Here is a 55,997-nt window from a genome sequence, read left to right on the forward strand (position 1 = left end):
TATCTCCATCACTTTCTATCTTACGCGTACCCCGACACCCCAAACCCCACCACAGCCATACACTCTTTCCCTCCCCGCCGCTCTTCCGATCTTCCGATCTCGATGCCGGGCGCGACCGCGCTGAGCGCCTGCCCGGCGATCGTGCCGACCAGGCCGGCCAGCGTGAACGGCCGCGCGGCGCGCGCGATCCGGTGCGACAGCAGTGCGCAACTGATCGCGATGCCGAGGATCTCGGCGCTGACGAGCGCGGTCGCGGTGCCTTCGTCGAGCCTGAAGCGCGTCATCACGGCCGCGACGAGGAACGGCGACAGGATCAGGCCGTTGGTGGCCGCGGCGAACGCGAACGCGAGACGAACGACGGCGCCGGTCGACGGATCGGGGCGCGACTGTGCGGCGGCATGCAGGGTGGCGGTGCTCATGAGGCCTCCTGGTTGGATCGCGGCCGATCTTGTGCGATGCCGGCCGTTTCGTGCATCGGGTGTGTCCCTCGGCGGGCCGGTGTGGCGCACGCGGCTGAGGCTACGCTTGCGCGTTGCGGCAGGCCGAATAGCGTGCGCAGGTACGGCGTCAGGAAGCGGCCATGCGGGTCCATCCGTTCGCGCAGCGCGAGGAAATCGTCCCAGTGCGGATAGCACGCCGCCAGCTCGGCGGCCTTCATCGCATGCACCTTGCCCCAGTGCGGCCGCCCGCCGTGATTGCGGCAGATCGCCTGCACGCCCGAGAAGTACGCGTCGAACGGCATCCCTCGATACTGGTGCACCGAGATGCGCACGCTGTCGCGGCCGTAGTCGGGGCTCAGCCAGATATCGTCGCCGCGCACCCAGCGGTATTCGAGCGGGAACATCAGCGGGAAGCTGCGGCGCGCGATGAACGCGCGGATCTCGCGCAGCGCATCGGCGCCGCGTTCGGCCGGCACCGACCACTCCATTTCGTTGAAGCGCACGCGGCGCACCGTCGACAGCATCGCGTAGCTCGCATCCACGTGGCGGCCGGCCGACACCGTCGATGCGCACATCCGGCTCAGCGCCGGGCACAGCGACGGCACGCGCCGGCCGAGCCCGCACAGCGCGCCGAACACCGTGTTCTCGAGGAACGATTCGGACGCACGGCTCGCCCAGTGCACCGCGTCGGCCGGCTCGTCGGTCATGTCCCACGCCTTGGTCAGCACGGTGTCCGTATGCGGGAACCAGTAGAACTCGAACGAGCGATGCTTCGCGATCAGCGCATCCGCTTGCGCGAGGCAGTCGTCGAGCTGCATCCCGCCGCGCTCGAGGCGCAGCTTGAACGCGGGCACGAGGCGCAGGCCGATCTCCGTCAGCACGCCGAGCGCGCCGAGCCCGATCCGGCCGCCGGCGAACAGGTCGGGATGTGTGTCGGCGCTCGCGCGGATCTCGCTGCCGTCCGCGCACATGAAGGTCAGGCTGTCGATCTGCGTCGACAGGTTGCCGAGCGTGATACCGGTGCCGTGCGTGCCGGTGCTGGTCGCGCCGGCGAGCGACTGCACGTTGATGTCGCCGAGGTTCTCCATCGCGAGGCCGTGCGCGGCGAGCGCCGGGCCCAGCGCCCACAGCCGCGTGCCGGCCTGCACGCGCGCGACGCACCGGTCGCGGTCGACGTCGATCACGCCCTGCATCGCGTCGAGCGACAGGATCACGTCGTCGGTCTGCACGAGCGGCGAGAACGAATGACCGGCACCGGCCGCGCGCACGGTGGCGCCGGCGGCCGCCGCGTCGCGCAGCACGGCCGCGAGCCCGGCGGGCGACGCAGGTGTCGACACGGTTGCATCAGGACTGCAGACATATCCCGACCAGTTGCGCCACATGGCTTTGTCTCCGTGGTTGTCGTTTGAATGGATTGAACGGTTTGAACGACGGGCCGCGTGGCCCGCTAGAAGAAGCTCTTGCCTTCGCCGCGATAGGTGGGCGCCTCGCCGACCACGCGGCCGCCGCGGATCAGCAGCAGCGTGTTGAAGCGCTCGCACAGTTCGCCGGCCTTCGCGTGGCGGAACAGGATCGGATCGCCGATCGCCGGTGCGACGCCGCGCGGCACGCGCACGGGCGTCTGCACCTCGCCCGCGCCTTCGTTGTCGATCAGCGTGCAGCCGGCTGGCAGCCACGGCCTCGGCAGGCGGCTCTTGCCGGCCGGCCCCGATGCGATATAGCCGCCGCCCGAACAGGTCACGATGCCCGGCTGCGGAATCCGCACGACCGGCAGCGCGAAACCGGCGGCCGGCTGCGCATGAAACGCCGCGTAGTGATCGAACAGCGCCGGCGCGTAGAGGCCGGAGCCGGCCGCCAGCTCGGTGACCGATGCGTCGTCGAGCGTGCTCTCGATGCTGCCGGTGCCGCCGCCGTTCACGAAGCGCAGCGCGTGGCCGGCGGCCGCGAGCGCCTGCACGGCCGCCTGGCGGCGCGCGTTGATCTCGCGCGCCGAGCGGCGCTTCAGGTGCCGCACCAGCGCGTTGCGGGCGCTGCTGCCAGGCTCCGTGTCGGCCACGCCGGCGATCTGTCCTTCATAGCCCATCAACCCGTCGAGCCGCACGTGCTGCCGCTCGGCGATGCGGTTCGCGAGCGCGAGTGCGCTGGCCGCGTCGCGCACCGGCGAGCGGTACATGCCGAAGTACAGGCCCGGATACGCGGACGACATGTCGAGATCGATCGCGAGCGGGATCGTCACGCGCGCGTCGTGGGCGATGCGGTCGATCGCGTCGACCTGCGCGGCGGCGTCGACCATCAGCGTGATCGAGCGGCCGCGCCTCAGTTGGGCGGCGACCGCGCGCAGGTCGTCGGGCTCGACGGTCGGATACGCGACGACGATGTCGTCGAACCCGCCGTCCGCGAGCCATGCGGCTTCCGCGGCCGAGTAGCACAGCAGCCCCTGCAACGGGCCGGCGGCGAGCACCGCGCCGATCAGTTCGCGCGAGCGCACCGACTTCGTCGCGAGCCGGATCGGCAGGCCGCGTGCGCGGCGCTTCAGGTCGGCGAGGTTCGCGTCGAGGCAGTCGAGGTCGACGAATGCGGCAGGTAGCCGGCGGCCCGCGAGCGCGTCGCGATAGGTCGGATAGTCGTGGACGGCGGCGGGTGCGCGATGCGGAAGGTCTGCACGGCTCATGGAACGGGCTCGGCTGGGTGGGGTGGTCGTCGCGCCGACCGTTCGGCGCGTGTCGGAAACCAGCATAGGGCTGGCCAAAATGGCGACCAAGCGCTCAGCGGGTCGTTCGACGGGTCTTATCCGGCCATCCGTATCGGTCACGCCGATGTGTGACCGTCGCGCGCCGTGCGGCTGGATCGCCGCTTGCTTGGTGTCGCGGCACAGGCGGTACGTATCGGCCCGAACCGCCGCCGGACGGGCGTGACGCGCGACATGGCGCGCCGGCCGAACGATCACGAAACGCGTTTCAAACATCTTGCGGGGCGAGGCCGCCGCGAGCAGGTTTAGTGCCGGCGTTCTAGATCCGCTTTTGACTGCCTGCCGGATTCAACCTAGAACCTACTCGCGGATGCACCGGCGAAGAACGGCATGACGTGACGAGGAGGCGACGTGAAGAAGAACAGGGCACTCTGGCGGCGCACGGGCGCGATCGCGGCGATCGGCGTGGTCGTCGTTGCAGTCTGGCGATATGAAGCGGCGACGCCGGCGCAAGCCGCGTCGTCCGGCACAGCAGCGACCACGATGGCGGGCGCGCAGCCAGGCACGGCCGATACGTTCGGCACCGGCGCCGCGACGCCTGGCCCCGAGGAGCGGCGGCTCGACGTCGACGCGCTGCGCCGCAGCCTCGCGGGGCGCCCCGATGCGGATGCCGAAGTGAAGCGCATCGTCGCGTTCGCGCGCTTTCGCGACGAGGTTGCCGCGTATGGGGATCGCCGCAACAGCATGCCGCAAGCCGAGCGCGCCGCGCTCGCGCACCGGATTCTCGACGCACTCCCCGACCATGTCGCGCGCAACGAGATCGTGCCGGTGCAGGCCGAGGCGCTGAGCGCGGCGCTGCTCACCGATACCGAAGCCGATCCCGCGACGCGCGGCGCGGCGATCCGGTCGATGCGTGCGCAATGGGACGCCTATGCGCAGCAGACGGTCGGCCCGTCGCCGGCGCAGGACCCGCGCTATCTCTCGTACGAACAGCAGAGCCGCGACGTCGTCCGGCAGGTTCAGGCGAGCGTTCCCGATCCCGACCAGCAACAAGCCGCCATCGCGCAGCGCCTGCAGGCGTTGCGGGTCCAGCTGTTCGACGGCGCTTCATCGTCCGGCGTGCACTGAGCGCCGAATCCGCGACGCCGAGGCGAAGCCCGGCGGCCGCGCCATGTCCATCGACAAGGAGGGGAGATGTCCACAGCACGAAGCCTGCTGCGCGCGGCCGTTGCCACGCTGCTCGGTTGCGCGGCACTGAACGGTCACGCCGCCGATACGACGATGCCGGATCCGGCGATTCCGTATTATTCGTGGTACGAAGTGACGTTGCCGGAGAGCACCGGTGCGTCGTGCGGCAACGGCACGCCGATGCGCTTCTACGTCAATCGCGCGCAGTCGGACAACCTGCTGTACATGATGGAGCCGGGCGGCGCGTGCTGGGACTACGGTACCTGCACGCAGACGTCGACCGGCGCCGAGGCCGGCCTCGGCGGCTTCAACCCCGACGGCATTCCGCACAACTACATGAACGGCACCGCGAACCAGAGCCTGTTGTCGTCGTTCCTGTCGCCGCTGCTCACGCGGATGGATCTCGCGCATATTCTCGTCGGCGAACCGAAGGTCGAGACGCAGCAGTGGACACAGGTTTTCGTGCCCTATTGCACCGGAGATATCCACATGGGCAGCGCGGTGCGCAACTACACGTCGCCGAGCGGCGACTGGCGACTGCAGCACTACAGCGGGCTGAAGAACATCCAGGCCGTCGCGCAGTGGCTGACGTCGCACGGTTTCGGCAAGCCGAACCGGCTGCTCGTGTACGGGATGAGCGCGGGCGGCTACGGCACGCTCGCGAACTACGCGACGCTGCGCAACACGCTGCAGCCGCAGGCGCATAGTTCGCTGCTCGACGACGCCGGCACGGTCTTCAACACGCCGTTCGACGCGGACGCGGCCACGCATCCGTCGGTCGGCCTGTACGACCGCGTGCGCACCGAGTGGGGGATGACGGGCCCCGACGGGATGATCACCGTGAACAGCCGGCTGACCCGCCATTTCGATCCGGGCAACATGGGGAGCGCGTATGCGGCGCTGTCGGCGACATTCCCGCACGACCGCTTCGGCTTCTCGAGCTACCAGCGCGACAAGATCATCGCCGCGTATCACTATCGCGCGTTCGTGCCGGCCGTGATCGCGGCGCCCGACGACGCGACGAAGGATTCACTGTCGCTCGCGATGTTCGAGCAGGAGCTGGACGGGTTGAAGCAGACGCTGAACCCGTTGCCGAACTTCGGCTATTTCATGCCGTGGGCACGCAACGACTTCATCGCCAACCACCAGGTGACGGCGGTCAGCTTCACCGGGTCGGGGATCCACGAGCACGGCATCGACGCGGATATCGGCACCTTCGTCGACAACCTGCTGAACCAGCAGGACCCGGCTGAGACACCGGTGATGAAGGCGTTCCGCACGCAGCAGGGGTCGGATTTCACGTTCTCGACGTTTCTGGCGTGGATCGACAGCATCTTCAACCTGACCGGCGAAGCGGGGCCGATCTCGGGGCACCGGGCGTGACGTGAAGCGGCGGTTCGCCCGAACGGGCGAGCGCGGCGCAGCGCGGCGGCCGGGTGTCGTGGCCGCTCGCCTGCGTCGATGCGTGGCCGTGCGGTGGAGCGGCGTTACGTTACGGCTTCACCACCGCAACCGCCGGCGCGCCTGAATCCGTGCCGGGCGCACCGTTCGACCCGTAGGCCGCTTCGGCGCTCTTGCGCTCGGCCAGCCGCTTGGCGGCCAGGCGTTCCTGCGCGGCGACGATGTCACCCGGATAGTTGTCGCCATCAGCGGCGATCGGCTCGTAGCCGACCGATTCGAGGTCGAACAGTTCCTGGCGAACCTGCGCCCGCGTGAGCGTCGAGTGCGACGACTGCGCGTACGACACGGCCGGTGCGGCGAGGAGGGCGGTGGCGGCGACGGTGGCGATGGTGACGATGATGGATTTCACGGTTTCCTCAGACGGTTTCGTTGCGGTTCGGCGCGATGGCGGCTGGCTGAACCGACGAGACAAGTTTAGGAACCCGGATCGGCCGGATAAATGCCGATTCCTGTCCAACAGTGTTCCTGAATCCGTGACAGTGGGGGAAATACGGCGTCCTTGGTGCCCGGTTCCGGGTGGGTTGATTCGCGTGGATTGCCGATCGATGCGGGGCACGCCGCCGTTGCGTCGGACCGGCTACGCACGCGATGCTCGGCGGGCAGACGCATGCCTGCCCGGCACGGCTAGTCGTCGAAACGCGGAAAAGCCCGCTGGCGCTTCATGTCCTTCAGCCATTCCTTGACGTTCGCCGGATCGTCGAACTCGCGCAGCGTCAGGTTCAGGTCGTGGATGCTGCGCTGCATGCCGGCGATGTCGCGCGTGAGCATGCGCATGATGGTATCGGGCGCGACCTTGACCGACGGCGCGATGCCGTAAGTCCGCCGGAAACCGGTCTCGACGTCCTGGATCTCCTGGTCCAGCTCGCGAAGCTGATCTTCCAGGATGCCGTTGTAGCGCGCGAGCCGATCCTCGCCGAGGCCGTTGATCGCGTGCCGGTCGATCTGTTCGATCTCCAGTTGCAGCTCCAGCAGTTGCAGGAGCTTGCCGTTCGCGTAAGCGTGGTTGACCCGCTGCATCAGCACGGTCTTGCGTTCCTGTTCCTGGGGATCGGTCTCGCGATCGGGGTGCAGCGCGCTCGCCAGCTTCCGGTAGACCTCGCGGATCGACCGGCTCGCTTCGGCCTGCTCGGCTTCGCGCTTCGCCAGCGCGGCCGATTGGCGGGGCGCTTTCTTGCGCTTGGCGCGCTGTGCCTCGCGGGCCGCGTGCTGGGCCATGTCCCGCTCGAACTGCGCGTCCAGTTCGGCCTGCATGCGCGCCATGAGTTCTTCGGGCGACAGCGCGTCGAGATCGTCTTCCTTCGTCACGCCAGGCGTCGATTCCGGCTTCGGCTTCGGCTCCGGGTCCGGCTCGGCTGCTGCGTTGCCGCCGTGATCGGCGGCGCCGTGCCGGGCGTGGATGGCCTTCAACTGCGCGTCGTCGCTGAAGTCGAGCAAGTCGCGCGCCATGCTGGCGATCATCCCGGACAGGGTGTGCTGTTCCGCCTTGCTCAAGCCTTTCTGCAGATACGCGTCGTCGAGCTGATTGAGCAACCGGATCCGCAGCGCGGTGGACGTCTGTTCGAGCGGCAACAGCTCGTCGACGAATTTCTTCTGGAAGGCCGGCATCGCGGCTTCCCACGCGCCGAGCCGCTCGCGCCGCTTCTCGATCTGCTGGACGAGCGTATTGAATGCTTTCTGGGCGTTCGACAGGCTGGCTGCCTCGTGGCCGGGCGCGATGGCGACCGCTGTTCCGCGACGTGCGGTCATGATGAATCTCCTTCGGCTGCGGCAGGACGCGCAGCAGCGCGGTATTTTAACCGGCCCGCCGTGTCTCCCTTGCCCGACGTGGCACGGCTACTCCTGGAACAACTGCCCCTGCCCGGAGATCACGCGCTCGAAGTCGTCGCGCAGGAACGGCAGGATCGCGTCGGCCACCGGCTGCAACTGGCGGCTCAGGTAGAACGCATAGTCGATCGGCGAGCGCATCGTTTCGAGCGGCTCGGGGCCGGCCGTCGTCATCACGTAGCTGATCCAGCCGCCGCGCTGATACTGCAGCGGTCGGCCCTGTGCCTGGTTGAACGCATCGGCGATCCGCGCCGCGCGCACGTGCGGCGGCACGTTGCGCTCGTACTCGCGCAGCGGCCGGCGCACGCGCTTGCGGTAGACGAGCTGGTCGTCGAATTCGCCGGCCAGCGTGCGCCGCACGGTGTCGCGGATGAAATCCTGGTACGGCTCGCGGCTGAACACGCGCCGGTACAACTCGCGCTGGAACTGCTGCGCGAGCGGCGTCCAGTCGGTGCGCACCGTTTCGAGCCCCTTGAAGACGAGGTCTTCGCCACCGTCGGTCGCTGCCGCGAGGCCCGCGTAGCGCTTCTTGCTGCCTTCCTCCGCGCCGCGCACGGTCGGCATCAGGAAGCGGCGGTAGTGCCGCTCGTATTGCAGCTCCAGCGCGCTCTCGAGCCCGAAGGTTTCGCGCAGGTGCGTTCGCCACCAGCGGTTCACGTGCTCGACGAGTGCGCGGCCCTTGGTGCCGGCTTCGTCGTCGTCGTGCGCGTGGCCGAGCCACACGAACGTCGAATCGGTGTCTCCATAGATCACTTCGTAACCCTGCGCTTCGATCAGCTCGCGCGTGCGGTGCATGATCTCGTGGCCGCGCATCGTGATCGACGACGCAAGGCGCGGATCGAAGAAGCGGCAGCCCGTCGAGCCGAGCACGCCGTAGAACGAATTCATGATGATCTTCAGCGCCTGCGACAGCGGCGCGTTGCGCTGCCGCTTCGCGTCGTCGCGGCCTTCCCACACGCGGCGCACGATATCGGGCAGGCAGTGCGCGGTACGCGAGAAGCGCGCGCCGAGAAAGCCGGGCACCGACGCGTCGTCGCCGGGATGCGCGAGCCCTTCGATCAGCCCGACCGGATCGATCAGGAACGTGCGGATGATCGACGGATAGAGGCTCTTGTAGTCGAACACGAGCACCGAGTCGTACAGCCCGGGGCGCGAATCCATCACGAAGCCGCCGGGGCTGTTCTGCCCCGTCACGTCGCCGAGGTTCGGCGCGACATAGCCGAGCCGGTGCATGCGCGGCAGGTACAGATGCGTGAAGGCCGCGACCGACCCGCCGGTGCGATCGGCCGCGAGGCCCGTCACGCTCGCGCGTTCGAGCGCGAAGGACAGCAGGTCGGCCTTGTCGAAGATGCGCGTGACGAGCTCGCAGTCCTTCAGGTTGTAGCGCGCGAGCGCCGGCTTGTCGTGATCGAAGCGGCGCTGGATTTCGTCCATCCGCTGGTACGGGTTGTCGATCGACTTGCCTTCGCCGAGCAGCGCCTGCGACACGTATTCGAGGCTGAACGACGGGAACGTCCACGTCGCGGATTTCAGCATGTCGATGCCGTCGAGGATCAGCCGGCCGGCCGCGCCCGCGAAGAAGTGGTCGGGCTGCTGGCCGTGCGCGCGCCAGTCGAGCACGCTGCCGCCGCGCCCGAGCTTCAGCGGGATGCCGTATTGCTCCGAATGGGCATGCAGGATGCGCAGGTCGAACTGCACGAGGTTCCAGCCGATCACCGCATCGGGATCGTGTTCGTCGAACCATTCGTTGAGCCGCGCGAGCATCGCGGGCCGGCTGTCGCAGTAGTCGAGGTTGAAGTCGACGGCGTTTGCGTCGTCACCGTCGCCTCCGTTCGGCGGGCCGAGCATGTAGACCTGCCGTTGCCCGCAGCCTTCGAGCGCGATCGAATACAGCTCGCCGTGCACGCTGGTTTCGATGTCGAGCGACACGCAGCGCAGCGCCGGGCGATAGCCGTCGGCGGTTTTCAGTTCGGCGCCGGTCAGCGTGCCGTCGCGATCGGGCTGCCCGCGAAACTGCACGCACGCGGTGATGAAGCGCTCCATCGCGTAGCGGTCGGGCGGCTGCACGTCGGCTTCGTAGACGTCGACGCCGGCTGCCGCGAGACGCTTCTGCAGCCCGGACAGATGGCGATAGCGCTTGCAATAGAGGCCGACGACCGGGCGTTGCCGGAAGTCGCGCAGCGCGAGCGGGCGCAACTCGGCCTCGCGCTCGCCGGCCAGCGCGCGTTCGGCGAGCGCCTGCTGTTCGGCCGGAATGAACGCGACGGCTTCCTGCGGGCGCAACCGTACGCGGCGCGGACCGTGTTCGGTTGCCAGCCAGAACTCGATCTCGATGCCGGATGCGGTGTCCCGCCAGTGGCGGGTGAGGATGAAACCCTGCTCGAACGCCGTCAAAACGCTTGCTCGCGGTGGATGCCCAGGCGGCGGATTTTAGCGCTTGGGCGGGGGAACCGCAGGCGCCGGCCGCGAGAGCGTCACGACGTCACCGCATCACGACGGCCGCATCAGTACCCGCATGCCCGGCGCGATGGACCGCGTCACGTCGCCGAACCCGACGAGGTCGACGCGCGCGGACGCTTGCCGGTCGGCCGGGGACAACCGGCTGCGGGGCTGGACGACGATCTCGCGCATCTTGTCCGGGATGCCGTCGAAGACATCCTTGGTCGTCTTTTCCCAGTTCTTCGCCATCTGCAGCCACGAATGCAGGTACCGGATCCGCGCGACCCCTTTCAGCAAATTGCCGATCTCCGGATGGTTCGGGTCGTAAGACGATCGGAAGAACTGCCCGAGTTCGGTCGCGATCCTGTCGAACCGCAGCGATTCGGCCACGCAGAACACGACAAGCGATTGCGCGAGGAAGCGGTCTTCGGGCCTGAGCATGCGCTTGTCGCCGCCCTGTATGCGCAGCAGGCCGCGAATCGCGCTGTCGAGCGAGAAGCCGCGCTCCGCATCCTCGCCGCTGGTGGCGGTTGCTTCGAACGGCATCCTGTCGAGGTTGTGCGAGTAATTCTCGAACGGATGGCCGCCAATCAGCTCGACGTACAGGTCGCGCGTGCGCATGTTCAACACGAGCGGCGGGCTGACGGTGCTGGGGAGCACGCTGACCGTGAAGGAGGGCGGCAACGCGTTCGAGCAGATCCGGTAGAACGTGTTGTCGTAGCGGATCAGGTTGGTGTCTTCCGTGACTGCGTTGCGAATGGCGGCGATCTGGGTATCCCAGGTACGCCCGACGCGCAGGATGAAATTCATGGCGATGTCTCCTGATGGCGGACCGAAAGCCCGCACGGCCGGATCGGAAATAGGTGGCGGGTACGTGTGGCGTCCCGTCGTCTCTCTCGGTTGCTCTTCTTGAGGTGCTGCCTGTGCTCACACCGATGGGGAAGTTGTTCGGTCACCTTTTCTGCGAGGAGCCGGCAACGGACGTGAGGCGAACGATCATAACAGGGCGTATGGGGCGGGGATCGCAGTTGGCGGGCGTCGTGTGGGTAGGAACGTCAAGCGGAAAGATGCGGCGTCGCATTGCGCGGAAGTCGTCGCCAGGCGTCACTGGGCTGCCGGGATACCGGTGCGAATGGGTTGTGCGGAGCAGCAGGGTGAAATTACTAAAGCCATTCATGTGGATGAATGAATAATTACAGTTTTCAATTATTTGAATTCCACCCGATTGACGTCACAGAATCGTCATTCTTAGAATCGTCAGTCAAGAACAACATAATTCTGAGAGAGGCGCTATGGATGCGCACGGCGTGATCGGGGCGATTACGGGAGGGCTGGCCCAGCAGGAGCGGCTTCTCAAACTTGATACTCCGCTTGGCAACAATGTTCTGATCCCCCATCGGGTATATGGGCAGTCCCGTATCGGTCGAGATTACCTGTTCATGATCGACTGCGTGTCGACGTCGAACGATGTCCAACTCAAGACACTGATTTCGCAGCCGATCACGCTGTGGATCCAGCAGACCGACAAGACCTATTTTCCGCACCACGGCTACGTTCATACCGCGAGAAAACTCGGCGTAGACGGTGGCCTCGCGTGCTACCAGCTCAGTTTCTCGTCGTGGCTGCATTTTCTGAAGTTCCGCCGCGACCAGCGTCACTGGCAAGACAAAAGCGTCGACGCGATCATTACCGATGTATTCAACGATCATCCGCAGGCACGCGGGATGTATCGCTTTGAACTGTCGCAACCGCTGCCTTCGCGCTCGTACTGCCGTCAGGACGAAACCGACTGGAATTTCATTCACCGGCTGCTCGAATCCGAGGGCCTGTACGGCATCTGGAAACAGGCGCAGGACGGCAAATCCCATACGCTGGTGATTACCGATCGTCTTCAGACGCTCGAGCCGCTTGCGCCGGCAACGGTCGAATTTTCCCGCGCGGGCGTTCATGGCGAAGTGGACGCGTTGACGCAGTGGGCCGGAACGCGGACGCTGCAGTCTGTCCTGTTGTCGACGCGAACATTCGACTACAAGAATCCGGCCACGCCAGCCAATCCGAAAGCGACGTCGGTTCCAACAATGGCCAATCAGGGCGATCTCCCTTCGCAGGCCGAAGTGTATGAGTATACGGGCGGCTATACGTACCCCGAGCAGGAGCGTGGCGACCATCTCAGCAAGATCCGCATGGAGGAATGGGAGTCGCAGGCCAAGCGCTACGACGGTGTCGGCGGGGTGCGCCGCATCGATGCGGGGCGGCGATTCACGCTGACCGGACATCCCGAGCATGATCAGGACGCGGCGGACCATCGGGAATTCGCGGTGCTCGAGGTCGAGTGGATCATCGTCAACAACGTGCCTCTTTCGGGGCACGAAGCAAATTACCCGCATAGCCTCTATCAGGCAGTGAAGCAGGCCGAAGCGGACGACACGGACAAGTTGTTCGCCGTGTCGCATGCCGATGGCTCGACGGGTTTCTATCGCGTTGCCATCGAAGCGCAGCGCACGTCGGTTCCGTATCACAGCCCCCTCGAACACAAAAAGCCCGAAGCAAAACTCGAATCGGCCATCGTTGCCGGTCCGAAGGGGGCGCAGGCGTATACCGACGACCTGAACCGGATCAAGGTGCTGTTCATCTGGGACCGGCACAACCAAGGCGACGAGCGTGCTTCATGCTGGGTGCGTGTCGCGCAATCCGATACCGGCGACGGGTACGGCGGCGTTCACATGCCGCGCGCGGGAGAGGAATTGCTGATTGGTCATATCGGGAACGACATCGATCGTCCGATTGCGCTACACCGGGTGTACAACGGGAGCGCGAAGCCACGATGGCATTCGAATGCCCTGCTGTCGGGTTACCGGTCTCAGGAGTTCTCGGGGAGCGGTTACAACCAGATGGTGATGGACGATTCGACGGGCCAGAACCGCGTGCACCTGTACAGCAGCAGTACGAACGCAGCGTTGCACCTGGGCTACCTGATCGACCAGACCGACAACACGCGTGGCAGTTACCTGGGCAAAGGCTTCGATCTGAGTTCGGACGCCTACGGTGCGCTGCGGGCAGGGCGAGGGCTGTTCGTCACGACGCACCCGGTCGCCAGTCAGCCGCTCGATACGACGTTGGCGACGCGTCAATTGAACGGCTCGGCGAATATCCTCGATGGCCTGTCGCAGGCAAGCGAAACGTCGAAGGCGGAAAGCCTGAAGGAGGGCCATGACACCTTCAAGGCCTTTGCCGATGCGGCGCAGCACAGCGAGTCGGGTGCGACGGGCGGTGGCGGTGTGACGGCCGGTGGAGGGACGGGCGATGCCGGCGCGTTCAAGCAGCCCGTGATCCTGGTTGCCGCGCCTGCGGGTATCGGTCTGTCGACGCAGAAGTCGACGCACGTTGCAGCCGATCAGCACGTCAATATCGTCAGCGGGCAAAGCACGCACGTTGCGACCGGCAAGTCGCTCGTCGCCAGCATTACGGAGAAACTGAGCCTGTTCGTGCAGAACGCCGGGATGAAGCTGTTCGCGGCGAAGGGGAAGATCGAGGTTCAGACCCACGCGGACAATGTCGAAGTGACGGCGCAGAAGTCGCTGTTGCTGGCGTCCGTGACCGAGAAGGTCCAGGCATCGGCACAGCAGGAAATCCTGCTGACGTCGGGCGGTGCGTACATTCGGCTGAAAGGCGGCGACATCGAGATTCATGCGCCCGGCAAGATCGACGTGAAGGGGGCGCAGCATGCGTTCAGCGGACCGACGCGCATGGACGTGACCAATCCGGCGTTCAAGGATCTGCCGACGCGACGGCTGATGCTGAATACGATGGCGTCGCCGTCCGCGACCAGTGTCGTTCCGGTGGGCATGCCGTACAAGCTTTACGCAGACGGGGCGCTGGTCAAGCAGGGCGTGTTCGACAAGACGGGGCAGTTGCCGATCGATCACCAGGTCACCACGCAGAAGTACACGCTGGAGATGGCGAATGGCGTGAAGCACGAGATTCCGGTGCCGGGTGAGTATCGGGATGCGGTGAATGGGAAACTCGCCAATCAGGGGTTTCAGTTCCTCGAGAGTTCGCCTGACGACGAAGTCGCTCCTGATCGGGCCGTCCACCGACAACAGTACAACGATCTGCTCAACCCTTCTTCGGACGCATAGCTCATGGCCATGCAGAACAATACCTTCACTACGCCGCTGGCTCTGAATCACACGTCGAACGCGACGGCGACGCTGCCATGGTTTCTGCAATTTACCGAATACGCGGCGAAGCAAGCGACATTCAGGCCCTTGGTAAACGGTAAAGAAGCATTTGAGACGCTCTATGATGTGCTCATGAAAGCACAGCACACCATCGACATCATTTGCTGGGGGTTTCAGCCGTCCATGTATTTCAAGCGCGACGGTAACTCACTTCGGATCGGAGAGTTGCTTGAGCAGAAGGGGCAGAAAGGCGTCAAGATCCGATTGCTGTGTTGGCGGGACCCGTTGTATCTCACCGAATTGGGTGAGAACAACATGCCGGGCTACGACGTGGTGACCGGGCTGAAGCAACATATATCTGACGACACCTATCGTCGGAGCACGATGTTGTCCCGTGACTATCAAACTGATGAAGAAAGAAAATTCGACGCGGAATGGTATTGGCGGGCTGACTTGAATAACGTAACAAGCGTTTCACTGGTGTCGCCCGTGACGCCCCTGAAGCCCATGGCGAAACTGGCCTACGAAAAAGCGCGTGCACTGTACTACAAAGACCACGCGCTAAAGAATGTCGACTTCGCCACTCGGGGTTTCAGTCCCGCCAATCGGGCGGAGATTGCATGGCGTACTTTCTGGCATGGGAAAGACAAGGACCGTGACCTCGAAACCAAGGCGATGAACAGCGTTGGCATGGGTGCCGGAATTCCGACACACCACCAAAAGATGGTGCTTGTTGACTATGAGGACCCGGAGAATGCCGTCGGCTTTGTGATGGGGCATAACATGCTCGATCAGTACTGGGATACGGATGATCACAGTTACAAGCCAAAGACGCCTTCGACCGGGCGAAATGGTCCAAGTCCGTGGCAAGACATCTCCAGCTATGTGACTGGTCCGGTATTGCAGTATCTGAATGCGAACTTCTGCCAGGCATGGGACGATGCCACCGGCCAGGGCCTTGGCAAGGCACGGGAGGGTCTTAAGGATCGCCTCAAGGTTCGATACGCTCCGGGCGGTGATACGCCGATGATGGCCCAGATCGCGCGCACGCAGTCCCAGAAGGGGCGACGCGACATCGAGAAGCTTTATCTGCAAGCGGTGAACAACGCAACGCAGCACATCTTTATCCAGAATCAATATTTTCGATGGCCGCCGCTTGCGGATGCAATCAAGGCGGTCGCTGCCAAGCACGTCCATTGGGGGCGTAACGTCACCAAGGATGGCCCACTGTATCTGTTTGCCATCACGAATTCGGGTGAAGAGGCAGTCGGAACCGGGACCGTCAATACTTACCGCATGCTGAATGCGTTGGGGAAGGCGCAGAGCATTCCGGGTGTCGCGGCGTTGGAGCAAGAGGACGCTCGCCAGTCAGATTTGAAGAATCAGATGGCGTCGGTTGTGGATCAGCAGTCGCAGGCAAACCAGGCGTTGCTTGGGGCGTTCGAAGTGCAAGGCATCGTCGACTCGCCGGACTCGGCAAAGCGGGTTGCCGATGCAAAGGCGAGAGTCGAACAATTGAAACAGCAACGGGAATCGATTGCATCGCAAATGAAGAGTGCGCCGCAACCTGTTCTCAACCAGGAATACGAGGGCCTCAAGGTTCATGTCTGTACGCTCGTGGCTCCGGATTCCCCGCCGGGCAACTGGGTGCCCGTCTATGTTCATGCAAAATTGATGACGATCGACGACGTGTTTACGACTCTTGGGTCGGCGAACATCAACACACGTAGCATGGAAGCGGATAGCGAACTCAATATCTGTCACGAGAATGGTGACGTGACCAAGAGACTACGCAAGCAGTTGTGGAGCCTGCACACAAACAAGGAGGGAATGCAGGATGCTCCGGCTGAGGCTTTTACCACATGGACTGATATTCTTAAGAAGAATGCGGATCGCCAGAATGGTGGCGTTAAATCTCCATACGCTTCAATCGTTCGTTTCATGCGCATGTCAAACGAACGCTCCTACAAAGATTGAAAAATGAGAAAGTCGCTCTCAATTTATGCGGTTGTGTTGCTGGCGTGTGCCTGCACCCCAAAGGAAGACTCAGTGGAATCGAATCTACCCGATATGTCGGCCGTACGGGCCAATCTTTCATTCACGTGCGTCCATGAGGCCGAACACCTTGCACCGCTTGATCCGAAGGCAGATCAGTTGTTTCAGTATGGACGGTATTTACAGAAACTTGATGGTCCAAAGGATTTCAATGAGATCGTTCGATACTATCGAATTGCTGCAGCGTATGGCCACTATAAGGCTAATTCCAATGCGCAGAAATTGATTTCTCAAGGGATGGCCAATTCCCCGGATGGAGCAAAGGAAACTGTTGAGCTTGCAAAAAAATTAGTCAATGATGGCGTTCCTGGTGGCTATTACGACATCGGGCACTACCTTGAAATAGGCTATGGGTTAAAGCAAGACACCGAGATGGCCTTGCGGTATTTCAGGAAGGCGGCCGACTTGGGAAATCCTGAGGCCCAAACCTACGTCGCTGAGCAACTCGCGCCACACGATCGGGCTCCCGATATTGCTAGGCAGATGCGACAGTGCGCTACTGATCAAGGCTATGGCGAGGCTGCCGGGGTGCTCGGAATTAATCTTCAGGAGCAAGCAAATTATCAAATGGCGGTGAAAATATTTCAGTCAGGAGTTCGGGCCGGGGATGTAACCTCTGCCTCGTATTTAAAAAATGGATTTGTTTCTTCGTCGCCCAAAGACGAACTCTATTACTTGGGCCTCTCGGTGGACACCGAGCGATCAAAGCGCTACGAAGCTATCTGGAAATTCCTGACCGATCATGAAACCAGGAACCCCAAGGTTCTCGATATCGACAAGATCGTTCCATTGCCACCCGCGAAGCTGCCACCTTGGGACGGCACATTCCAATGGCAAAAGGAGCAAGACGCAGCTACGCCGCCTCAGAAGCCTTCGGATGAGTTCATCAACGAGATGGCGAAAGCCAAGCATCTCGATCCTGCGACCGGGTTGCCGCTTCCGGGATCGGCAGACAAGACGTCACAGGTCGAGCAACCGGAAAATGTCGCGTCCCGCCTGCCGTTGGGTGCAGTGGCGCGCACCGGCCAACCTTGTCCGGAAGACGGCGTGTGGTGCGCGAAACTCGGTAGCGGTCAGGTCGGAGATACGGAACGTCGATTTCTGAAGGGAGACGCATTGCCGTCCGTCGTCGTGCATGAACCGAGAAAGCTGGCGATACTCGACAGCATGATGGGTACGCGCCAGCGCGTGGAGCACGTTTCGTGGGAACTTGTGGCATACCTTGATCAGGTTTGATCGACTCAATCCACAATGCTGCGTGGCCGCTATCGCTAGCTCGATTGCGGCCACGCGAAACAGGCTCGATCAACCATGCGCAGAACGCGTATCGTCCTCCTGATTTCGTGTCTGCTGGCAGCTTGCTCGAAGAGCGAAAATGCCGCGAGTCCGTTACCTGATGTGAGCGCGGTACGTCTGAATCTGGCCTTCGCCTGCGTCCACGAGGTCGATCATCTGCCCCCTCTCGATCCGGAGGCGGATAAATTATTTCAATACGCCCGGTATCTTGAGAAAGAAGAAGTGCAGAAAGGTCTCAACGACGTCGCTCGCTACTACCGGATTGCAGCAGCGCTCGGGCATTACAAGGCCAATCACAATCTACAAATTCTGATTTCGTCCGGGGTAGCGTCGTCACCTGACGCCGAGAAGGAGAGTGTCGAGCTTGCCGAGCAGTTGATCACGGCGGGTGTCGCTAGCGGCTATTACGATATTGGCCACTACCTGCTGAACGGCTATGGCCTCCAGCGCGATGAAACTGCCGCGCGCCGATATATTCGTAAAGCGGCTGATCTGGGCAGCGCCGATGCTCAATATTACGTTGCGAACTTGCTTGATCCGGCCGACGCTGCGCCCGACATCGCTCTTCAGATGTTTCAATGTGCAGCGGAGCAGGGTCATGCCGAGGCGGCGAACTACCTTGGCGTGAGTCTTCAGACCGACAAAAAATTCAGTGATGCTGCCAAAGCATTTCAAATGAGCGTCGCGGCAGGCAGCAGTCAATCGGCGCTCTTGCTCGAGAGCGCGTTTGATGTAAATGGTGGGAACGACCCGGTAAGCAATCTTGACGTTCACGTTGATCCTGAGCGTGTTCACCGATACAACGTCATCGGAAAATTTCTTCGAGCCAATGACGGCCGTAACCCCAAGGTCCCCGACTTGGACAAGATCGTTCCGTTGCCGCCTGCAAAGCTCCCGGCGTGGGACGGCACATTCCAGTGGCAAAAGAATCAAGACGCCGCCACACCGCCCCCGAAACCCTCGGGCGAACTCATCAACGAATTGGCAAAAGCCAAGCATCGCGACCCCGCGACGGGACTACCGCTTCCCGGCAGCCCGACATCGCACGGCTGATTACCTCATCGACCCCGGAGTCCACATGAATTCACCCACTCGGCCCGTCTCGCTACCCGGTGCGGCGGCACTCGTCGCGGCGCTCATCATCACGCTGCTGTTTCTATCCGGTCTCTACGTGCAGTTGACGAGGTTCTCGTTGGACACGCAGATGCTGGCTTTGCAACTGGCCAGTTTCATCCAGAACCTGGTATTTCGAACGGGCCTGGTTTATCTGATTGTCCGATGGCACGGGGAGCATCGCGATCAGCTTGCGTTCCGTCGCCCCGCGAGGCTGCTCGCGAGCTATGCGTTATGCCTGCTGGTCTGGCAGATCGCACAGATATTCATCGTCCAGGTGGTGCTGCTGAGTCTGGTCAGAAATGGCACCCATCTGACGGTCATCGTGAACCTCATCGCGCCGGTGAGCGCGGCCCTTTATGCGCTCGTAGCCTGGTTCGCATGGCGGCTCGTCACGCGCATGTTTCGCCACGATGCGCTCCCCGAGGCGCCGCGCGGTCGCGCGGCGCGGCCCGTTGCCGGGCTCGCGGCGTGGCTGTTCGCCAGCGTATGTCTGCTCTTGATGACGACGACGGTGCCGATGTTGCTCGACTATTTTGACGATGACCTCGCGCGCATGATGTTCGGCTACGTTGGCGCGGTTGCCGTTCCCGCGGCATTGGTCTTTGCGGGAGCGCGACTCGGCCTGCCTCGCGACCTCGTGCGACTGCACGGCTGGCGTCTGCTGGGCGCGTCGCTCGCGGCGATGGCATCCACGTCGGTGGTGTTCTATTTGGCGGTGCAGTTGCTTGGCGGCATGCTGGGAGTGGGCGTGTTGTCCGGAATGATGGCGATCGTTGTTCTTGGCTGTGCCTTTGTGGCTTGTTGGGTGTGGTTCCGCGTGTTCTACGCGTCCGTGAGCCGTGACACGGTTGAAACCCCGCAGGGCATGCCGTCGCCGTAGCTTCAGGTTGTCGTGCGCGAGTCGTTTGAGGGGCCGGATCGAATCGGAACCATGACAAACTGAATCGCACGGGTTCCTTGCTGCCGGGTCGCCGCGAAGGTGTGCGCGACGGCGGCAGCGCGTATAGTGGGGCTAGCCTTGTCGCCGGTTCCATGGAACAGTCCTCGCATTCGGGCGTGACATCGTCCGGGCGTTGGGGCGTGCGGGGGCATCGATGCCCCGGGTCGGCATGGTGGATGTGGCGTCGACTTTGAAGCAGGCAGTGCCCTGGCTTGCACGAACCGGATCCGGACGAAACGGCGCCCCCATGAAAATCGATCGCAGCTCCATTCCCTGCTACCTCGTCCTTCGCGCCGGCTGGCCCCCCTATGTATTGAATGCGGACCGCCTGGTGCTCCGCCGCGAAGCAAGCCCGATGTTGCGCGCGTTCGCACGCGCGCGCGGAGGGTTCGCGCATGTCGATGACGTCGCGTGGAACGTCTTCTCCGCCGCCGAGGGCCTTTCGGTGGTCGAGCGTCGGGAGACCGGGTTCTTTGCGCTGATCAATGGAACCGAGACCGAGCATCAACTGTGTTTGCTGGCCACCCTCTGATGTCGCCGCAGGGATGGCCGTGGTCGATGAATGAGCGTCCCGTCGAAGCGTCGATCGGTGACGCCCGGACGGCGGCGGCGCAGTCCGCCCTTGCGCCGAAAGCGCTTGACACGCTCTGTGATGGCACGTACTGTCGGTCGGTGAAGTATTCAAGAAGCGCGATTGCTGCTCATCATCGACCGTAGCCTGCGGTATTCGTTGTCCTCCCCCTCCTTGATTCTTTTCCCGGACCCGTCAGGGTGCGTTACGCACGTTCATTTTCAGGAGATCTAACATGGATACCGGTACCGTCAAGTGGTTCAACGATGGCAAGGGCTTCGGCTTCATCACGCCCGACAAGGGCGGCGACGATCTGTTCGCGCACTTCTCCGAGATTCGCGGCGACGGCTTCAAGACCCTCGCCGAAGGCCAGAAAGTCAGCTACGAAACGAAGAGCGGCCCCAAAGGCCTGCAGGCATCGAACATCACCCCGCTGTAATCGCCCTGAGCCGTCCGCCTCGTTCACGGAGCGGCGCGCAATCGCCGCTCCTTGCGCTACGTGCCGCCGAAGCCGGCCCTGGATACGCAATCGCGTCCGAAAAAAGCGCACGCCGGCTCCGCAATAGCGATCCGGATCATTCCGTCAGTCTAGAGGCGGCCACCGGCTGCTGCGCCAGGAGAGCGATTCTGGCGACGCTGGCCCGATCGTGACCGTCTTCGTCGGGACAAGGCGACGCGCTCCGCGCGACACCTCGCAACCCGACATCGTGTACCGGCGGCGCGTCCATGGGTTTTGTGCGTCATCCGGAATAAGTTGGACGGTCGGCAAATGATGCGCGTATGATGGGTTCATCCGATCGACCCTGGTAAGCCGGTCGTTCGCTCCTCCATCTACCTGTTTGCTGCATCGCCCCGCCTCCGCGCTGCAACGTTGTCCCTTTCACCTCACTGGCCCGCCCCGTAACGGGGATGCTGGCCGGCCCTGTTCGCCCGTGCGATTCGTCGCGGCCGGACGCCAGGAGCTTGTCATGAGCATGCATGTCTACCGTGGATTCGAGATCTATCCACTGATTTACCCTCACGCGCCGGCGCTGGATGGCAGCCCGCACAACTACGATGCCGGTTTCGATGCGGCAGTCAAGATTTGCCTGCGCGGCGATACGCTGACGCACAGCCAGACTTTCAGGTTGCGCGACAACGCCCCGTTCGGCAGTGCCGGCGATGCACGTCGTGCTTCGCTGCGCTACGCGGAAAACATCATCGACGACAATCGCGACAAACAAGGCTTCTTTTCCGGCACGCCTTGAGGCAAACCGCCAAGGCAACGCGATGTGTTGTCAATTCGGATGACGAAATGATCATCGATGAACTGCTCGGCCTGATCAGGCGGCATGAGGTCATCAGGACCGACGCCATCCTGCCCACCGGAATCGGCGATTCAGCGCGGTGCCATCAGCAGGAACTGCAAATGTTCGTGGCGGTACGCGCGTTGTCGATCGGAGCCGGATATTCGGAGTTCGAGTCCGACGAGATCGCGAGTGCCGTCATGACACGACTCGGCTAGTGTGCCGTTCAACCATTCGAAAACAGGATCACCATGACAACCGTTACGCTGAAGGTCAACGAACCGATCGATGTCGCGCTGCGACGATTTCGGCGCGATATCGAGAAAACCGGGCTGATTCGGGAGTTGCGCAGTCGCACGGGCTATGAAAAGCCCACGACGGAACGCAAGCGCAAAAAGGCGAGCGCCGTGGCCAGACAGCGCTTGCGCGCGAAGCGCATGTTGCCGCCGCGCAAAATGTACTAGGAGGGCATCATGTACACCATGCCGGCCGAGGCGCCCCCGTTTTTCCCGCTGACCAGATGCCAGGTCGATCTCGATCGGCAGAAGGACATGGTGACGCTGCTGCCGAGCTTCTATGCGTTCGGATGCGAGTACACCAGCCGCGGTTTTCTGATCGGACGCGACGATGCGTTCAAGTTGATTGCCGCGCTGGAGAAGGCGCTCAGCGTCCAGGGATGAGCTGACGACGACGCGCTCGCGAGCATCGACAACCCAAGGGCGAACCATGCGTGTCACGACGAAGTACGTGGATCTGCTCTATTTCCTCGTCGTATTGCAACTCGTGACGCAACGGAAGACGCACGAGTGGCTGTCGTCGTTTCAACTCGTCGAATCGCTGCAAGGCTGGCTGGTTATCCATCGTGCGAAATGCGATTGGCGCGATCGTGTCTGGATAGGTCATGCTTCCCTTCAGATCGCGAAGGCGGCCCGCCCGGTCGACGACGCTGAATCGACGGGGACGGGCGCGCCCCGGGATGCGCTGGCAGACCGGTCGAGTTTGCGAATGAAGTGCATCCGCTACCTGCGGGAGCATGTCTGAGCGTGGCCGCGCTCGCACGGGCGGCACGCGGGTGCCGGTCGGCGTCGAGCCGGCGTCAGTCATGCGGAATCGCGCCGGCGGCTACGCCGCTACGCCGCCACCCACGCAAAATCCTGCTTCAAATGCTCCAACCGCTGCGGCCGCTGGTACAGATACCCCTGCGCATACTGAATCCCGACCGTATGCAGCGCGCGATGCTGCGCTTCCGTTTCCACGCCTTCCGCGATGATCTTCAGGTCGTAGTGATGCGCCACGGACGCGATCCCTTCGATCAACCCGGCACTGCCGCCGTTCAGTTGCGAGACGAACTGGCGATCGATCTTCACGTAGTCGAACGGAAAGCGTGACAGCAAGTCGAGATTGCTGTGATGCGTGCCGAAATCGTCGATCGCGAATTTCGCGCCTTTCGCTCGCAGCGCATGGAACATCGCGGTGGTCCGCGCATTCTTCTCGAGCAGGATGCGCTCGGTGACTTCGAGCACCAGCGTAAAGCCCGGCGGCAGCGCGCGGATCGCCTCCTCGACGACGGACACGAACCGCGTGCGCTCGAGATCCTTCGGCGCGATGTTGACGGCGATGCGCAGCGGCGCGCAGGGCGTCAGCGCGGATAGTTCCGACACGGCTGTCCGCAGCACGAATTCGGTCACTTTCGGCAGCACCGCGCTCGATTCGACCTGCGGGATGAACACGGCCGGGCTGATGGCCCCCCACTTGGGGTGCTGCCAGCGCAGCAGCGCCTCGACGCCGACGGTCCTGCGCGTCTCGACATCGACGATCGGCTGGTACACGACATGGAGCTCGTCGCGCCTGAGCGCGTTGCGCACGGCCTTCAGCAGCAGCCGGCGCGGCGCCATCGCCAGCAGGTAGGCCGCCATCACGAGGCCGTCCGCCAGCAGCACGATCGTGATGGCGATCAGCCGATAGTGCTGCCGGACCTGCGACGCATAGTGCGCGGATGCGGCAACCCGCACCGTGAACGGCCAGCGGGGTGACACGATCGTGCTTCCAACCAAGGGCTCCGTGGCCGACTCCGGCGTGAATTTCCCGTGCTGGTCGAGATGGCCCGAACCCGCGATCGACAGCGTCGCGGTTTCCGTCCCGTAGCGGGCGCCGTGCGCGAGCGCGTCGGCCACGTAGTCGCCTTCGATCAGGTAAAGCACCCCCGCGCCGGGTGCGGTCGCGTAAAACACGGGCAGCACCGGGATGCCTTGCTGGAACGGCGTCTGGCGCAGCAGCGTGACGAGCGTCGAGCCTGGTTCCGGCTCGTGGGTATATGCGCCGAGCGGCAGGTCGATCGCCCCCAGCGCCGACGAGCACATGACACGGCCCTCGTGCACCAGCGCGACGGCGCGCAGATAGCGCAGGCGCGTGCCTATCTCGGCGAGCGTCCGGAATACCGCCGGGCATGGCCGCCCGACGAGTGCGGTCAGTTCGTCCACATGCCGCAGGCGCGCGCCGTCCAGGATGCGGTCCACCGAGGCCACGATGTCGTTCGCGATGACGCGTTCATGCTCGGTGACGGTATCGCGCGCGTAGCGGTCGGCAAGCGCGATCGCGAATGCCGGCACGAGCACGCAAACGATTACGGCGGCGAAAAAGGCGACCCGCGGCCATGCGCCGCTGTGCTGGAAAACTGCCTTCGAGCCTGGCGTGAACGCTGACATTCCCGCGGTCGCCTTGGGTGTTGTGTGTATGAAGAGGCGAGTCGAACCGGTCGATACACCCCGGCGCATGCGTCATGCCGGGTTCGGGCCATGCGCGGTGCGTGCCGGGATCGCAATGCGATCGATGCTGGTCGCGACGGGCATTTGCGGCAGACCCGTTGCAATCGGCCAATCGTTCCGGAGGCTCGCCTGTATAAACATGCAGCACATGTACATAGACGTAGCACACCGAAAAAACCCCGGCCGCATGGTCTTGCGGCCGGGACAAAAAAACACCGTCTCTTGGCACGAGGATGGTGCGCGGCAAGTATAAGATGTGATGAGAGATTACGAAATATTGTTATTCAACTATTGGTGTAGTTTTGTCATTGTGTCTCGACAAGAAACATTCTTTCGGGATGCTGTCTTCGTCGACCTGCCGACGGCCGGTGATCAGTCGCCGCGCGCTACGGTCGCACGTCTCGCCGGAGCTTCGGGATGGAAGAAAATACCGCGCCCACGGTCATCGTGACCGATGGCGCAGCCGCGGCCGATGGCGGTTCGCTGTGGATCCGGATTGCTGTGAACGGGAAAGCCGGCAACTACTCGCTCAACCGCGCGCTCGCTGCGCGCGGCACGCCGCACTACAACACCATCAGCGGTGAACGTGGCCCGCTTTCGAAAGGTGAACGAAAGGAGTTGCTCGCGCTGCTGTGCAGCATTGCCGATCCCGCGATATGGGCCGGCATGGTCGGCACGTTCGTGCAGGTGCTGCAGGCGTCCGGAGATGAGTGAACGATACGGTGCCGGCGCGTCGCGCGGGGGCCGCGCTTCAGAAATCGTTGCGCATCTTGCGCAGCAAATCACCGCCCGATTGATGCGTGTCCACCGCGGTGAGCACATCGGTCAGGAACCACGGCAGGTTCAGTTGCGAATTGGCATCGCTGACGCACACGCGGATCGGCGGCGCCTTCGACGGTGAGCGCGCGTCGGGCGTGGCGTCGCGGGACGGCACGCAGTTTTTTGCGTGCGCTTGAACGGGCGCCGGTTCGGCGCTGCCGGACGGCGCACCGGCGGCGGCCGGCAAGCTGACGGCGGCCAGCAGGGTCAGGAGAGCAACAGGGGCAGCGCGTTTCATGGGATTCTCCGGCGATGCTCGTTCGACCGCGCGGGCGGACGCGAGTTCGTCGGCGGCACGCTTGCGCGCCGCGCTCAGCCGCGCGCGACGTTCGCTGCCCGCGCCGGTTGCCGGCCGCGCCACTGCTGCGGCGATTCGCCGGTCCAGCGCCGAAAGGCGCGGGTAAAGGCGCTGTGTTCCGAATAGCCGAGCAACCAGGCGACTTCCGCGAGCGTCAGGCGCGGGTCGTTCAGGTGGTCGATCGCGAGCCGCCGCCGCGTGTCCTCGCGCAGTATCCGGAAGTTGAGCCCGAGTTCGGCGAGCCGTCGATGCAGCGTGCGCGACGACACATGCAGGTCCGCGGCGATCTGCTCGAGGCTCGCTTCGCCTTGTGTCAGCAGGCGCGCGACGGCTTCGCGCACCGACTGTTCGAGATCGTCCGTCTGCCGCAGCTCGGCAAGCAGCGCGCTCGCCTGGCGTTCCATCATCTGCAGCAGCGCGTCGTCCGGCTGGCGCAGCGGCTGCATGAGCAGGTGCAGCGGGAACGCGAGGCGGTTCACCGGCTGGCCGAATCGCACCGGGCAGCCGAAATAGTCGACGTACGGTTGTTCGTCGCCGGGCGACGGATGCACGAAGCAGACCTCGTCGGGCCCGTGATGCGTGCCGGTGATGTTGCGTGCGAACTGGACGATGGCCGTCAGCGCCACTTCGTCGACGAGCGGGCCGAGCGGCTCAGGCGCGTCGTGCCATTCGATCGCGACCGACGTCGCCTCGACCCGCACCTCCATGCGCGCGACGTTCGCGATCAGGTGTTCGTATTGCTGCCAGCGCGCGAGCGCGGCGCCGGCATCGCGGCACGCATGCAGCGCATAGCCGAGTGCACCGAGATGGGCCGGCGTGATTCGCTGGCCGACGTGCAGGCCGAGCAGCGGATCGTCGAGCGCGCGCACCGCGCATTCGAGCAGGCGCCGCCAGTGAGCGCTCGCATACAGCGTGAGCCCGCGATCGTCCTCGGGCGGCCGCGCCTCGCCGAGTACGCGCGCGGCATCCTTGCCCTGCTCGGACAGATAGTCGAACAGCAGCCGCACGTAGGTGCTCGAGTAGTAGACGCGCTGCGTCGATAGCGGGGAGGCGGCGGGCATGGCGGAAAGTGTCAAGTAATCGTCGGCAAGTGTCAACGCGGGACGACCCGCGCGCGACCATACTGCCGGTCAGTTCTTGATCGAGGCCGCGAACATGCCGACCGAGTTGACGACGTGGCTCCATGCGTTCCTGGGTAACGACGTGGACTGGAAGCAGGTGCTGCTGATCGGCATGACGCCGGTCTTCCTGATCGCGTTCGCGATCGAATACGCGGTGATGACCGGGCGCGGCCGCCGCGAGCCGTTTCGCTGGAAGGAGATCGCCGCGAACCTGTCGCTCGGCGCCGGCTATCAGGTGGCCGAGACCGTGATGGGGCTCCTGTTCACGGGCGCGATCTTCGCGTGGGTCTATCGGCACCGGCTGTTCGACGTGCCGGTGAACGGCTTCACGATCGTGCCGATCTTCGTCGTCGTGGAGTTCTGCTACTACTGGTTTCATCGCACGTCGCATCGCGTGCGCTGGTTCTGGGCCGCGCACGTGCCGCATCACAGCGGCGAAGTGATGAACTTCACGACGGCGATGCGGCAGTCGCTGCTGAACACGTTCGTCGGCGTGTTCGTGTTCTACCTGCCGCCGGTGTGGCTCGGCATCCCGCCGGCCGTCGTGCTGTTCCTGCTCGCGGTCGATCTCGCGTACCAGTACTTCGTGCATACCGAAGCGATCGGGCGGCTGCCGCGCGGGTTCGAGTACGTGTTCGATACGCCGTCGAACCATCGCGCGCATCATGGCCGCAATCCGCGTTACATCGACCGGAACTACGGCGGCGTGCTGATCATCTTCGATCGACTGTTCGGCACGTATGTCGAGGAAACGGAGCCGGTCGACTACGGGATCACGCAGCAGATTCGTTCGACCAACTTCCTGGTGCTCAACCTGCACGAATTCGTCGACATGTGGCGCGACGTGTTCGCACCCGGGCCCGTCCTGCAGCGGCTGAAACACCTGTGGATGCCGCCCGAATGGGAGCGGCCGGGGCATCGGCCGATCCATACGTGGAGTGTCGAGCGCAAGGGCGAGGAGGAGACGGCGACAACCTCGTGTGCGATGCCCGACGAGGATGCGTCGGCGCCAGGGCGCAAGATCGTACAAGCCACCGGTACGCGATCCGGCTAACCTGCGTGCTTTCCTCGGCGAAAGGCGCGGCGGGCAATGACGAAGAAAGTATTCTGGGACGATCCCTACCGGACGACGCTGGATACCGTCGTCAGCCACGTCGACGGCGATCGCGTGCGGGTGGACGCCACCATCTTCTTTGCGTTTTCCGGTGGGCAGGAAAGCGACGCGGGGTCACTGGGCGGCTATCCGGTCATCCAGGCCGACAAGCAGGCCCTCGACATCGTCTATACGCTGCCGCACGATCATGCGCTGAGCGTCGGCGATCGCGTGACCTGGCGCATCGACTGGACGCGGCGGTACCGGCTGATGCGTCTGCACTTCGCGGCTGAAATGGTGCTGCAGCTGGTCTATCGGCTCAGGCCCGGCATCGAGCGCATCGGCGCGCATATCGGTCAGGACAAGGCGCGCATCGATTTCGCGAGCGACACGAGCGTGGCGCCGCTGTTTCCCGAGATCGAATCGGCTGCAGCCGACCTGTCGAAGCGCGACCTGCGCATCGTGACCGATTTCAGCGATGTCGATGCGCAACGGCGGTTCTGGCGTGTCGACGGCTTCGCGACGATGGCGTGCGGCGGCACGCATCCGGCGTCGACCGGCGAGATCGGCATGCTGACGCTCAAGCGCAGGAATACCGGGAAAGGCAAGGAGCGGATCGAGGTGATGCTGGTCGAGCCGGAGAGCGCCGGCGGATAGCGGGGCGAGCGGGTGGCGTGATGCTCGGGAGGGCCCGCCCGAAAGGCGGAATGCCGTCGCCGATACGTGATTCGGCAAAGCCTTTGTTCCGCACATGTATATTGACGGTCCATGCATCGAATGGCCGGCGATTTCGCATGGCTTCGTTTGCAGGTCACCCTGCGACGCCTCGCCGACTGTCCGGATCGCGGCGCTCGCGGTGAAACATCCCGCGCAAGCATAAAAACAGCGAACATTCCGAGCCCGCGCATGAGCGATACCGAAATCGTATTTCAATTGAACGTGGAAGACGTGGTCCACGCTTACCGTCTGAATCTCTGGCGCAGATACAACTGGAAATATTTGCTCAAGACATTCGCGATCGTGGTGATCGCGTACATCGTCCTTTTTTTTGGTGGCTTCCGGGTGGTAACCGGCGCCTTGCTGGAATGGCGCCATGTCTGGTGGATAGCGGGAATCGCGGCGGTGGTTACGATCGGCGCGCCGCTGCTCAACCATCTGATGTTGCGCCGTGTCGCTCACAAGATCTACAGCCAGCAAAAAACACTCCACCAGCCGCACACGGTCATCTGGCGAAGTGACGGTTTCATCGTCGAATCGCCGACGTCGCACGAGGAATTTCGCTTTGCAGATCTCATTCACTGGAGTGAAGATCGTGATGCGATCCTGCTTTATCAGTCGGTGCTGATGTTTCGCTTCATACCGAAGCGGGTGCTGGCGGAGCCGCAGGTGGCCATCCTGCACCAAACGCTGCTGCAGAACGGTGTCCGCAAGATCTAGCAGCCGGTGAGCGCATGCTGAAACCCGGACGCATTGCGTCGTCCGGGCTTCGAACGGGTTCGTCGCAGGAGGCGTATCCCGCGTCACCTCACTGATACCCGTAACACTGCTTCAACCCCGCGTAGTCATAGAAGTGGCTGCCCGGCGCGATCTTCGCGCCGTCGCACGCGGCCTGGAAATCCGTTTCGCGCTCGTTGTACAGCATCTTCACGATGAGTCGCGAGCCGTTGCGGTAGACATCCCACTGCATGTTCGCAGCCATCGGTGACACCTGATCACCGCGCCACGGATTGCTCGCGTACGTGTAAGTCTGCGCCTGCGGCGTCGGCACGAACACGTTCTTCAGGTTCATGAGCGACGCGAACGGAATCACGATCTCCGCGTGCGTGAAGCGCAGCTTCGCGGCGCGGGTCAGGTCGCCGCGCGCGATCGCATCGACTTCGCCGAAGAAATCGTCCTGCAGGACCTTCGCCATCCGGTACGTGACGGGGTTCGCTTCCTGGATGCCGGGCCCCTTCTGGTAGTAGTCCTCGGCATCCTGCAGATACGCGAGATACTGCGCCTGCTCCGCGCCGATGTACTTTTCCATCGTGACGCCGCCGGTTTCCGCGGTCATCGCGGGCGCGACCTGCAGCAGGTTGTACAGCACGTTCACCGCATCGACGGCCGTTGCGATCTTCGTCTTGCCGTCGCCCTTCAGCGTGTTGGTGAACTTGCCGTCCGCCGACGTGAATGCGTAGGTGCCCGTGTTCGCGAACGTGTAGCCGTCGGCGCCGAGCTTCGCGATGAAGGCCTGCGACACGAGCGCGGACAGCACCGTCTGCGCGACGTCGGCCGCCTGTGGCGCGGCCTTGATCGCGTTGAGCTTCGCGGCCACCGTCGCGTCGTTCGCATAGGCCTGGTATGCCTGGCTTGCCTGGTAGGTCGCGTAGTACGGATTGCCGGTGTCGGTCACGAGATCGGTGGCCGGCTTCAGCGCGTGGAAATACAGCAGGAAGCGGTTGGTGCCGGCCGGCTGCGCGACCGGCGCGTTCGCGGGATAGCCGGACGGCGCGGCCGGCAGCGTGATCGCCGTGGCCAGCGCCGGCCGCGCGGCCACGAGCGACGCGGAGAAATACGTCGAGCTGTCGACCGCGCGATCCTGGCCCGAGTTGACGACGACGACCTGCCGGTTGCCGGCCGCGAACAAGGCGGGCAGCCGCTGCGCGAGCCGCGCGGCGAGTTGCTGGTGTTCGCGGATGCCGGTTTGCGTGAGATTGCCGTACCCGGGCGTCGAGATGCCCGCCACGCCATAGCCGAGCAGCGCATTGGCCTTCATCATCGCGTAGGTGTCGGCCTTGAGCTGCGCGCCGAGCGTGGTCAGTGCGCCGTCGGCCTCGGCCTTGACCAGCATCGCGTAGATCGCGCCGTCGTACTTGAAGCCTGACAATCCACGCGAGCCGTGGCGCGCGACGAGTTCCGTATAGACGGGCGCGTAGCCGGCGGGCGGCGCTTCGTACGTCGCGGCGTCCTGCTGCGGGCGGTACGGCGTCTTCGTCTGGTAGTAAGTCGCGGGTGTCGGCTTGGGCTGTGGCTGCGGTTGCGGTGCGGGCGTCGAACCGCTGTTGTCGGCAGGGGCCGCGGGTGGTGTCGAGTCGTCCCCGCCGCAGGCAGCGAGCAGCAGGCAGGTAATCGTGAGGGCGGTGGCGGTGCGGATCGGGCGTGTCATCGTGGCGTGCAACGGGCGGGACGAGGCAGGTTCGCGTCGTCCCGTCTCCGGGCGTGATTGGTCAAGCCCGGAAGTGTTGCAAGCGACTTTGACAGCAGAATGTCAGGATTCGGTCGGGCAATCGTCGGATTGCCGCGGGATCGTGGATGGCCGGCCACCGCCGGCCCGTGTGCCGGCGTTCAGTGCAGGCCGGCCGATGCGATCGAGCGCACGGTGTCGGTGATGTTCACGCAGCGCGACAGGCCGAAATGCTCGGCTTCGCGGCGCTCCGGTTCGCTGCTCGCAATCGCCACCGCGCGTTCGGGCGGCACGCCGAGTGCCTGCAGCGCGACGTCGAAGGGATGCTGGTTTGATCCGGAGTCCTGCTGATTGGCGTCCGTGACGACGACCGAGAAGCGGTCGAGGTTCGCGCGGCCGAACTGGCCTTCGAACATGTCGCTGAGCCGTGCGGCCGGCAGCGTCGTGACGAGACCGAGTCGATATCCTTCTTCCGATGCTCGGTCGAGCCACTGGATGATCGCGTCGCGTTGATGGCGCGATTCATGCGAATCCGGTGTTGCTTCGATTTGCGCGAATGCTGCGTCGAGACGGGTGACGATGGCTTCGATGACCACGGTGATTCCTCTTCAGAGACGTGATGATCCGTTCGCCGACGGGAATGCCACACACCTTAGCGTCGTTCCGGAAAACGCGACCAATTAATATTTATAGCCGACCCATACGATTCGACTAATGAATGGGGCGTCGAGCCAATGTGGGCGCGGGATGCGTTTCGCACGGTCTGTTCCGCGCGCATCGCATCGTATCGACGGCCTTCGATGTGATGCACCAGATTCGCGCACGTGGTGAATGCACCGCGCATGTGCATATGAAAAAACGGCATATCGAGCGATGCACGCCCGATATGCCGTCTTCCGATCCCGCGTATGAACAGGCGTGATCAGTGCAGCTTGATCGACGGCTGATTGCGGCTTTGCAGCCAGTGGCTCAGCGACTGGAACAGCGCACGCTTCACGCCGACCACGCTGAACAGGTGCTTGCGATACAGGAACTTGTACAGCCCGATCGCGGCCAGCCCGTCGACGATCAGCGAGCGCGAACGCACGCTGATGTCGGCCTGGTACACGGCGCCCGCATGCCCGAGCGACACGACGGTGCCCGCATCGCGGAACGTGAAGCCGTCCACCGGCTTGCCGGCGACGCGGCGCGCGAACGCGTTGACCAGGTACACGGCCTGCTGATAAGCGACCTGCGCGCGCGGCGGCAGGAAGCCGTTCGCGCCGCCCGTCGGGCAGGCGGCACAGTCGCCGAATGCATACACGTGCGGATCGTCCGGCGTCTGCAGCGTATCGGTCACGATCACCTGGTTCGAGCGGTTGAGCGCGATGTCGCCGATCTGCCTCAGGAACGCGGGGCCCGCCACGCCGGCCGCCCAGATCGTGATGTCGCTCGCGAGCCGTTCGCCGGTCGAGGTCGTCACGGCATCCGCGCCGACTTCCGCCACGCGGGTATCGGTCAGCACGTCGACGTTCAGCGCGCGAAGCTGCGCATGCATCTTGCCGGACAGCCGCTCGTCGAGCGCCGGCAGGATGCGCGGGCCGCCTTCGATCAACCGGATGTGCACGTCGCGCGCGGACACCAGCGCCTTGAAGCGGTACGTCGTCAGTTGCTGGATCGCATCGCGCAATGCCGCTGCCAGCTCGACGCCCGTCGCGCCCGCACCGATCACGTTGATGCAGATCGGCGCGGCACGCCGCGCGGGCTGCTGCTCGGCCAGGTGATTCGCCTTCGTGCAGGCCGCGAGGAACTTCCGGCGGAAATCCTCGGCCTGGTCGAGGTTTTCGAGCGGCAGCGCGTGGCGTGCCGCACCCGGCACATTGAAGAAGTTCGTCACGCTGCCGACGGCGAGCACGAGATCGTCATAGCCGAGCTCGCGCTGCGGCAGGATTTCCGTGCCGTCCGCGTCCTGCACGGCCGCGATCGTCGCGGTGCGTGCCGCGCGGTCGACCTGTTGCAGCGCGCCCTGCACGAAGCGGAACCCGTGGCGCTTCGCTTGCGCCGCGTATTCGATCGTGTGCGAGGCCGGGTCGCGATGGCCCGATGCGGCTTCGTGCAGCAGCGGCTTCCAGAAGTGCGTCGGATAGCGGTCGACAAGCACGACTTCGGCTTGCCCGCGGCGTCCGACCGTATCGCCGAGACGCGTGGCGAGGTGCAGGCCGCCGGCGCCGCCGCCGACGATCACGATGCGCGGCAGGCGCGGGGCGCGGTCCGTTGCAAGGTTGGGCGTGGTGTTGTCCATGTAGGGCTCCCGCTTTAATGACGATTCGGATGACATTGCTCAAGAACCGACGATATAGTTTCGAACCCACTCGAACAATTTAATGTTTATAAGCGACTCATATGTATTCACTTATAGGAAAGACCGCGACGTTCCGGCAGCTGAAGGCGCTGGACATGATTGCGCGGCTCGGCAGCGTGTCGCGGGCGGCCGAGGAACTGAACCTGACGCAGCCGGCCGTGTCGCTGCAGGTTCGCCTGCTCGAGGAGGCGGTGGGTGCCGCGTTGCTGCAGCGGGTGGGGCGCGGCGTGCAGCTGACCGCCGCCGGCGAGATCGTGTCGCGCTATGCGCGCGAGATCCTGCATCTGTGGAGCGAGGCCGGCGACGAAGTGGCCGCGCTGACGGGCGATCTCGGCGGCACGCTGCGGATCGGCGCGATCACGACGGCCGAGTACCTGATTCCGCCGCTGCTCGTGAAATTCACCGCGACGCGTCCGCATGTGAAGACTTATTTCAAGGTGGGCAATCGCGACGACATCATCCGCATGCTCGCCACGCATGAAATCGATCTCGCGGTGATGGGCAGCGCGCCGAAGGAACTGCGCACGCATGCGGTCGAGTTCGCGAAGCATCCGATGGTGTTCGTCGCGGCGCCTGGCCATCCGCTGATGCAGCGCAAGCGCGTCGCGCTGAAGGATCTCGAATCCGCGCACCTGCTCGTGCGCGAACGCGGCGCGGGGACGCGCTCGACGGTCGAGAGCCTGTTCAAGAACGCGGGTTACCGGTTCCATGTGGGCTCCGAACTGTCGAGCAACGAGGCGATCAAGCAGATGGCCGAAGCGGGGCTCGGCGTGGCGTTCCTGTCGTTGCACGCGTGTGCACTCGAACTGCGCACCGGGCTGCTCGGGCAACTGCCGTTCCCCGGCAACCCGATCGAGCGCGAGTGGTATGTGGTTACGCTCGCCGACCGGCGCATTTCGCAGGTCACGGGGCTGTTCCGCGATTTCCTGATCAAGCAGGGCGCGCCGGTGATCGACGGCGCGACGGTGGCGCCGCACGAGCGGCGGCGCAAGTAGGCGGATGCGTTGACCGGCCGGTCAGACGAGCCCGAAGTCGTCGTTGCTGTCGGGGATCGATGCGAGCAGCCGTTCGAGCCGAGTCCAGCCGACGATGCGCAGGCACCAGGCGATGACGGTGGCGAAGGCGGTGCGGTCGTTGCGGGGGCCGGACGAGGGGCGATTGGCGGCGGAAGGCGAGCGCGCGGTGAACGCGGCGCGTTGCACGAGGCACTGATGGGGCATGACGGTCTCCGTAGGTGTCGGATGGGGCCATCGTAAGCGGCGCGGCGTCCGCCGGCGCGCACGCAAGGATGGCCCTGAGCAGGAACGGATGATCTTTTTCTGCTCGACCCGGGGCGGGCCGCCGGCAGGCCCGGCAGACCGCCCGAAAACGCGTCACAATGCGCGTTCGACATCCCGATCCACTGGAGGAAGGCCATGAGCGATGCCATTCTCGCGGCGCCGACGGACAACGGCGTCCCGGTCAGCCTGCGCTCGAGCCGCGGGCTCGGCTGGCAGGGCTTCGGCGCGTCGCTGCTGGCCATCCGCGCGGGCACCTACCGGATTCCGGCGGCCGAGCATCACCGGATCGGCGTGCATATCGGGTCGCCCGTTCGCGCGGATTGCGTGTGCGACGGCGAGCGCGTGTCGCGCATCCAGGCGCATGGCGACGTCGACGTGATTCCGGCCGGCCTCCCCGGCCAGTGGACCGACAGCGCCGACTGCCAGATCCTCCATATCGCGCTCAGCGACACCTTCGTGCGGCGAACCGTCGAACAGCTCGAACTGAAGCCGTCGCAGGGGCAGATCCGCCGCCGGCTGCAGGTGCGTGACCCGCGCCTGCAGCACATCGCGTGGGCGATGGCCGCCGAACTCGAAGCGGAAGACGCGTCGGATCCGCTCTATGCGGAAAGCCTGTGCACGGCGCTCGTCGCGCGGCTGGTCGACGGCCAGCCGGCATTCCGCGAGCGCCGCCGCACGCTCGCGCCGAATGCGGCCGCGCGCGTGATCGACTACGTCGAAGCGAACCTCGACCGGCGCATGACGCTGGCCGAACTCGCGGCGCTCGTGTCGATCAGCGTGCCGCATTTCAAGGTGCTGTTCCGCGAAACGCTCGGGATGCCGGTGCACCAGTACGTCGTGCGGCGCCGGGTCGAGCGCGCGAAGGCGTTGCTGCTCGAAGGCCGGCTCAGCATCAGCCAGATCGCGCTCGAAGCCGGGTTCGCGCACCAGAGCCACATGGCGAACTGGATGAATCGCGTGCTGGGCGCGACGCCGACCGAGATTGCGCGGTCGGGGGCGCGGGGCGGGCTGCGGCTCGCGTATGACGGCGAAGGTAGCGGGCGTGGGGCATAGCGGTGCGATGGCCCCACCGGGGATGCGGGGTGTCCCGACAGAATTCATCTCTCTAGACTATGCGGTGATTGCCGGCTAAGAATTACAAGAGATATCAACAGAAATACCAACAGGCAACGGTGCATAGGCCGGACACGTCGAGGGAGCGCCGTGCGTCTCCCCGTGTTGCCGCCAGAAGCAAAAAATTCTGGAGAGTTGGAGACAAGTACGTTCTTTCGCTTGTCAGGCTTATCTGGCAAGGCTTCGACTATCTCCCACCTTATCTCCGGAACATCAAATTTCTTGGAGATAACGTTGGAGATAGCGGTTGGTCGAAAACAATACCGTTCGCTCCGAACTGACCGGCATCTGGAACGCTCCGCGCAAAGAATTTCCCCGGCCCCGCCACCTACCGGCCGCCGCGACAGAGTTGAAAAGGGGAGTCGCAAAGTTGGTTTGCCCCCTCACGGGCGTCGGTTTTCTGTTCGGTGAACCTGTCCTCATGCCGGCTGCCTAGATAGTCGGACTCGAGATTACTCGCCGCGGCGCGAAGTAAGGTTCGAGTTGATCCACGATGCCACGTCAGTGACCGGAATGGCGTGGCGTTGATTGAAGGTCCCACGCTTGTCCCAAGCGACGCCCCGCCCCTGAGCAAAGGCCGCACGATACTTCCGCATCATGTTGTTCGGGTCGTGCGCCAGCTCATCCAGCAAATACTGCTCGCTCCACACCGAACGGCTGAACTGCCGGCCCAGGCCCCCTTCCAGCTTGTCGGCAACGTCCCCATAAGTCACGGTGTCGCCGGCCAGATACACGATCTCGTTCCGGATACGGGGCTGGGCGAACACGATCGCGGCGGTCAGCGCACCGATATCATCGGGCGTTGTCAGCGTCACGGCGGTGTCGAGGCTCCCCAGCGCGTGGACTGCGTTGTTTTGCAGGTCGACGACACCGAATTCCGGCTCGAACAGGTAGCTCATGAACATGCCGGTCGAGATGATGACCCACTCGGTCTCGTGCTGACTGCGCAGAAATTCGCGCACGTCCAGCTGTGCGTCGAAGATGTCCTGCGGACTGCCGCGGCCGATCACGTCGAAATCGACCCCGAACTGCCATGGGAAGTACCGCGGGATGCGTGCCTGCAAGGCAGCCCGCGCCAACTTCATCGGCGTGTCGATTCCGGCTGTAATGCCCGCGCAACCGATTACCGTGTCATATCGCGCGAACAAGGCGGCGAGCTCATCGATGGAACTCTTCACGAAATCGCCAACGACGATCTCGATCCCGAGATCTCGAATCTCCGCGATATCATGCCGCTTGGCGGGTGCACTGGACTCGACGGCGCTCGCGCGTAGCAGTACGCTGATCTTCGCGCCTGCGACGTCCTTCGCTCGACGCGCAAGATTACGTAGCACCGGGAGGCCGAGTTCGCCGGCGCCGAGCACGAGAATGTTTTGAGACGTAGCGTTAGGATCTGTCTGGTTCATCGTCTAGCCTGCTGAGGATTGCGTTGCACGCAGTCTAGCGGTGCATGGACGTGTATGAAAGAAGGTACATGCGTGATACTGGGAGCCAGATAGTTGGATCGAGACGAACTTCTCCGATATTCGCAGACCGTGTGCGACGGCCTGCGAGACGACGATGACGGGCTGCGGCGGGAGGTGCTCGCGCACGCCGGAAGTCGTTGGTCGCTCGGTGTCATCCACACGCTCGGCGTGTACGGCAGGCTGCGCCACGCCGAAATCGGCAGGCGCATGCACGGGGTGACGCAGCGGATGTTGACGCGTACGTTACGACAACTCGAACGTGACGGCCTGGTGCTCCGTCACGATTTCGAAGAGGTGTCCCCTAGAGTCGAATACGAGTTATCCGACACGGGAATGGACCTGCTCGTTCGCATGGTGCCGCTGTGGACCTGGATCGTCGAGAATGCGGACCGCTTCCGCGAAGCGAGGCGGAGTTTCGACAGCCAGCACCGCGACGCGAACTCGTAGCTTGCCGGTTGTTGATTTTCCCTGGCCAGGGAAGGATTGGCGCCTCTGGACGATCTGATGCTGTCTGCTTGGTCTGGTCCAGCTTGACCAGGTGATTTGAGGCCCGGACCACTAAATTGCGGGCGACGTGATCGAATCGCGAACCCGCATGATCGTTTGGCGGCGCGTGCCGTAGCGTTTCGCGAGGCTTGCCACGCTTGCCCCTCCACTCAATTGCCGGCGCACTTCGTCCTGCTGTTGCTTGGTTAGCGCAGCCGGCCGCGCTCGTCAGATCGACACCGCCAAGTGCAAGGCAATGAATCCGAATTCCGCGATCTGCTAGCGCTTCGACCGTTGTGCGCACATCCATCGTGTTCCGGCCAAGTTCTATTTCTGAATTGCGGCGTCTGCCAATGTGTTAATCGCGATCGTTCAGTGGTGCGTCGCGGTATCGCATTTGCTCGGGCAGCACTGAGGCTTCCTATCGATGGTCGGGCCTGAGTGGGAGGGGCGATGAAACATGGCAATGGTTTGCGGGCTTGGCTGGTCTCCCGTCAGATCCCACGGCGATTGTCCAACAGGTTGTTGGACAATCGCCGCGTTCGTTCTCATCTGGAAGCCTCCTTGCCGCCCATCGTTTTGATGGGCTTGCAGAAGCGCAATGCCTTGGACGTGAGCGGTTCATCGATTACGGGTGTGTTGCTGCATGTGATCGGCAGACTATACGACTCAAAACGACGGGCGATGCGTCGGACAACTCGCGTGGCAGTCGCCACCTAGTCCGTCATCCTTTCCTGCTGTATTCATCTCTCCCTGCGCGCCGCTCCCGCCGCCCAACCTGACAATCACTACACTTTCTTCCCCCAAGGAGCGAATCGTGTTCGTGATCTTCGGTGCATCCGGCAACGTCGGCCAGTCGACCGTGACGGCCCTACGCAACGCCGGCCATCCCGTGCGCGCGGTATTGCGCGACGCACGCCATCGTGAACGTTTCGCGCAGCTTGGCTGCGACGTCGTGATCGCCGAGCTGACCGACGCGAACGCGGTCGCATCGGCAATCGACGGCGCGCGGGCCGTGCAGATCCTGTGCCCGGTGCCCGTGGCCGACCCCGATCCGGCCGCGACGATGACGCGGACGATCGACGTCGCGGCTGCCGCGCTCGCCGCCAACCCGCCGCCGGTGCTGCTCGCGCTGTCGGACTACGGTGCGGAGCGCGACGGCAATACGGGCATCACGCGGCTGTTTCATCACTTGGAAGAGCGGCTGAAGGCGATCCCGACGCACGTGACGCTGCTGCGTTCGGCTGAGCATCTGCAGAACTGGACGCGCATCCTGTCGGTCGCGCTCGGCACCGGCGTGCTGCCGAGCTTTCACCATCCGGTCGGCAAGGTGTTCCCGACGGTCTGGGCGCCCGATGTGGGTGTCGTCGCGGCGCGGCTGCTGCTCGATGCGCCGGAAGGCGGCAATGGTCCGCGTATCGTCAGTGTCGAAGGGCCGCGGCGGGTGAGCGTGACGGCGATCGCCGAAACGCTTGGCGCGGCGGCCGGCCGGGCCATCGTCGCGCATGAACTGCCGCGCGAGACGTGGGCCGCGACGCTGCTGCGCGCGGGCCTCAGCGAACGACATGCGCAGTTGATCGTCGATCTCTACGATGTGCACAACGCGGGGCAGATCGACGTCGAGGACGGGGTGTCGGAGCGGCTTTATGGCACGACGACGCTGGCCGATGCGCTCGCGCAACTGGTGCGCCAGCATGCGCGATAGCAGTGGCGGCGACGCGCGTTACCCATCACGCCCGCCGCCGCACCTTGTTCAGTACCGCATACGAAATCGACCCGATCACGATCCCCCAGAACGCGGCGCCGAGCCCGAGCCACGTCATGCCCGACGCGGTCGCGAGGAACGTGATCAGCGACGCCTCGCGGTGGTTCTCGTCCTCGAAGATCCCGTGCACGTTCGCGCCGATCGCACCGATCAGCGCGAGCCCCGCGAGGATCGCGACGAACGCCTTCGGCAGCGCGAAGAACACCGTGACGATCGTGCCCGCGAAGAGCCCGCCGATCAGGTAGATCGCCCCGTTCGCAAGCCCGGCGATGTAGCGCCGGTCCCGGTCTTCGTGCGCGTCCTTGCCGGTGCAGAGCGCGGCCGTGATCGCCGCGACGACGATCGTGATCCCGCCGAAGCACGCGACCACGAGCGACATCACGCTGGTCGCGGTGATGATCGGCCGCGCGGGCGTGTGATAGCCGGACACGCGCAGGATCGTCATGCCCGGCAGGAACTGGCCGGTGAGGCTGACGACGACGAGCGGCAGCGCGAGGCTGAGCGTCGTGCCGAGCGTCCATTCGGGCGCGATGAAGATCGGGTGCGCGAGGCTCGCCGACACGTTGCCGAGATGCGTCATCCCGAGCAGCGTCGCAAGCGCGGCGCCCGTCAGCAGCACGAGCACGATGCTGTAGCGCGGCAGCAGGCGCTTGAAGATCACGTAGGCGGCGATCATCCCGAACGCGAGCGCGGGCTGCTCCGACGCGGCGGCGAACGCATGCGTGCCGAACGGCAGCAGGATGCCGGCCATCATCCCGCACGCGATGCCGCGCGGAATGTGGCGCACGAGCCGGTCGAAATAGCCGGTCACGCCGATCAGCAGGATGATCAGCGCGGCCGTGATGTACGCGCCGACGGCCTGGTTGAGCGTCAGTTGCGGAAACAGGCCGACGAGCAGCGCGGTGCCGGGCGCCGACCACGCGGTGATGACCGGCACCTTCAGCTTCCAGCTCGCGAACAGGCCCGAAATGCCCGCGCCGATCGAGATCGCCCAGACCCACGACGACACCATCGCATTCGACGCATGGGCGGCCTGCGCGGCCTGGAAGAAGATCGCGAGCGGGCCCGCGTAGGAAATCAGTACCGCGAGAAAACCCGCGGTAATCGCGGAAACGGACCAGTCGTTGCCGATCGCGCGGATTGCGCCGGGCGGGGTGTTCGGTTGCATCGTCGTGGGGGCATGCGGCGCGCGGCCGGGAGCAGAGCCGGGGCGAATGATTGTTGGAAGCCCCGGACGAGCCGCCATTCTGGGCATTGCCGACGCAATTGGCAATGCGCGGGCGGGAGCAAGAATGTTGGCGTTTCGTAAGGAATGCGCGGCGGGGCGGACGAATCGTCGGCTCCGCCGCACGTCACGTGCTGATCTGCAGCACCTTGTCGACCACCGCCACCTTCACACCGCTCCCCGTCGACAACGACGCCGTGCCCTGATCGAACGGATGCACGGGCGTATCGGTCGGCGTCCACGCATGGCGCGCGAGCAGTTCGCGATACCCGCCGCGAATCACGAAGCCGCCGCACTTCCGCGCATACGCATCGCGGCGCATCCGGTACGCACGCGGCAGGTCGTACCACGGCAGCTTCGGCAGGTCGTGATGGACGAGGTGATAGTTGTTGTTCAGGTACAGCAGCCGCATCGCGAAGCCGGCTTCATTGATCGCGATGCGCGCCTTCGGATGCGGCGCGGCGCGGTGCTCGTACAGCGAGCGGATCATTGCCATCGACAGCGCGGGCCACGTGACCACGAGCAGGTAATACCACCACGGCACGCCGATCGCCCATTGCAGCCACGCGAGCAGCGCAACCACGCAGGCGATATGCATCGCCCACATCGGCAGATAGCGAAAGTCGCCGCGACGAAACGCGGCGAATGCATCGATGCACATCGCAAAGATGCTCAACGGCGGCCCCGCGATGAAACGTCCGATGAAGGTCTTGCGGGCGACCGTCAGCACGCGGCGCCAGCGCGGCAGCTGCGCCCAGCGTTCGCGCGTGACGTAGTTCGTTTCGGGATCGACGCCCGGCACGGTCAGGTCTTCGTCGCGGTGATGGTCGAGATGCGTGTCGCGATACAGCGTGTACGGATACCAGACCGTCAGCGGCGGATAACCGAGCAGCTTGTTCACGAGGGCGGAGCGTGTCGGGTGGCCGTGCAGCAGCTCGTGCTGTAGCGACAGGTGCCACGCACCGAGCAGGATCAGCGGCAGCGTCGCGGCCGCGAGCGACAGGGTGCCGTCGCGCACGAGCAGCAGCACGGCGAGCCAGCCGCCGTAGATCGCGACGACCAGCAGCCAGGTCGGCCACTCGGTGCGGGCGGTGAAGCGGGTGTCGAGCGCGGCGATCGCACGCGCGTGGTCGACGTCGAAGTATTCGGCCATGGCGTTGAGGCGGATTGAACGGGCAGTGCGGGGAACGAGCGGTTGAACCGGTGCGCTCGGCCCGGGTGCGCAGGTGTCTCGCGGATCACGGTCGGCCTGTCCGTTATCACGTGCGGTAGCGATGCTCGGGCAGGCATCAGGACGGTACCGGGATCGCACCGCGCGGCCAACCAATCGATTCGCATTTGCTTATCGTCGAGCGGCCGATAAGCTTCGGGCGTGCTGCGCGACGATCAGCCCCCGTTTTACAGAGATCGAACCGGGTTCCGTTGTGCGAGCGTCGATGCGTAGAATGCCCGCATGAGCCCCTGGATCGCTGCCCTGCCGATGTACAACGTGACGCCGCGCCACGATGCGCTGTGGCGCGCCCTGCTGCGCGACGCGCTCGATGCGTTCGCGAACGCGGGCGGGCCTGCCGATGTCACGCTTCCCGACGAACCCTTCGCCGACCTGCACGCGCTGTGGCGGCGCGACGATCTGCTGCTGTCGCAGACCTGCGGCTACCCGTACCGGATGCTGGGCTTGCGCGATGTCGTGCGACTGATTGCAACACCCGTGTTCGATGCGGACGGTTGCCACGGCGCACACTACAGCAGCGTGCTGGTCGTATCGGCACGCGCGCATGCGGGCGGCGCGACGACGCTCGCCGCATGCCGGGGGCTGCGGGCCGCATTCAACGGTAGCGATTCGCACAGCGGGATGAACGCGCTCCGGCATGCGGTGGCGCCGCATGCGCGCGACGGACGATTCTTCGGATCGGTTGCAGCGCTCGGCTCGCACCTGAACGTGCTGCGTGCGCTGGCTTCAGCGGAAGCCGATTGCGCGGCGATCGATTGCGTGACGTTAGCGTATGTGCGCGACGCGTTGCCCGAATTGCTGGAGGGCATCCGGATCGTCGGGATGACGGCCTCTGCGCCGGGTTTGCCGCTCATCGCATCGCGCGCGCTGCCGGAGTCGCAGGTCGCTGCGTTGCAGGATGCGCTGGACGTCGCGGTGGCGGCCGATGCGGAACGGGCGCGGGTGCTACGGCTGACGGGATTCGAACGGCTGCTGCCAGCCGATTACGACACGATCGAGCGGTTCGAGCGCGAGGCAGCCGCGCATGGGTATCCGGCGCTGGCGTAGCAAGCAGGCGATGCGGGCGGCTTGACGGGGCGGCGGCCGATTGCCGAAAGCGGGGCGACGGCCGCAGGTTGTCCGGGGCGATGCAAGGTCAGGGACAGATTCAGGTTCGGCTTAGGCGCCACGGCGCGGCGATGCCGCCGCGACGCCTTCACGTTACCGCTTATTCTTCGTCCATCAACCGGACCTTGACCCGCTTGCCCTTGATCTTCCCGGCATTGAGCTTGCGCAGCGCATCGCGCGCCACGCCGCGCTCGAGCGCGACATAGGTCGAGAACTCGGTCACGTTGATCTTGCCGATCTGCTTGCCGTCGAACCCGGCGTCGCCGGTCAGCGCGCCGAGCACATCGCCCGGGCGGATCTTGTCCTTGCGCCCGCCGAGGATCTGCAGCGTTTCCATCGGCGGCGTCAGCACGCCGTCGTCGGCCGGCGTCAGTTCCGCGAGCGGATGCCATTCGACGTCGCGCTTCTGCGCCTGCTCGATCGCACCGACGCGGCCCATCTCGTCCATGCTCGCCAGGCTCAGCGCCCAGCCGTCCTGGTCCGCGCGGCCGGTGCGGCCGATACGGTGCACGTGTACTTCGGGGTCGGGCGTCACGTCGACGTTGATCACCGCCTCGAGCTGCGCGATGTCGAGCCCGCGCGCGGCGACGTCGGTGGCCACCAGCACCGAGCAGCTGCGGTTCGCGAACTGGATCAGCACCTGGTCGCGCTCGCGCTGGTCGAGCTCGCCGTGCAGCGCGAGCGCGTGGAAGCCCTGCGCGTGCAGCACGTCGAGCAGGTCGCGGCACTGCTGCTTCGTGTTGCAGAACGCGATCGTGCTTACCGGCCGGTAGTGGTTCAGCAACTGGCCCACCGCATGCAGCCGCTCGTCTTCCGTTACTTCGTAGAAGCGCTGGCGGATCTTGCTGTCGTCGTGGCGCTCTTCGAGCTTGATTTCCTTCGGGTTGCGCAGGAACTGCTGGCTCAGCTTCGCGATGCCGTCCGGATAGGTCGCGGAGAACAGCAGCGTCTGGCGCGTGGTCGGGCACATCCGCGCGACCTTCGCGATGTCGTCGAAGAAGCCCATGTCGAGCATCCGGTCGGCTTCGTCGAGCACCAGCGTGTTCAGCGCGTCGAGCTTCAGGTTGCCGCGATCGAGGTGATCCATGATGCGGCCCGGCGTGCCGACGACGATATGCGCGCCGTGCTCGAGGCTCTGCGCCTGCGGGCGCATCGGCGTGCCGCCGCACAGCGTCAGCACCTTCACGTTCTCTTCGGCGCGCGCGAGGCGGCGCACTTCCTGCGCGACCTGGTCGGCGAGTTCACGCGTCGGGCACAGGATCATCGCCTGCACGTCGAAGCGGCGCGCGTCGAGGCGCGCCAGCAGCGCGAGCGAGAACGCGGCGGTCTTGCCGCTGCCCGTCTTCGCCTGCGCGATCAGGTCCTGGCCGGCCAGCGCGACCGGCAGGCTCGCGGCCTGGATCGGCGTCATGTCGACATAGCCGAGCTGCGCGAGGTTGGCGAGCGTGGCGGGCGTCAACGACAGCGCGCTGAACGGCGTGGCGGTCGGCTGGGTCATTCCAGGTCTCCGAGGTAGGGGCGGCCTTCCATCTGCTCGTAGACGACCTTGCCTTCGTCGTCCTCGAAGCGTTCGAGGTAGTTGCGCGCGCCGCATAGCGGGCAGCGGAACAGCAGCCCCTGGCCTTCGTCCTTAATGACGACGTCGGACTGCTCCCACGGCGTGCCGCAGCTCTGGTTTCGGCAGGTAAACACGGTCTTTCTCCAGCTGAATTCGGTTGATGGCGCGCCCGGGCGGGCGCGGCAACGGCGGGCGGCGCTCGCGCGGCTTGGGCGCGGGCCGCACCGGGCGTCGCTTGGATTGCGTCGATGCGGATGATGGATCGGGCGGCGACAGGGTCGCGCGTGCCGCAATTCTAGCGGAAGCGGGCGGCCCGCCGGGCGGTTTCGCCCGCGACCCGCCAAGAAAAACGGCCGCCCCGGAGGGCGGCCGTGTCGTGCGGCGCGAGAGTGTCGCGCGGCGCTCGGCGCGTTACAGCGCCATGTCGGTCGCCGCCTTCGCCGGGCGGGCCGGCGCGGTGCCGGTGGCCTGCGACGGCGTGCCGAGGTCGATCTTCGGCGGCGGCGACAGCTGCAGCACGTCGCTGGTGGTCGTCCATTCCTCGACGACCTTCGCCGGGCTGTCGTTCAGCTTCGTGCCGTAGCTCGGCACGATCTGGCGGATCTTCTGCTGCCACTCGGGCGTCGCGACCTTGTCCTTGAACACCTTCTTCATCAGGTTCAGCATGATCGGCGCGGCCGTCGACGCGCCCGGCGATGCGCCGAGCAGGCCCGCGATGCTGCCGTCCTGCGATGCGACGATCTCGGTGCCGAGCTTCAGCACGCCGCCCTTGACCGGGTCGCGCTTGATGATCTGCACGCGCTGGCCGGCTTGCCACAGGCGCCAGTCTTCCTTCTTCGCGTTCGGGAAGTACTCCTTCAGCGCGTTGAAGCGGTCGTCGTCGGACAGCATCAGCTGGCCGGCGAGGTACTGGACCAGCGGGAATTCGTCCACGCCGACGCGCATCATCGGCGCGACGTTGTGCGTGTTGGTGCTCTTGAGCAGGTCGAAGTACGAACCGTTCTTCAGGAACTTGGTCGAGAACGTCGCGAACGGCCCGAACAGGATGATCTTCTTGCCGTCGATGATCCGCGTGTCGAGGTGCGGCACCGACATCGGCGGCGAGCCGACCGACGCCTTGCCGTACGCCTTCGCCAAGTGCTGCTTCACGACTTCGGGGTTGTCCGTCACGAGGAACGAGCCGCCGACCGGGAACGCGCCGTAGTCCTTCGCCTCGGGGATGCCCGATGCCTGCAGCAGGTGCAGCGCACCGCCGCCCGCGCCGATGAACACGAACTTCGCGTCGACCGACTGCGCCGGTTCATCCGAGTGCAGCTTGACCCAGCTCACGTGCCACGTGCCGTCGGCATTGCGCGAGATCTCGCGCACTTCACTCGACAGCGACAGCGTGAAGTTCGGCTGCGTCTTCAGGTAGCCGACGAACTGGCGCGTGATCTCGCCGAAGTTCACGTCGGTGCCGATCGGCGTCCACGTCGCCGCGACCTTCTGGTTGCGGTCGCGGCCTTCCATCATCAGCGGCACCCACTGCTTGATCTGGTCGTAGTCTTCCGAATACTGCATGCCGCGGAACAGCGGGCTCGCCTGCAGCGCTTCGTAGCGCTTCTTCAGGAAGCGGACGTTGTCGTCGCCCCACACGAAGCTCATGTGCGGCGTCGAGTTGATGAACGAATGCGGGTTCTTCAGCACGCCCTGCTTGACCTGCCACGCCCAGAACTGGCGCGAGATCTGGAACGACTCGTTGATCTCGATCGCTTTCGAGATGTCGATCTTGCCGTCCGCCTTCTCCGGCGTGTAGTTCAGTTCGGCGAGCGCCGAGTGGCCGGTGCCGGCGTTGTTCCAGCCGTTCGAGCTTTCCAGCGCGACGCCGTCGAGGCGCTCGACCATCGTCATCGACCAGTCAGGTTGAAGCTCGTGCAGCCAGACGCCGAGCGTCGAGCTCATGATGCCGCCGCCCACCAGCAGGACGTCGACCTTCTTCGTATCGGCGGCATGCGCGGACGATGTCGCGACGCACAGCGCGAGCGCCGACAGTATTACCCGTAACGTTTTGATCACAGCAGATCCCTTTTTCAACTTGAATGCATCGGTTTGCCAAGCCGCCCGGCGCGGGTGTCGATCGCGGTGAAACACGGATCCGGAGATCCGGACACGCGAATCCGGAATTCCGGATCGACGCCGCACGCCGTTGCATTTGCGCACGCGAAGCCGTCGGGAAGGACACCTTCGGATCGGCTGCCTGCGGGCAGGCAAGCGCCTGCGTCACAGTGGCGCACAACGCGCCCGGGCCCTTGCGGCAAGCCTGAGCGGAAGACGCTTCAGGCTGCGTGGAAAGAGGCCGCGCGCGACGCGTTTTGCGGAGGCGGGGTGGCAAGGGGCGCGTAATGTAACCGAACTCGTTTGCTGTGTCACAAACGAAAAAAGCCGTTGTTTTTGTGGGGTTTTTTGTGTGTCCGGGTTTCCGGAATGACGGTCGCGGGAAGCGGGAAAGCTGGGGATAACTGCGCGGGATCGGGGGTGTCGGGCGCGGCGTCGCACCGCGTCCCGATCACGTCATGCCATGTTGCGTCACTTCGCGAAATTGTTCCGGCAGAACTGCTCGTACGCCTGCGCCGAATTCGCGAAGCCCTTCTGCTTCGCGAGTTCCCAGGGGCGCTCGCATTGCTGCGTTTGTTCGCACCACGAATAGCCGGCCGACGGGATGCAGCCGTGCGGATCGCGATCGCTGCCGGGCATCGGCGGCGGGGGCGGCGCGGCAGCCTCGGCCGGCGCCGACGCGGCGGCCGGCTCGGTGGATTGCGCCGCACAGGCGCTCAACGCGAGCGCGCAGGCCATGGCGGCGGCCAGCGAAGCAGACGGAAGAAGACGTTTCATCAGGTAGCGCTCCATGGGATGACGATCGACAACGGATGCCCGGGCACGGGCGCGGAACAGCATGAACGGTCAGTCGCCCGGCACCGGCACGCGCGACGAGAACTTCACTTCGCGCAACGCGAGGCTCGACTGGATCGACGACACCCCGGCCTGCTTGCGCAGCACGTGCTCGACGAATTCCGCGTACGCGTCGAGATCGGCCGCGACGACCTGCAGGATGTAGTCGGCCGCGCCGGTGATCTTGTGGCAGGACGTCACTTCGTCGTGACGCCGCATCACGTCCTCGAAGTGATCGGAATCCTGGCCGGAATGCATGTTGAACGTCACCTGCACGAACGCGAACACGTTCATGCCGAGCGCGCGCCGGTCGAGGTTCGCCTGGTAGCCGGTGATCACGCCTTCGTCCTCGAGCCGCTTGCGGCGGCGCCAGCACGGCGTGACGCTCAACGACAGCTTCTCGCCGAGCGTCGCGTTCGACAGCGCGCCGTCGTCCTGCAGCAGGCGCAGCATGGCGCGGTCGACGCCATCCAGTTCGGCCGAAGCGCGATTTTTGCTCATTTCCGGGAATCCGTAGGCGGTTTTCTCAAAATTGTACGAAACGCGCGGGTCGAAAGCAAAGCTATTGCCGGTTGCCGTCAATAAACTGTTGCCACCCTCACTGCAACGCTCAACCATGCTTACGGTCTACAGCAGCGATCACCAGCTGCATCGCGGCGTCGAACTGAAGGACGGCGCGATCACCGATTCGTTCGAAAACCCCCTTCGCGCCGAAACGGTGCTTGCGCAGGTGCGTGCCGCCGGCCTCGGCGACGTGATCGCGCCGAAGCCGTTCGACCGCGCCCACTACGCGGCCGCGCACAGCGCCCGCTACGTCGACTTCCTCGCCGGCGCATGGGACGAGTGGGCCGCCACGGGCCGCACCTGCCAGGCGCTGCCGCTCGTGTGGCCGGTGCGCGCGATGCCGGCCGCAGCCACCGCGCCCGCGTTCATCGACGGCAAGCTCGGCTTCTACGCGATGGACGCGGGCGTGCCGATCAACGCCGGCACGTGGGATGCCGTGAGCGCGAGCGCGAACTCGGCGCTCACCGGCGCCGACCTGCTGTCGAGCGGCGCGGCGCGCGCGGCGTTCGCGCTGTGCCGCCCGCCCGGCCATCATGCGGGCCGCGAGTACATGGGCGGTTATTGCTACCTGAACAACGCGGCGATCGCGGCGCAGCACTGCGTCGCACAGGGCGCCGCGCGCGTCGCGGTGCTCGACGTCGATTTTCATCACGGCAACGGCACGCAGGACATCTTCTACGACCGCGCGGACGTGCTGTTCGCGTCGATCCACGGCGAGCCGCCGGTGTCGTACCCGTACTTCTCCGGCTACGCGGACGAGCGCGGCATCGGCGCGGGCGAAGGCTTCAACCTGAACCTGCCGCTGCCGAAGGGCACGCTGTGGGACACCTACTCGGCGGCGCTCGACCACGCGGCCGCCGCGATCGCCGCGCATGCGCCCGACGCGCTCGTCGTGTCGCTCGGCGTCGATACCTTCGAGCACGACCCGATCAGCCATTTCCGGCTGCGTTCGCCCGACTACCTGCGCATCGGCGCGGCGCTCGCGCGCCTGGACGTGCCGACGCTGTTCGTGATGGAAGGCGGCTACATGGTCGACGAGATCGGCATCAACGCGGTCAACGTGCTGCTGGGATTCGAAGGGCGCGCGTAACGCGCGGCGCCGCAGCCGTGCCGCCGACGGGGATGCGGCCCGCGGTGCGGGACGCGCTGCATCACTGACCGAAACCGATTCGTCATCCGAACCACAACCCGTCCCACATCGAACGGGGCCCACAAGACTGACCAGGAGACAGACATGCTTCGACATTCCATGACGGCATTCGCGGCAGCGGCGGCGCTCACGTGCGCGCTGTCCGCACACGCGGACGAGATCGTGCGCATCGGCCACGTCGCACCGCTGACCGGCGCGATCGCGCACCTCGGCAAGGACAGCGAGAACGGCGCGCGCCTCGCGGTCGAGGAAATCAATGCGAAGGGCCTGACGATCGGCGGCAAGCAGGTCACGCTGCAACTCGACGCGCAGGACGACGCGGGCGATCCGCGCACCGCGACGCAGGTCGCGCAGCGGCTCGTCGACGACAAGGTCGTCGGCGTCGTCGGCCATCACAACTCGGGCACGTCGATTCCGGCGTCGCGCGTCTATCGCGACGGCGGCGTCGTGCAGATCTCGCAGGCCGCGACCAACCCGACCTACACGCAGCAGGGCTTCAAGACGACCTATCGCGTGGTGGCCACCGACGCGCAGCAGGGGCCGGCGCTCGCGATGTATGCGGCGAAGAACCTGGGCATCAAGACGGTGGCGGTGGTCGACGATTCGACCGCGTACGGCCAGGGCCTCGCGACCGAGTTCGAGAAGGCCGCGAAGGCCGCCGGAATGAAGGTCGTGTCGCGCGATGCGACCAACGACAAGGCGATCGACTTCCGCGCGATCCTCACGAAGATCAAGGGCGCGAATCCGGACGCGATCATGTACGGCGGCATGGACGCGACGGGCGGGCCGCTCGCGAAGCAGGCGCGCCAGCTCGGCATGCGCGCGAAGCTCCTCGCCGGCGACGGCGTGTGCTCGACCGATCTGCCGAAGCTCGCGGGCCCCGCGTCCGACAACGTCGTGTGCTCCGAGGCCGGCATCGCGCTCGAGAAGATGCCGGGCGGCGCGGCGTTCGCGAAGCGCTACGAAGCGCGTTACCACCAGCCGATGCAAGTGTATGCGCCGTTCTCGTACGACGCCGTCTACATCATCGTCGACGCGATGAAGCGCGCGAACTCGACCGATCCGGCGAAGGTGCTGGCCGCGATGCCGGCGACCGACTACAAGGGCGTGATCGGCGAGACGAGCTTCACGCCGCAGGGCGACCTGAAGCACGGCGCGATCTCGGTGTTCACGTACAGGAGCGGCAAGAAGGCGCTGCTCGATATCGTGAAGATGTGATGCGGCAGTGACGTTGCATTGACGTCGCGAAGGCCGCGAAGCAGGCGGTGCTTCGCGGCCTTCGTCGTTTACAGCGCGTGCGTTTGCGCGCGGTCGGCGCGACGCTCCGCGTCATGCACGATGTGCAGCTCGCGCGTGCGGATCGGCAGTGCGCAGTTCGCGTCCGCGAGTGCCTTGCGAGCCTGCCGCGCCAGACGCCAGCGCATGTCCCAGAACTTGTCGGTGTGCGTCCACACGCGAACGTTCGCGATCGCGGTGCTGTCGTCGAAGCGCATCACCATCACGTTCGGCTCCGGATCCTGTAGCACGTCGGGGTCGGCGAGCGCCAGCTTGCGCAGCGCGTCGAGCGCGCGATCGATATCGTCATGCACCGACACTTCCACTTCGAGATCGAGGCGGCGCGTCGGGTTGCGCGTGTAGTTGCGGATCGAGCTGCCCCACAGCGCGCTGTTCGGCACGTATTCGCAGATGCCGTCCGGCTTCGTCAGCCGCGTCATGAAGAGCCCGACCTCATCGACGGTGCCCGCGACGCCCGTGCCGCCGTCGATATAGTCGCCCACCTTGAACGGCCGCAGCAGCAGAAGCATGATGCCAGCCGCGATGTTCTGCATCGTGCCCTGCAGCGCGAGCCCGATCGCGAGGCCGGCCGCGCCGAGCACTGCGACGATGCTCGCGGTTTCGATGCCGAGCTGCGACAGCGCGCCGACGATCGCGACGATGCGGATGCCCCACACGGCGACGTCGCAGAGGATCGGCCGCAGCGTGTCGTCGACGCGCTCCTTGTTCGAGAGCAGACGGTTCAGCCAGTTGCCGATGCGTTTCGACAGCCACCAGCCGGCGACGAGCAGCGCCAGGCCGGCGCACAACTTGAGGGAGAGGGTGGACAGCGCGTTCCACAGGAACGTCCAGCGTTCCGGATGTAGTTGATCGAGAAACATTAACGGGATTCCGGGTTGAAGAAACGATGCGTGACGCGTGGCGTGCCCGCCGTGGTCGGGCAGGCTTGCGCTCACGCGCCGGGCAGCGTTCGACTGTACACGGCACACAATGGTTCGCCCGAACGGGTGGGGTCGAATGCCGCGTGGCCGTGCCGTCAGGCCGCGAAATCGAGGTTTCGTTTTTGTACTAAGCGACTTTTCCATCAAATGAGACTAGTCCTATTCAGCAGCGTCGAGCGCGCCGCTACACTCGTTTTCACGTTGCCGGGTCGCGACGATCGTTCCTCCGCGATACCCGGTTCTTTCCCGATTTTTTACTGACAGACAGCGAGTGACGACGTCATGCGGTTAGACCTGCGTTTCCGTCTCGCACGCGAACAAGGTCAACCCGCACAGCGCGGTGTTCAGGGTTTCCCGATGCGCCGCGCGTTGCTGCGCGGTGTCATCGCGGCGGCCTGTGTGGCCGGCGCACCGGGTGCGGTGGCAGATGCGTCGCACGACGCCGCGCCGTTTTCGCCCGTGACGGCCGACCTTGTCGACGTGCCCTTTTTCAATGCCGCGCGCACGACGTGGGGCGGCTTGCACGCATCGACGGCCGCGCCGCTCGACGTTGCCTACACGTCGCATGCGTCGACCGCGTTAGCCGCGCCGACGGCCGGCGAACGCGACGACCCCGTGGCGCGCTTCGGTGCCTGCGTGGCTTACCGCGTGCTGTGCGACGCGGCGCGCGGGGCAGTCGAACGCGCGTACGCGTCAAGGTTCGATTACGGTCTTGCGTCGGCGTTGCCCGTGACGGGCGAGCCCGCCGCGTTCGAACGGCGTCCCGTCGATCTTGCCGCCGCCGAGCCGTTCATGTTCGAGCAAGCCGAGCACGGCGCGCGGGCCGGCGCGATCGTCGGCAGCCTGCACGCGTCGCTGGCGCGCGCCGATCTGCCGGCCGGCATTGCCGCGCAGGTCACCCGCCTGCTCGTCGGTCGCATCGACCTGAAGCAGCACGGCGCGCTTGGCGATACGTTCCGCGTCGCCTACGAACCGGACAGTGAGGCCAAACTGCCGGGCGGCGTGCGCGTGACGGCGCTCGAGCTTCGCTTGCACGGCCAGCACGTCGCGGCCGTGTGGTTTGCGCCCGATGCCGGCTCGCCGGGCGCCTATTACGACCTCGACGGCATGCCCCTCGCCGGCGCGCGGTTTGCGATGCCCGTCAGCGCAAACCGGATCAGCTCGCATTTCGGTACGCGCGTGCATCCGGTCACCGGCGCACGTCACGTGCATTCCGGCGTCGATCTCGCGGCGCCGGCCGGGCGTGCGGTTCACGCGTCGGAGCGCGGCGTCGTCTCGTTCATCGGCAGCGAGCCGCGCGGCTACGGCAAGTACGTGGTGATTCGTCATGACGGCGGTTATGCGTCGTACTACGCGCACCTGTCGGCATTCGAGCCGACGCTGCGAACCGGCATGCGGGTTGCGCGCGGCCAGCGTGTCGGCGCGGTCGGCAGCACGGGTACGGCCACGGGGCCGCATCTGCACTTCGAAGTCCGCAGGCATGCCCGTCTCGTCGACCCGGTCGCGCTGGTGCAGGCGGGCAAGGCAGCGAAGCTGAAGGGCGAACGGCGTGTTGCGTTCAATCGCGTGGTAGTCGATGCACGCACGCGCCTGGCTTCGGCTGGGTGGTCGCAGCCGGTGGCGATGTCGGAGCCTGCCGGATCGCGCGCGGGTTGACGGTTGGCGCGGTGCCGCCGGCCGTGGCGAGCCACGCCGCGGCCGATCAAGGCAAACCGCTTACGCAGCCGGCTCGACAGGCAACCAGATTTCCAGCACGCCGGCGCCCGTCACCGGATCGTAGTCCGCGCTGTAGCGCTCGAACTCGGGCGCGTCGACCGCCTTGAATCCTGACGTCGGCAGCCAGCCGTTCCAGATGCTGTAGAACGTCTGGTGCAGCGTGGAGATATGCCCGACGTGTTCGAAGACCGCATACCGCTGCGGTTCGAGTTCGATCCAGCGAAAGGGCGTGGGCAACCGGTCGCGGCTCGTCACTTCCACGCCCGCGATGTATTCGAAGCTGCCATCCGCATCGGGGTTGCAGCACACGCCGTAGGTCACGTCGTCGACCTGGCCGGGAAGGGTACCGATGTATGGGATGAACGCTTGCCACAGCGCCGGAATGCCTTCGTTGGTTTCGAAGGTGTAGCGGTCGCTCATGCCGGCGATCAGCCGCTTGCCGGTGGTTTCGAAGCGTGACGGTACAACGTCGATGATCTTCAGTTCTTTCATGCGAAGCGGCTCCACTAGTGACAACCCGTCAAGGGTGCGCCGTGCCCGCACGTCTTCGGGCGTGATGCCGAAGCATTCGCGGAAGGCGCGCGTGAACGCCTCATGGGAGCCATAGCCGGCATCGAGCGCCACCTGCAGGATGTCCGGCGCGCCTTGCGCCAGCGTGCGTGCCGCACGCGTCAGCCGCCTCGCCCGCACATAGCGCATCACCGGCCAGCCTGTGTTCATCGAGAACAGGCGCGAGAAGCCGAAGCGCGACATGTCGCAATTGGCGGAAATCCTGTCGAGCGTCAGTTCGCGGTCCAGTTTGGTTTCGATAAACCAGAGTGCTTGTCCTACCGGATTCATGGCTTTCCAATGAGCGTGTCGGGCGGACTATATGGTATCGGCGGCGGGGGCGTTTGATCGTTCTTGCAGGGGGGGGCGGGGCGCGGGCGGGCAGGGGCGTCCACGCGGATCGCCACGCCGGGCGGCGTGGCGATGAGGGGTTGCAGCGTGACACCGCTCAGCCCAGCGGCCAGTTCAGGAACACGATGCCGTCGTTGTAGTCGTCGTCGGCGCCGTCTTCCGAGCCGACGATCCCGAAGTACGACTTCTTGAAGAGGTCGACCTGCCGCGAGCCGAGCCGCGACGGCTTGCCGTTCGCCATCACGATCACGCGCACACGCCCCTTGCCGGAGTCGAGCACCTTGGTGCCGAGGTTCTGGTCCTGCACGCCGGCGCCCTTGAACGTGGCGGCCGGTTTCGGGTTGTCGTCGATGTAGATGTCGATCGTCTGGTCGTTCGCGGCATTCGTGAGCGCGGTGACGCCGAACTTGATGTTCGGCGGCAGATTGAACGTGCCGTCGCGCTCGCCGCTGCCACCGATCGTGCCGCTACCCGAGCCGCCCGCGCCGCCCGGGTTGCCGCCCGCGCCGGTTTCGCCGCTTCCGCTGCCTGACGACGATTGCGCGGCGGTATCGCCGATCGCGGACAGGCTCGCGTACGAATCGATATGCATCGCGCTGCCGCGCACGCTTTTCCACTGACCCTTCACGAACGTGACGCCGGTGCCGACGTCGATCGTCGCGACGAGCGTGAACGGCATGCGCCCGGTGGCTTCGGGCACTTTCGACGAATAGGTGAAGCAGCCGTCCGCGACGACGCCCTTGTTGGTCGCGATCGCGAAATAGATGCCGGGGAAGTTGTTGCCGGTCGCGTACGGCGTCGGCACGTTGAGGATGACCTGCAGTTTCCCGTCTCGAATCTCTGCCTTGGCGATGTCGATGTACAGGCCCGGGATGTCGACGTAGGTTTCCGAGGTCGCCACGGGTGCGCTGACGATCGAAGCCGAAAGGAGGGGCATGGATGTCTCCGTTGGTAGGGCGGGTTTCGATGCAAAAAGGGGGCGGTGCCGCTGAAGGCGGCGCGCAACCGCCGGCCGGCCCGGAGACGGCCGGCGGGGGGGGGCGCGTCAGGTGCGTCGTCAGACGCGGGTCAGGTCAGCCGATCGGCCACTGGAGCACGACGATGCCGTCGTTGTAGTCGCTGTCGTGGCCGTCTTCCGACACGACGATCCCGAAGTTGACCGTGTACGGCGAGCCGTCGGATTTCTTGCCGTTGATCGGCGCGAGGCGCGCGTCGGTGGCCGACGGCTTGCCGTTCACCGACACTTCGAAGCGGATCTTGCCGTTGCCGGAATTCAACGTCGCTTCACGCGTGCCGTCGCGCGTCGTCAGCTTGTGATACGCGGCGGGTTCCTTGCTGTCGCCGATAAACAGCTTGATGTGCTGCTGCTCGGCGGCATTCGCGAAGAAAATCGCGCGGAAATCGGTATTCGGCGGAATCGAAAACTCGCCGGCGCGATTGGATGACGTTTGAGAATCGGCCATGCTTTCCTCCTGAGGAATGATGGATAAGGCTTCCAGCTGTGTCGCGCAAACGTTTGCTGTTTGAAATGCGACGTACCGAGCATGCCGAAAAATAAATAAAAAAATAATCGCCGGGGAATGGCCATTGTTCAGCAAACCGAAAATGGCGGTTAATCGATTTAATGAACTGCGTTTAATCGAAGGTATTTCGATATATTCGAGAAACTATATCGACGGGCGTATCGATTTCCTGAACGATGCGCGGTTGCGCGGGCGGGGCGGGATGGGGGGAGGCGGGGGCAATCGGGCTTCGGCGCGGACGCTCGGCGTTCGCATATGGCAGCGTTGGTTTCAACATCAGCATCTCTGTCGTGGCCGCGCCCACCGGCCACCACCGAACGCCCACACCGAAACCCGATTGTTTGCAACAGGAGGGGGTGCGGCAACCGGCGAAGTACGTAGACCAACTCACTCCGAACGTGAACAGGGGCCTCACCGGCGCCGCACCCATGAAGCATATCGACGGGGCGGCGCGCCGCCTATCGGACAGGACTGATTCTGGGCGATGAAATTCCGCGCCATGTGCGCCCAGCCCGTTGACAGGCCCCATCCCCCTGTGATTTGATTTCGGCCATGCAAGCCGCCCAGCCCCTCTTCTCGCTACGACTACTAGCCCGTTTCTCCGGGCTGGGTCTGCGGCTGCGCGCTTTCCATCTGCTTCGTTCCTGAAGCGCCAGATTTCCCCCGCATCACCGACCTGGCCC

Annotated in this window: 53 protein-coding genes and 1 pseudogene; 27 read left to right on the forward strand and 27 right to left on the reverse strand. The window is 64.9% G+C overall.

The window, feature by feature from the left end; genetic code table 11:
• Window positions 1–20: 20 nt before the first annotated feature.
• The 3 genes from G3N98_RS08730 to G3N98_RS08740 all read right to left on the reverse strand — a co-directional run bounded on the left by G3N98_RS08730 (window position 21) and on the right by G3N98_RS08740 (window position 3,111).
• A complete protein-coding gene (locus G3N98_RS08730) occupies window positions 21–419 on the reverse strand; it encodes a hypothetical protein (protein ID WP_241025817.1) in 399 nt (132 codons plus the stop codon).
• Complete coding sequence (locus G3N98_RS08735) at window positions 416–1,822, reverse strand: D-arabinono-1,4-lactone oxidase (RefSeq protein ID WP_206147941.1); 1,407 nt, start codon at window positions 1,820–1,822, stop codon at window positions 416–418. Before G3N98_RS08735 ends, G3N98_RS08730 begins: the two co-directional genes overlap by 4 nt.
• Before the next feature lie 65 nt (window positions 1,823–1,887).
• Complete coding sequence (locus G3N98_RS08740; RefSeq protein WP_206147942.1) at window positions 1,888–3,111, reverse strand: amino acid deaminase/aldolase; 1,224 nt, start codon at window positions 3,109–3,111, stop codon at window positions 1,888–1,890.
• A 429-nt stretch (window positions 3,112–3,540) separates the two neighbouring features.
• Here G3N98_RS08740 and plcR point away from each other — a divergent pair, with 429 nt between their 5' ends.
• Entirely contained in the window at window positions 3,541–4,257 is a 717-nt protein-coding gene (plcR, locus tag G3N98_RS08745; protein ID WP_206147943.1) for a phospholipase C accessory protein PlcR, read from the forward strand.
• 66 nt (window positions 4,258–4,323) lie between these two features.
• Window positions 4,324–5,700 (forward strand): pectin acetylesterase-family hydrolase, encoded by a 1,377-nt coding sequence (locus G3N98_RS08750; protein WP_174975494.1) that lies wholly within the window; start codon window positions 4,324–4,326, stop codon window positions 5,698–5,700.
• 109 nt (window positions 5,701–5,809) lie between these two features.
• Here G3N98_RS08750 and G3N98_RS08755 read toward each other — a convergent pair whose 3' ends face one another.
• The 4 genes from G3N98_RS08755 to G3N98_RS08770 all read right to left on the reverse strand — a co-directional run bounded on the left by G3N98_RS08755 (window position 5,810) and on the right by G3N98_RS08770 (window position 10,851).
• The gene (locus G3N98_RS08755) at window positions 5,810–6,127 is read right to left on the reverse strand and encodes a DUF4148 domain-containing protein (protein WP_206147944.1); all 318 of its coding nucleotides are present in this window, start codon (window positions 6,125–6,127) and stop codon (window positions 5,810–5,812) included.
• A 275-nt stretch (window positions 6,128–6,402) separates the two neighbouring features.
• A complete protein-coding gene (locus tag G3N98_RS08760) occupies window positions 6,403–7,524 on the reverse strand; it encodes a J domain-containing protein (protein ID WP_206147945.1) in 1,122 nt (373 codons plus the stop codon).
• Window positions 7,525–7,611: 87 nt separating this feature from the next.
• Entirely contained in the window at window positions 7,612–9,996 is a 2,385-nt protein-coding gene (locus G3N98_RS08765) for a DNA polymerase II (RefSeq protein ID WP_206147946.1), read from the reverse strand.
• Between the two features lie 96 nt (window positions 9,997–10,092).
• Window positions 10,093–10,851: a hypothetical protein gene (locus G3N98_RS08770; RefSeq protein ID WP_206147947.1), complete on the reverse strand. Its 759-nt coding sequence runs from the start codon at window positions 10,849–10,851 to the stop codon at window positions 10,093–10,095.
• Between the two features lie 482 nt (window positions 10,852–11,333).
• Between G3N98_RS08770 and G3N98_RS08775 the strand changes: the two genes are divergently transcribed.
• From G3N98_RS08775 to G3N98_RS08830, 12 genes are all read left to right on the forward strand, one after another.
• Entirely contained in the window at window positions 11,334–14,180 is a 2,847-nt protein-coding gene (locus G3N98_RS08775) for a type VI secretion system Vgr family protein (protein WP_206147948.1), read from the forward strand.
• 3 nt (window positions 14,181–14,183) lie between these two features.
• Window positions 14,184–16,199: a phospholipase D-like domain-containing protein gene (locus tag G3N98_RS08780; protein WP_206147949.1), complete on the forward strand. Its 2,016-nt coding sequence runs from the start codon at window positions 14,184–14,186 to the stop codon at window positions 16,197–16,199.
• 3 nt (window positions 16,200–16,202) lie between these two features.
• Entirely contained in the window at window positions 16,203–17,513 is a 1,311-nt protein-coding gene (locus tag G3N98_RS08785; protein WP_206147950.1) for a sel1 repeat family protein, read from the forward strand.
• A 75-nt stretch (window positions 17,514–17,588) separates the two neighbouring features.
• Window positions 17,589–18,626 (forward strand): sel1 repeat family protein, encoded by a 1,038-nt coding sequence (locus tag G3N98_RS08790; RefSeq protein WP_206147951.1) that lies wholly within the window; start codon window positions 17,589–17,591, stop codon window positions 18,624–18,626.
• A 25-nt stretch (window positions 18,627–18,651) separates the two neighbouring features.
• Window positions 18,652–19,569: a hypothetical protein gene (locus tag G3N98_RS08795; RefSeq protein ID WP_206147994.1), complete on the forward strand. Its 918-nt coding sequence runs from the start codon at window positions 18,652–18,654 to the stop codon at window positions 19,567–19,569.
• Window positions 19,570–19,876: 307 nt separating this feature from the next.
• On the forward strand, window positions 19,877–20,161 hold the full coding sequence (locus G3N98_RS08800; protein WP_089429199.1) for a hypothetical protein: 285 nt from the start codon (window positions 19,877–19,879) through the stop codon (window positions 20,159–20,161).
• Window positions 20,162–20,435: 274 nt separating this feature from the next.
• Window positions 20,436–20,639 (forward strand): cold-shock protein, encoded by a 204-nt coding sequence (locus G3N98_RS08805; protein WP_089428591.1) that lies wholly within the window; start codon window positions 20,436–20,438, stop codon window positions 20,637–20,639.
• A 529-nt stretch (window positions 20,640–21,168) separates the two neighbouring features.
• Window positions 21,169–21,447: a hypothetical protein gene (locus G3N98_RS08810; RefSeq protein ID WP_089473902.1), complete on the forward strand. Its 279-nt coding sequence runs from the start codon at window positions 21,169–21,171 to the stop codon at window positions 21,445–21,447.
• A gap of 47 nt (window positions 21,448–21,494) precedes the next feature.
• The gene (locus tag G3N98_RS08815) at window positions 21,495–21,704 is read left to right on the forward strand and encodes a hypothetical protein (protein WP_089443608.1); all 210 of its coding nucleotides are present in this window, start codon (window positions 21,495–21,497) and stop codon (window positions 21,702–21,704) included.
• Window positions 21,705–21,737: 33 nt separating this feature from the next.
• Window positions 21,738–21,950 (forward strand): 30S ribosomal protein S21, encoded by a 213-nt coding sequence (gene rpsU / locus G3N98_RS08820; protein WP_006754722.1) that lies wholly within the window; start codon window positions 21,738–21,740, stop codon window positions 21,948–21,950.
• Between the two features lie 9 nt (window positions 21,951–21,959).
• Window positions 21,960–22,166, forward strand: a complete 207-nt coding sequence (locus tag G3N98_RS08825) for a hypothetical protein (protein ID WP_089473903.1) — start codon at window positions 21,960–21,962, stop codon at window positions 22,164–22,166.
• A 67-nt stretch (window positions 22,167–22,233) separates the two neighbouring features.
• Window positions 22,234–22,527, forward strand: coding sequence for a hypothetical protein (locus G3N98_RS08830; protein WP_144030273.1), 294 nt, complete (start codon window positions 22,234–22,236; stop codon window positions 22,525–22,527).
• An 89-nt stretch (window positions 22,528–22,616) separates the two neighbouring features.
• Here G3N98_RS08830 and G3N98_RS08835 read toward each other — a convergent pair whose 3' ends face one another.
• On the reverse strand, window positions 22,617–24,191 hold the full coding sequence (locus tag G3N98_RS08835) for an EAL domain-containing protein (protein WP_241025818.1): 1,575 nt from the start codon (window positions 24,189–24,191) through the stop codon (window positions 22,617–22,619).
• Window positions 24,192–24,668: 477 nt separating this feature from the next.
• Here G3N98_RS08835 and G3N98_RS08840 point away from each other — a divergent pair, with 477 nt between their 5' ends.
• Window positions 24,669–24,965: a hypothetical protein gene (locus G3N98_RS08840; protein ID WP_206147953.1), complete on the forward strand. Its 297-nt coding sequence runs from the start codon at window positions 24,669–24,671 to the stop codon at window positions 24,963–24,965.
• 37 nt (window positions 24,966–25,002) lie between these two features.
• Here G3N98_RS08840 and G3N98_RS08845 read toward each other — a convergent pair whose 3' ends face one another.
• Together G3N98_RS08845 and G3N98_RS08850 are read right to left on the reverse strand one after the other, a co-directional pair.
• Window positions 25,003–25,308, reverse strand: coding sequence for a hypothetical protein (locus G3N98_RS08845; protein ID WP_206147991.1), 306 nt, complete (start codon window positions 25,306–25,308; stop codon window positions 25,003–25,005).
• A 74-nt stretch (window positions 25,309–25,382) separates the two neighbouring features.
• Complete coding sequence (locus G3N98_RS08850) at window positions 25,383–26,429, reverse strand: AraC family transcriptional regulator (protein ID WP_206147954.1); 1,047 nt, start codon at window positions 26,427–26,429, stop codon at window positions 25,383–25,385.
• 94 nt (window positions 26,430–26,523) lie between these two features.
• Here G3N98_RS08850 and G3N98_RS08855 point away from each other — a divergent pair, with 94 nt between their 5' ends.
• The 3 genes from G3N98_RS08855 to G3N98_RS08865 all read left to right on the forward strand — a co-directional run bounded on the left by G3N98_RS08855 (window position 26,524) and on the right by G3N98_RS08865 (window position 29,019).
• Window positions 26,524–27,543: a sterol desaturase family protein gene (locus tag G3N98_RS08855; RefSeq protein ID WP_206147955.1), complete on the forward strand. Its 1,020-nt coding sequence runs from the start codon at window positions 26,524–26,526 to the stop codon at window positions 27,541–27,543.
• 36 nt (window positions 27,544–27,579) lie between these two features.
• A complete protein-coding gene (locus tag G3N98_RS08860; protein ID WP_206147956.1) occupies window positions 27,580–28,239 on the forward strand; it encodes an alanyl-tRNA editing protein in 660 nt (219 codons plus the stop codon).
• Window positions 28,240–28,488: 249 nt separating this feature from the next.
• Entirely contained in the window at window positions 28,489–29,019 is a 531-nt protein-coding gene (locus tag G3N98_RS08865) for a YcxB family protein (protein WP_206147957.1), read from the forward strand.
• Window positions 29,020–29,107: 88 nt separating this feature from the next.
• On the opposite strand, the gene G3N98_RS08870 is transcribed toward G3N98_RS08865, so the two are convergent.
• Window positions 29,108–30,727, reverse strand: coding sequence for a histidine-type phosphatase (locus tag G3N98_RS08870; RefSeq protein ID WP_206147958.1), 1,620 nt, complete (start codon window positions 30,725–30,727; stop codon window positions 29,108–29,110).
• Window positions 30,728–30,906: 179 nt separating this feature from the next.
• Entirely contained in the window at window positions 30,907–31,341 is a 435-nt protein-coding gene (locus tag G3N98_RS08875) for a phosphatase (protein ID WP_043178987.1), read from the reverse strand.
• A gap of 122 nt (window positions 31,342–31,463) precedes the next feature.
• Between G3N98_RS08875 and G3N98_RS08880 the strand changes: the two genes are divergently transcribed.
• A complete protein-coding gene (locus G3N98_RS08880) occupies window positions 31,464–31,667 on the forward strand; it encodes a hypothetical protein (RefSeq protein ID WP_206147959.1) in 204 nt (67 codons plus the stop codon).
• Here G3N98_RS08880 and G3N98_RS08885 read toward each other — a convergent pair whose 3' ends face one another.
• Window positions 31,668–33,026: an NAD(P)/FAD-dependent oxidoreductase gene (locus G3N98_RS08885; RefSeq protein ID WP_206147960.1), complete on the reverse strand. Its 1,359-nt coding sequence runs from the start codon at window positions 33,024–33,026 to the stop codon at window positions 31,668–31,670. It abuts the gene before it with no gap.
• Window positions 33,027–33,127: 101 nt separating this feature from the next.
• On the opposite strand from G3N98_RS08885, the gene G3N98_RS08890 reads away from it, so the two are divergent.
• Window positions 33,128–34,081, forward strand: a complete 954-nt coding sequence (locus G3N98_RS08890) for a LysR family transcriptional regulator (RefSeq protein ID WP_046548935.1) — start codon at window positions 33,128–33,130, stop codon at window positions 34,079–34,081.
• A 21-nt stretch (window positions 34,082–34,102) separates the two neighbouring features.
• Here the strand turns inward: G3N98_RS08890 and G3N98_RS08895 are convergent, their stop codons facing one another.
• Window positions 34,103–34,306 (reverse strand): hypothetical protein, encoded by a 204-nt coding sequence (locus G3N98_RS08895; RefSeq protein WP_179257693.1) that lies wholly within the window; start codon window positions 34,304–34,306, stop codon window positions 34,103–34,105.
• 195 nt (window positions 34,307–34,501) lie between these two features.
• On the opposite strand from G3N98_RS08895, the gene G3N98_RS08900 reads away from it, so the two are divergent.
• On the forward strand, window positions 34,502–35,419 hold the full coding sequence (locus tag G3N98_RS08900) for an AraC family transcriptional regulator (RefSeq protein ID WP_206147961.1): 918 nt from the start codon (window positions 34,502–34,504) through the stop codon (window positions 35,417–35,419).
• Between the two features lie 512 nt (window positions 35,420–35,931).
• Here G3N98_RS08900 and G3N98_RS08905 read toward each other — a convergent pair.
• Window positions 35,932–36,885 (reverse strand): aromatic alcohol reductase, encoded by a 954-nt coding sequence (locus G3N98_RS08905; protein WP_206147962.1) that lies wholly within the window; start codon window positions 36,883–36,885, stop codon window positions 35,932–35,934.
• A 93-nt stretch (window positions 36,886–36,978) separates the two neighbouring features.
• Here G3N98_RS08905 and G3N98_RS08910 point away from each other — a divergent pair, with 93 nt between their 5' ends.
• On the forward strand, window positions 36,979–37,392 hold the full coding sequence (locus G3N98_RS08910) for a helix-turn-helix domain-containing protein (protein ID WP_089473914.1): 414 nt from the start codon (window positions 36,979–36,981) through the stop codon (window positions 37,390–37,392).
• Window positions 37,393–37,503: 111 nt separating this feature from the next.
• Here G3N98_RS08910 and G3N98_RS08915 read toward each other — a convergent pair.
• Window positions 37,504–37,756, reverse strand: a pseudogene (locus G3N98_RS08915) (recombinase family protein); the annotation flags it as partial.
• Window positions 37,757–38,248: 492 nt separating this feature from the next.
• Between G3N98_RS08915 and G3N98_RS08920 the strand changes: the two are divergent.
• Entirely contained in the window at window positions 38,249–39,136 is an 888-nt protein-coding gene (locus G3N98_RS08920) for an NAD(P)H-binding protein (RefSeq protein WP_206147963.1), read from the forward strand.
• 25 nt (window positions 39,137–39,161) lie between these two features.
• Here G3N98_RS08920 and G3N98_RS08925 read toward each other — a convergent pair whose 3' ends face one another.
• Both G3N98_RS08925 and G3N98_RS08930 read right to left on the reverse strand, forming a co-directional pair.
• Window positions 39,162–40,364, reverse strand: coding sequence for a benzoate/H(+) symporter BenE family transporter (locus G3N98_RS08925; protein WP_206147964.1), 1,203 nt, complete (start codon window positions 40,362–40,364; stop codon window positions 39,162–39,164).
• A gap of 184 nt (window positions 40,365–40,548) precedes the next feature.
• Window positions 40,549–41,574, reverse strand: coding sequence for a fatty acid desaturase (locus tag G3N98_RS08930; protein WP_206147965.1), 1,026 nt, complete (start codon window positions 41,572–41,574; stop codon window positions 40,549–40,551).
• 300 nt (window positions 41,575–41,874) lie between these two features.
• Here G3N98_RS08930 and G3N98_RS08935 point away from each other — a divergent pair, with 300 nt between their 5' ends.
• A complete protein-coding gene (locus G3N98_RS08935; RefSeq protein WP_206147966.1) occupies window positions 41,875–42,699 on the forward strand; it encodes a PhnD/SsuA/transferrin family substrate-binding protein in 825 nt (274 codons plus the stop codon).
• 160 nt (window positions 42,700–42,859) lie between these two features.
• On the opposite strand, the gene dbpA is transcribed toward G3N98_RS08935, so the two are convergent.
• The 5 genes from dbpA to G3N98_RS08960 form a co-directional block, all read right to left on the reverse strand.
• A complete protein-coding gene (dbpA, locus tag G3N98_RS08940) occupies window positions 42,860–44,257 on the reverse strand; it encodes an ATP-dependent RNA helicase DbpA (RefSeq protein ID WP_206147967.1) in 1,398 nt (465 codons plus the stop codon).
• A complete protein-coding gene (locus G3N98_RS08945; protein ID WP_011356541.1) occupies window positions 44,254–44,451 on the reverse strand; it encodes a hypothetical protein in 198 nt (65 codons plus the stop codon). The genes dbpA and G3N98_RS08945 overlap by 4 nt, the downstream gene beginning before the upstream one ends.
• A gap of 277 nt (window positions 44,452–44,728) precedes the next feature.
• Window positions 44,729–46,390 (reverse strand): malate dehydrogenase (quinone), encoded by a 1,662-nt coding sequence (gene mqo, locus G3N98_RS08950; RefSeq protein WP_206147968.1) that lies wholly within the window; start codon window positions 46,388–46,390, stop codon window positions 44,729–44,731.
• A gap of 492 nt (window positions 46,391–46,882) precedes the next feature.
• A complete protein-coding gene (locus tag G3N98_RS08955; RefSeq protein ID WP_206147969.1) occupies window positions 46,883–47,188 on the reverse strand; it encodes a hypothetical protein in 306 nt (101 codons plus the stop codon).
• A gap of 69 nt (window positions 47,189–47,257) precedes the next feature.
• Window positions 47,258–47,746, reverse strand: coding sequence for an Lrp/AsnC family transcriptional regulator (locus G3N98_RS08960; protein ID WP_089428572.1), 489 nt, complete (start codon window positions 47,744–47,746; stop codon window positions 47,258–47,260).
• A gap of 115 nt (window positions 47,747–47,861) precedes the next feature.
• On the opposite strand from G3N98_RS08960, the gene G3N98_RS08965 reads away from it, so the two are divergent.
• Both G3N98_RS08965 and G3N98_RS08970 read left to right on the forward strand, forming a co-directional pair.
• Window positions 47,862–48,899 (forward strand): histone deacetylase family protein, encoded by a 1,038-nt coding sequence (locus G3N98_RS08965; protein ID WP_206147970.1) that lies wholly within the window; start codon window positions 47,862–47,864, stop codon window positions 48,897–48,899.
• A gap of 144 nt (window positions 48,900–49,043) precedes the next feature.
• The gene (locus G3N98_RS08970) at window positions 49,044–50,177 is read left to right on the forward strand and encodes a branched-chain amino acid ABC transporter substrate-binding protein (protein ID WP_206147971.1); all 1,134 of its coding nucleotides are present in this window, start codon (window positions 49,044–49,046) and stop codon (window positions 50,175–50,177) included.
• A gap of 68 nt (window positions 50,178–50,245) precedes the next feature.
• Here the strand turns inward: G3N98_RS08970 and G3N98_RS08975 are convergent, their stop codons facing one another.
• Window positions 50,246–51,115: a mechanosensitive ion channel family protein gene (locus tag G3N98_RS08975; protein WP_206147972.1), complete on the reverse strand. Its 870-nt coding sequence runs from the start codon at window positions 51,113–51,115 to the stop codon at window positions 50,246–50,248.
• 342 nt (window positions 51,116–51,457) lie between these two features.
• On the opposite strand from G3N98_RS08975, the gene G3N98_RS08980 reads away from it, so the two are divergent.
• Window positions 51,458–52,831 (forward strand): M23 family metallopeptidase, encoded by a 1,374-nt coding sequence (locus tag G3N98_RS08980; RefSeq protein ID WP_206147973.1) that lies wholly within the window; start codon window positions 51,458–51,460, stop codon window positions 52,829–52,831.
• 60 nt (window positions 52,832–52,891) lie between these two features.
• Here the strand turns inward: G3N98_RS08980 and G3N98_RS08985 are convergent, their stop codons facing one another.
• From G3N98_RS08985 to G3N98_RS08995, 3 genes are all read right to left on the reverse strand, one after another.
• Window positions 52,892–53,731, reverse strand: a complete 840-nt coding sequence (locus G3N98_RS08985; protein ID WP_206147974.1) for an AraC family transcriptional regulator — start codon at window positions 53,729–53,731, stop codon at window positions 52,892–52,894.
• Between the two features lie 157 nt (window positions 53,732–53,888).
• Entirely contained in the window at window positions 53,889–54,728 is an 840-nt protein-coding gene (locus G3N98_RS08990) for a fucose-binding lectin II (RefSeq protein WP_206147975.1), read from the reverse strand.
• 136 nt (window positions 54,729–54,864) lie between these two features.
• On the reverse strand, window positions 54,865–55,254 hold the full coding sequence (locus G3N98_RS08995) for a fucose-binding lectin II (protein WP_043178912.1): 390 nt from the start codon (window positions 55,252–55,254) through the stop codon (window positions 54,865–54,867).
• Window positions 55,255–55,997 lie beyond the last annotated feature (743 nt).

Source organism: Burkholderia sp. Tr-20390 (assembly GCF_017104595.1).
Classification (GTDB): Bacteria; Pseudomonadota; Gammaproteobacteria; order Burkholderiales; family Burkholderiaceae; genus Burkholderia.

Bases quoted from the DNA above. Each gene is read 5' to 3' on its own strand.
- G3N98_RS08935 (WP_206147966.1), top strand. From the start codon at position 41,875: ATGAGCCCCTGGATCGCTGCCCTGCCGATGTACAACGTGACGCCGCGC.
- G3N98_RS08970 (WP_206147971.1), top strand. From the start codon at position 49,044: ATGCTTCGACATTCCATGACGGCATTCGCGGCAGCGGCGGCGCTCACG.
- G3N98_RS08815 (WP_089443608.1), top strand. From the start codon at position 21,495: ATGATCATCGATGAACTGCTCGGCCTGATCAGGCGGCATGAGGTCATC.
- G3N98_RS08885 (WP_206147960.1), bottom strand. From the start codon at position 33,026: ATGGACAACACCACGCCCAACCTTGCAACGGACCGCGCCCCGCGCCTG.
- G3N98_RS08750 (WP_174975494.1), top strand. From the start codon at position 4,324: ATGTCCACAGCACGAAGCCTGCTGCGCGCGGCCGTTGCCACGCTGCTC.
- rpsU (WP_006754722.1), top strand. From the start codon at position 21,738: ATGACAACCGTTACGCTGAAGGTCAACGAACCGATCGATGTCGCGCTG.
- G3N98_RS08760 (WP_206147945.1), bottom strand. From the start codon at position 7,524: ATGACCGCACGTCGCGGAACAGCGGTCGCCATCGCGCCCGGCCACGAG.
- G3N98_RS08895 (WP_179257693.1), bottom strand. From the start codon at position 34,306: ATGCCCCATCAGTGCCTCGTGCAACGCGCCGCGTTCACCGCGCGCTCG.
- G3N98_RS08890 (WP_046548935.1), top strand. From the start codon at position 33,128: ATGTATTCACTTATAGGAAAGACCGCGACGTTCCGGCAGCTGAAGGCG.
- G3N98_RS08730 (WP_241025817.1), bottom strand. From the start codon at position 419: ATGAGCACCGCCACCCTGCATGCCGCCGCACAGTCGCGCCCCGATCCG.
- G3N98_RS08775 (WP_206147948.1), top strand. From the start codon at position 11,334: ATGGATGCGCACGGCGTGATCGGGGCGATTACGGGAGGGCTGGCCCAG.
- G3N98_RS08805 (WP_089428591.1), top strand. From the start codon at position 20,436: ATGGATACCGGTACCGTCAAGTGGTTCAACGATGGCAAGGGCTTCGGC.
- dbpA (WP_206147967.1), bottom strand. From the start codon at position 44,257: ATGACCCAGCCGACCGCCACGCCGTTCAGCGCGCTGTCGTTGACGCCC.
- G3N98_RS08865 (WP_206147957.1), top strand. From the start codon at position 28,489: ATGAGCGATACCGAAATCGTATTTCAATTGAACGTGGAAGACGTGGTC.
- G3N98_RS08870 (WP_206147958.1), bottom strand. From the start codon at position 30,727: ATGACACGCCCGATCCGCACCGCCACCGCCCTCACGATTACCTGCCTG.
- G3N98_RS08990 (WP_206147975.1), bottom strand. From the start codon at position 54,728: ATGCCCCTCCTTTCGGCTTCGATCGTCAGCGCACCCGTGGCGACCTCG.
- G3N98_RS08980 (WP_206147973.1), top strand. From the start codon at position 51,458: ATGCGGTTAGACCTGCGTTTCCGTCTCGCACGCGAACAAGGTCAACCC.
- G3N98_RS08810 (WP_089473902.1), top strand. From the start codon at position 21,169: ATGAGCATGCATGTCTACCGTGGATTCGAGATCTATCCACTGATTTAC.
- G3N98_RS08845 (WP_206147991.1), bottom strand. From the start codon at position 25,308: ATGAAACGCGCTGCCCCTGTTGCTCTCCTGACCCTGCTGGCCGCCGTC.
- G3N98_RS08850 (WP_206147954.1), bottom strand. From the start codon at position 26,429: ATGCCCGCCGCCTCCCCGCTATCGACGCAGCGCGTCTACTACTCGAGC.
- G3N98_RS08770 (WP_206147947.1), bottom strand. From the start codon at position 10,851: ATGAATTTCATCCTGCGCGTCGGGCGTACCTGGGATACCCAGATCGCC.
- G3N98_RS08985 (WP_206147974.1), bottom strand. From the start codon at position 53,731: ATGAATCCGGTAGGACAAGCACTCTGGTTTATCGAAACCAAACTGGAC.
- G3N98_RS08835 (WP_241025818.1), bottom strand. From the start codon at position 24,191: ATGTCAGCGTTCACGCCAGGCTCGAAGGCAGTTTTCCAGCACAGCGGC.
- G3N98_RS08855 (WP_206147955.1), top strand. From the start codon at position 26,524: ATGCCGACCGAGTTGACGACGTGGCTCCATGCGTTCCTGGGTAACGAC.
- G3N98_RS08900 (WP_206147961.1), top strand. From the start codon at position 34,502: ATGAGCGATGCCATTCTCGCGGCGCCGACGGACAACGGCGTCCCGGTC.
- G3N98_RS08825 (WP_089473903.1), top strand. From the start codon at position 21,960: ATGTACACCATGCCGGCCGAGGCGCCCCCGTTTTTCCCGCTGACCAGA.
- G3N98_RS08925 (WP_206147964.1), bottom strand. From the start codon at position 40,364: ATGCAACCGAACACCCCGCCCGGCGCAATCCGCGCGATCGGCAACGAC.
- G3N98_RS08995 (WP_043178912.1), bottom strand. From the start codon at position 55,254: ATGGCCGATTCTCAAACGTCATCCAATCGCGCCGGCGAGTTTTCGATT.
- G3N98_RS08955 (WP_206147969.1), bottom strand. From the start codon at position 47,188: ATGAAACGTCTTCTTCCGTCTGCTTCGCTGGCCGCCGCCATGGCCTGC.
- G3N98_RS08975 (WP_206147972.1), bottom strand. From the start codon at position 51,115: ATGTTTCTCGATCAACTACATCCGGAACGCTGGACGTTCCTGTGGAAC.
- G3N98_RS08795 (WP_206147994.1), top strand. From the start codon at position 18,652: ATGAATTCACCCACTCGGCCCGTCTCGCTACCCGGTGCGGCGGCACTC.
- G3N98_RS08965 (WP_206147970.1), top strand. From the start codon at position 47,862: ATGCTTACGGTCTACAGCAGCGATCACCAGCTGCATCGCGGCGTCGAA.
- G3N98_RS08930 (WP_206147965.1), bottom strand. From the start codon at position 41,574: ATGGCCGAATACTTCGACGTCGACCACGCGCGTGCGATCGCCGCGCTC.
- G3N98_RS08905 (WP_206147962.1), bottom strand. From the start codon at position 36,885: ATGAACCAGACAGATCCTAACGCTACGTCTCAAAACATTCTCGTGCTC.
- G3N98_RS08840 (WP_206147953.1), top strand. From the start codon at position 24,669: ATGGAAGAAAATACCGCGCCCACGGTCATCGTGACCGATGGCGCAGCC.
- G3N98_RS08790 (WP_206147951.1), top strand. From the start codon at position 17,589: ATGCGCAGAACGCGTATCGTCCTCCTGATTTCGTGTCTGCTGGCAGCT.
- G3N98_RS08735 (WP_206147941.1), bottom strand. From the start codon at position 1,822: ATGTGGCGCAACTGGTCGGGATATGTCTGCAGTCCTGATGCAACCGTG.
- G3N98_RS08785 (WP_206147950.1), top strand. From the start codon at position 16,203: ATGAGAAAGTCGCTCTCAATTTATGCGGTTGTGTTGCTGGCGTGTGCC.
- G3N98_RS08960 (WP_089428572.1), bottom strand. From the start codon at position 47,746: ATGAGCAAAAATCGCGCTTCGGCCGAACTGGATGGCGTCGACCGCGCC.
- G3N98_RS08780 (WP_206147949.1), top strand. From the start codon at position 14,184: ATGGCCATGCAGAACAATACCTTCACTACGCCGCTGGCTCTGAATCAC.
- G3N98_RS08860 (WP_206147956.1), top strand. From the start codon at position 27,580: ATGACGAAGAAAGTATTCTGGGACGATCCCTACCGGACGACGCTGGAT.
- G3N98_RS08740 (WP_206147942.1), bottom strand. From the start codon at position 3,111: ATGAGCCGTGCAGACCTTCCGCATCGCGCACCCGCCGCCGTCCACGAC.
- G3N98_RS08800 (WP_089429199.1), top strand. From the start codon at position 19,877: ATGAAAATCGATCGCAGCTCCATTCCCTGCTACCTCGTCCTTCGCGCC.
- G3N98_RS08880 (WP_206147959.1), top strand. From the start codon at position 31,464: ATGGGGCGTCGAGCCAATGTGGGCGCGGGATGCGTTTCGCACGGTCTG.